The sequence below is a fragment of the Siccirubricoccus phaeus genome, from assembly GCF_008360935.1.
Classification (GTDB): Bacteria; Pseudomonadota; Alphaproteobacteria; order Acetobacterales; family Acetobacteraceae; genus Siccirubricoccus; species Siccirubricoccus phaeus.
The window spans coordinates 1-54,965 of the sequence record NZ_SRXO01000014.1 but is presented as its reverse complement, the minus strand read 5'-3'; the positions used below and the strand labels follow the sequence as shown (position 1 = coordinate 54,965).

Genomic DNA, 54,965 nt, shown 5'->3' with positions numbered 1-54,965 from the left:
GGCTGTACGCCGCGGATACCGACGGCGCCGGCCGGGCGCTGACGCGCTGCTTCTACCAGGCGCCGGTGGGCGCCGAGGTCTGCGGGCCCTGCTTCACGCCGGACGACACCACCGTCTTCCTCTCCATCCAGCATCCGGGGGAGGGGGAGGCGAGCTACGAACAGCCGACCACCCGCTGGCCGGATTTCGATGAGGGGATGCCGCCGCGGCCCTCGGTGATCGCCATTACGAAGATCGGCGGCGGGCCGGTGGGGTGAAGATCGGGGGGCGAGGGCTCTGCCCGCTGGTGGCAGCGCCGCCCCCCACCGCGGCGTGAGCTTCAGCCCCGGGGGTGGGGCCTGCGAGCGCAGACGACAAGGCTCAACCGCCGGACAGGTCCCGGTCCCGGGCAGCACGGGATTCCGCCAGCAGCGCCGCGGCGGTGTCCGAGCCACGGCTGTCGCTGACAGCATAATGCCGGCAGGCCGGCGAGGGGCGTCGGCAGCTCGAACCGTCGGGTCTGAAACTCGGACCGGGGTCCGGGGACCGGTCCGGTCCCCGGCGGGGTCCAGGGGCGGAGCCCCTGGCGCCGCGGGGCGCAAAGCCCCCGCCTAGGGTGCCGCCGCCTCCTCCGGCACCAGCCGGCTCGGCAGCAATTCCCCCCGCCTTTCCAGCAGCGGATAGGCAGCGGCGGCCAGATGCCCGCCCACCCGCCGCAAATCCCGCACCGCGTCCAGCAACAGCCCTGCCGCCGCACCGCCGCCGGCCTCGGTCAGCCGCCGTACCGCCTCCCGCTCCGCCCCGCGCAGCGCCTCCTTCCCCCGCACCAGCCGCTTGGCCGCCGCCGCATCGCCGTGCAGCAGCACCGCCACCACCAGCCGAAGCTGCTCCCGCACCGCCTCATGCAGCGCGGCCAGGTCCGCCAGCTCCTCCGGCGCCAGATCCAGGCCGCGGCGCAGCCGCTTCGCCGCGTGCTGCGTCAGGTCCCGCGCCACCACATCCGCGGCGTGCTCGATGGCGATGGCGAAGGCCTGCAGCTCCTCCCGTCGCGCCGCCTCCTCCGGCTCCAGCGCCGCGCGGTCGATGCGGCCGAGATAGTCGTGCACCGCGCGGTGCAGCGCATCCACCGCGTCGTCCATCCGCCCCACCGCGCGGGCGGCGTCGCGCGCCGTGCCGGCGAAGGCGGCGGCGGAGCCCTGCAGCATGGCCTCCAGCGTATCGGCCATGCGCAAGATTTCCCGTGTCGCATTGGCCAGGGCGATGTTGGGCTGGGTCAGCGCCGCCGCTTCCAGGTAGCGCGGCGCCGCCTCATCCTGCGCCTGGCGTTCCGGCAGCAGGCGCTGCAGCAGCGCCGCCAGCGGCCGCAACAGCGGCCAGGCCAGCAGCGCCATGGCCAGGTTGAAGCCGAGATGCGCATTGGCCACCAGCCGCACCGGCGAGGGGTCGAGCGCCGCCAGCCCTGCCGCCGCCCAGGGCAGCACGGCCAGGCCCAGCAGGCAGCCCGCCATCCGGTTCGCCAGATTGCCCAGCGGCAGGCGCAGCCGCGCCCGGTCCGCCGCATCGCCGCCGGCTTCCAGGACCGGGTTCAGCGCGCTGCCGAGATTGGCGCCGAGCACCATGGCGAGCGCCGCCTCCGCCCCCAGCACGCCGTTGCCGGCGAGGGAGCCGATGACCAGCAGCGCGGCGATGCTGGAATGCGCCGCCCAGGCCAGCAGCGCCGCCAGCAGCAAGTTCGGCAGCGGCCGGTCCGCCAGCACGGCCAGCACCGCCTTCAGCCCTGGCGAGGCCTCCACCGGCGCCAGGCTTTCCAGCATCAGGTGCAAGGCGAGCAGCATGAGGCCGAGGCCGATCGCCACCCGCCCGAGATCCCGCACCCGGCTGGCGCTGCCGCGGCGGAAGGCGAGCACCCCCGCCAGCACCAGCGCCGGAAAGGCGGCGACGGCGTTGAAGGAGAGCAGCTGCACGATCAGCGCCGTGCCGAGATTGGCGCCGAGCAGCGCAGCGAGCGCCGGCCCCAGCGTCACCGCGCCGGCGGCGGCGAAGGAGCCGAGCAGCATCGCCGTCGCTGTGCTGCTCTGCAGCAGCGCGGTGACGCCAAGCCCGGCGAGGAAGGCCCGCCGCGTGCCGCCGAGCGCAATGCCAAGCCAGCGCCGCAACCGGTCCCCGAAGGCGCGCTGCACGCCGCTCTGCACCATGTGCAGGCCCCAGAGCAGCAGGGCCGCCTCGCCCGCCAGCTCCACCAGGAAGCGCAGCTCCGTCATTGCGTCCCGGCCTCCTCCGCCCGGTCCGGCCGCTGGCGGGGTTGAACTCCACAAGGGGCCATTGCGTTGCCACGGCAACAGCTTGCAAGGGACCCAGCATGTCCGAGACCCATCGCCAGCGCGACCAGCTCCAGGACGAGACCGTGCGCCAGACCTTCCCGGCCAGCGATCCGCCTAGCAGCGCCGCCAGCCAGGGCAGCCGCGCCGTGCCGGCGGAGCGCATGATGCCGGGTGGTGAAAAGCCGCCCAGCCCCGATGAGGTTACGCTCAGCCTGCGCTTCCCGGATTCCGAGGCGGCGAAGCTGGCGCTGGAGGCCGTGGTGCGGGAAGGCCCGCTGGACCGCTGCTGCGCCCGCATCGAGCTGGATGACGACAGGGTGATCATGCGCCTGGATGTCCCCAGCGCCGAGGCGGCGCGGATGGCGACGTTGCTGCACCGGCATGGTGCCATGGAGGCCTGACCCGGCGGGTTGCAGGTTGCCCTGGCCGCCATCGGGGTATAGCCTTCCCGCAAGCCGGCTGGACCGGCAACAGACAGGGAAGGATACGTCCATGGATGTCGGCATGATGATGGTCTTCGCCAGCTATGGCTGGGAGGACTGCCCGGACAAGCGGGTGTGGGAGGAGGAGCTGAAGCTCGCCGCCCTGGCCGCCGATCTTGGCTTCGACTGCCTGTGGTCGGCGGAGCACCATTTCAACGACTACTCCTTCGTCCCCGACAACCTCCATCTGATGACGCATCTGGCGGCGAAGCACCCGCATATCGATGTGGGCACCGCCGCCGTCATCATTCCGTGGCACGATCCGCTGCGCGTGGCGGAGAATGCGCTGGTGCTGGACCTGCTCTCCGGCGGGCGGCTGCGCTTCGGCATGGGGCGCGGCCTGGCGCGGCGGGAATTCGAGGCCTTCCGCATGTCCATGGATGAATCGCGGGAGCGCTTCGACGAGGCGGCGCCGATGATCATCGAGGCGCTGCGCACCGGCTTCATCGAGGGCAACGGCAAATTCTACAAGCAGCCGCGCATCGAGCTGCGGCCGCGGCCGCAGCACAGCTTCGACGGGCGGATCTACGCCGTCGCCTCCTCGGAGGATTCGGTGAACTCCGCGGCGAAGCTCGGCGCCCATATGGTGATGTTCGCCGACCGGCCCTGGGAGATGCGGCTGCCGGTGATCGAGCGCGGGCGCGAGCAGCACCGGCAATATCACGGCACCGAGCCGCCGACCGTGATGATGACGGAATTCGTCATCTGCGGCGAGGACAATGCCAGCGCGGAGGAGGAGGCGCTGCGCTACCAAGGGAAATTCGTGGAGAGCAATTTCCACCACTACGAATTCCTCGGCAGCCATTTCGCCAGCGTGAAGGGCTACGATTCCTACCAGCAGAAGGCCGATCTGGCGCGCAAGGCGGGCGGGCTGGAAGGCGCCATCAAGGGCTTCATGCAGGCGGCGAGCTGGGGCACGCCGGAGAAGATCCTGCGCGGGCTGGAGAAGCGGCGGGAGCTGCTGGGCGCGTTCGAGCTGAACGTCGCCTTCCGCTTCGGCGGCACGCCCTTCGCCGTTTCCGAACGCGGCATCCGGCTCTTCGCCAAGGAGGTGCTGCCGGTGCTGAAGAGCTGGGGCAAGGAGAAGGCGCGGCAGGCGGCGGAATAGATCCCCACGAGGTTGCTGCGCAACGCCGCGGGGGACCTGGGAAGCGCTGTCCTGCGCGGGCCTCGCACAGCCTGCCGCGGCGAAGCCGCGGCAGGGCAACGGGCGGCGCCGATGGCACGGCCGCGCCTGTCGCGGCGAAGCCGGGCGCGCTAGAGCAGATCGCCAGAGGGCGGCATCGCCCGGAGGCGTGACTCTGCTCTACAATCCATAAGCTAGAGGGGTTTCGCGCTGCACAGTCAGCGTGGAACCGCTCTAGCCTGCCCGCCCGGCAGCGCAGCGCGGAGAGACCCCATGGCCGTCGTCGAAACCGAAATCCATGGCCAGACCCTGGTCGTCCGCCTCAACCGGCCGGAACGGCTGAACGCGCTGAACCAGGAGCTGCGCACCCGCCTCGCCGAGATCTGGACCGGGTTCCGCACCGACCCGGCGCTCGAGGTCGCCATCCTCACCGGTACCGGCCGCGGCTTCTGCGCCGGCGAGGACATGAAGGAATCCCTGGCCGACGGCGCCCCCGGCGGCCGCGCCCCGGACCTGCCGGACCCGTTCCGCGACGGTACGCTGGAAAAGCCTGTCATCGCCGCGGTGAACGGCTTCGCCATGGGCGGCGGCTTCATGCTGGTGGAGGCGACCGACCTGCGCGTCGCTGTGCATGGCGCGGTGTTCGAGGTCTCGGAGGCCAAGCGCTGGCTGCTCGGCGGCTATAATCACGGCACCGTGGCCAACCTGCCCTTCCCGATCGGCATGGAGATGGCGCTGGGCTTCCGCTTCACCGCCGAACGATTCTACGAGCTGGGCTTCCTCAACCGGCTGGTGGCGCCGGAAGTGCTGCTGCCGACGGCGCTGGACGTGGCGAACCATCTGCTCAGCCTGCCCCCCGCTTCCCGCGTCAACACCGTGCACATGATGCGGCGCATGCGCCCGCGCCCGACCCCGGCGCAGGAAAGGCTGGCGGAGAAGCTGCACCTGCACGGCGCCCTCAGCGACCGGATGGAAAGCCGCGCCGCCTTCGCCGAGAAGCGCGCCCCGCGCTGGAAGGGCTGGGACAACGCCGAGGACCGCTACCGCCTGCCCGATCTCGACATTCCTTGACGCCGCCGCCCCCGGGGCAGGACTCTGGCGGCGCGCAGCAGGGAGGAGAGGGTGACCGAGCGACCCATCGTCATTGCCGGGGCGGGCCATGCCGGCGGCGCCGCATCCGCCTTCCTGCGGCAATATGGCTGGAAGGGCGGCATCGTGCTGGTGGGGGAGGAGCCGATCCTGCCCTATCAGCGCCCGCCCCTTTCCAAGGCCTGGCTGAAGGGGGAGGCGACGGCCGAGAGCCTCGCCCTGCGCCCCGCCCGCTTCTATGCGCAGCAGAAGATCGAGACCCGGCTCGGCCAGCGCGTCGCCGCCATCCATCGCGCCGCGGCCGAGGTGGAGCTGGGCACGGGCGAAAGGCTGCCCTACCACAAGCTGATCCTGGCGCTCGGCGCGCGGGCCCGGGCGCTGCCGGTGCCGGGGGCGGAGCTGGCCGGCGTGCTGGCGCTGCGCAGCGCGGCGGATGCGGATGCGCTGAAGGCGGCGCTGGTGCCGGGGGCGCATCTCGCCGTCATCGGCGGCGGCTATATCGGGCTGGAAGTGGCGGCCTCCGCCCGCGCCCTGGGCTGTGCCGTGACGGTGGTGGAGCGCGAGCCGCGCGTGCTGGCGCGCGTCGCCGGCGCGGAGCTTTCCGCTTTCCTCGCGGAGCACCACCGGGCGCAGGGCGTCGACATCCTGCTGGGCGCCGAGGTGGAGGCGCTGGAAGGCCGGGCCGGCCGCGTCGCCGCGCTGCGGCTGAAGGATGGGCGGGTGCTGCCCTGCGACGTCGGGCTCATCGGTGTCGGCGCGGTGCCGGAGGAAGGGCTGGCGCGGGCGGCGGGCCTCGCCTGCGGCAACGGCATCCAGGTGGACCTGGCGGCGCGGACGGAAGACCCGGCGATCTACGCCATCGGCGATTGCACGCACCGGCCGCTGCCGCTCTCCGGCCGGTCCATGCGGCTGGAATCCGTGCCCAATGCGCTGGAACAGGCGAAGCAGGCGGCGGCGGATATCTGCGGCCGCCCTCCGCCGGTGCCGGAAGTGCCCTGGTTCTGGTCGGACCAGTATGCGCTGCGGCTGCAGATGGCCGGCCTTGCCTTCCACCCGGTGCAGGCGGTGAAGCGCCCGGCGGCGGAGGGGGAGGGCTTCGCGGTCTTCCACCTGGCGGCGGATGACACGGTGCTGGCGGTGGAGGCGGTGAACGCCCCGGCGGAGTTCATGGCCGGGCGGCTGCTGGTGGCGAAGGCCCTGCAGGTGCCGGCGGCGACCCTCGTCGACCCGACGCGATCGCTGAAGGCGCTGACGGGGTAGCGTCCTGCCCGCGGAATTCGCCGGATATCCGGCAAACGTCGCGGACAGGCAGGCGATCGAAAGGCCAGCATCCCCGGTCCGAAGGCCGCGATGATTCGGATCCCGGACCAGCGGGCCTTGGCTGATCGCGGACGTCACGCCTCCGGTGGATTCGGCCTCAGGCCATCACGCGGCAGGGCGGGACCGCGATCGGCTCCCGAACGGGCGCCTGCGAGGGCGAGGCCGGCGCGTGACCGCCCGGGCGGCGGCGAGGGAAAGCGCCGCCCAGGCGTGTCGGGACTGGCCCGAAGCCCCGCGGCTGGGCGAAGCTCGCGGCCGTCCCGGGCCGGCCGTGCATTGCCGCCGTAACCCTTGCCACATACGCCCGCTACAAGGGCGCGCGACATAACCCGGGCCACGGCCCGCCGGGTGCCGCACCCGGGCGCCGCAGCCCGCACCAGCAGGAGGGAAGCGCATGCCGAGCATCATCTACATCGAACATGACGGCACCGAACACGCGGTGGAGGTCCCCATCGGACACTCCGTCATGCTGGGCGCGGTGGAGAACAACATTCCGGGCATCGACGCCGATTGCGGCGGCGAATGCGCCTGCGCCACCTGCCATGTCTTCGTCGATCCGGCCTGGCTGGCGCTCTGCGGCACGCCGGGCGAGCAGGAGAGCAGCATGCTGAGCTTCGCCGCCACCGCTGCGCCAAATTCCCGCCTCTCCTGCCAGATCCCGGTCACCGAGGCGCTGGACGGCCTCATCGTCCGCATGCCGGAAGCCCAGCATTGAAACGGCAGCCCGGCTTTCATTGAACCCCGCCGCCCCGGAATGCCAAGCTTGGCCCGCCAGCCACCGGGCGACAGGACCGGACCATAAGCCCCGCCCTTGGGCGCCGCCCATGCAGGGGCAGGACAGCAGGGAGGAGTTACGGATGAGCGCCCTCGCCAGCACCCACCATGCCGAACTCGCCGCGACGACGCCGCTCGAGGAGCTGGATGTCAGCGACCCCGCGCTGTACCGCGACGATGTCTGGCAGCCCTATTTCGCCCGGCTGCGGCGCGAGGCGCCGGTGCATCACTGCCGGAACGGCATGTTCGGTCCCTATTGGTCGATCTCCACCTACAAGGAGATCGTCCAGGCGGAGCTGCTGCACAAGGTGCTGTCCTCGGAGAGCGCACTCGGCGGCATCAGCATCCGCGACCGGCCGGCCGATCTGCGCCTGCCGATGTTCATCGCCATGGACCCGCCGCGACATGACGAGCAGCGCCGCGCGGTGCAGCCCATCGTCGCGCCGGCCAATCTGGCGAAGCTGGAGCACCTGATCCGCGAGCGCGCCTGCCGCATCCTCGACGAATTGCCGCGCAACGAGACCTTCAACTGGGTGGACAAGGTCTCGGTCGAGCTGACGGTGCAGATGCTGGCGACGCTGTTCGACTTCCCGCAGGAGGAGCGGCGGAAGCTGTCCTACTGGTCCGATTGCGCGACCGCCCTGCCCATGCCGGGCGGCATCATCGAGACCGAGGAGCAGCGCGAGGCCGTGTTCGCCGAGATGCTGGCCAGCTTCATGGGCCTGTGGAACGCCCGGGTGAATGCCGAGCCGGGCAACGACCTGATCTCCATGCTCGCCCATGCGCCGGCGACGCGGCACATGTCGCCGCGGGAGTTCATGGGGAATCTCGTGCTGCTGATCGTCGGCGGCAACGATACGACGCGAAATTCGATCACCGGCGGTGTGCTGTTCCTCAACCAGAACCCGGAGGAATACGCCAAGCTGCGCGCCAACCCGGCGCTGGTGGAGAGCATGGTGCCGGAGATCATCCGCTACCAGACGCCGATCGCGCATATGCGCCGCACCGCCATCGCCGATGTGGAATTCGCCGGCCACACCATCCGCGAGGGCGACAAGGTGGTGATGTGGTACATTTCCGGCAACCGCGACGAGGCAGCGATCGAGCAGCCGGACCGTTTCATCATCGACCGCAAGCGGCCGCGCCAGCATCTTTCCTTCGGCTTCGGCATTCATCGCTGCGTCGGCAACCGCCTGGCGGAGCTGCAGCTCACCATCCTGTGGCAGGAGATTCTGAAGCGCTTCGACCGCATCGAGGTGGTGGGGCCGGAGAAGCGCGTCCACTCCACCTTCATCCACGGCATCACGGAATTGCCCGTCCGCATCCCCGCCTAGAGCGTGATCGGTTGAGGTCGAACCGACCGAAACCGTGAATCACGCGACCGAACAATGAGCTAGAGCGGGGCAGGTGAGCGCAGCTCAACCGATCCCGCTCTAGTGTCCCGATTCCGAAGTCCTGTTGACTTCGTTCTCGGGCCACTGGTTTTTGTTTTCAGCGGCCTGCTTGTCCGCTGCGTTCGCTGGATATCCAGCAAACTTCGCGGGCAGGACACCAGACTCCGGGCGGGGTCCGGGGGGAAGCCTTCCCTCGGCGGGGATCGAACGCATGCGTTCGATGGGGCAGCGCCCCCTGCCGGGGGGCGGCACTGCCGCCAACGGGCGAAGCCCATTCTTCACACCCTCAACGCCACCAGCAACGCCCCGAAGGAAAGCACCAGCCCCGCCCCGAACACCGCCTGGTGGCTTTCCCCGCTCGCCGCGAACAGCGCCGCCAGGGCGAAGGCCACCGCCGCCTGGGCCACGCCGTAGGAGGCGCTGGTGCCGCTCCACAGCGCCGCCGCCCTGTCCCCCGCGCGCTGCCGCACCAGCGCCAGCGTCACCGCCGTCACGCCCACCCCGGCGAAGCCGCCCAGCGCCGCCGCGGCCAGCAAGGCGGGGGCGGCCGGCACCAGGCTCAGCCCCAGCGCCGCCACCTGGGCGCCGAGCCAGAGGCGGAAGGCCAGCGGCGCGCCGATGCGGTCCGCCGCCCGGCCGCCCAGCAGCGTGCCGCAGACGGCGCCGCCGCCGAAGACCAGCCAGATCAGCGCCCCCGCCCCCAGTCCCAGCCCCAGGCCGCGCGCCGCGAGATCCGCGATATAGACCATCGGCGCCACCATCCCGGCGCCGGAAAGCCCGTAGGCCAGCAGCAGCGCCGCCGCCTTGGGCCTGGTGCCGGGCGTGGCGGGCGGCATGGCGGGCGGGCTCGGCCAATGCGGCGCAGCCAGCGCCCAGAACAGCAGCACCGCCGCGGCCAGCCCCAGCCAGGCCCATGCCAGCCCCAGCGGCGCCAGCAGCGGCACCAGCAGGGAGCCGAGGGCGATGCCGCTGCCGACGCCGGCGACGACGATGCCGCTGGCCGTGCCGCGGCGCGCGGCCGGGATCACCGCCAGCACCGCCGGCCCGGCCAGACCCATCAGGAAGCCGCCGCCAAGGCCGGACAGGCCCCGCCAGAAGGCGAACCAGGGAAGGCCGAGATTGGCGCCGCAGGCGGCGAAGCTCAGCGCCGCCAGTGCCATGCCGAGGGCAAGGCAGCGCCTGACCCCGAAGCGCCGCGCCAGATGCGGCGCCGCCAGCACGCCGGCCAGGTAGCCGGAGAGGTTGGCCGCCCCGAGCAGCCCGGCGCCGCCGCCATCCACCCAGCCCGCCGCCACCATGGCGGGGAAGAGCGGCACATAGGCGAAGCGGGCCAGCCCCAGCCCGGAACAGGTGGCCGCCGCCCCGGAGAGCGCGGTGGCGAGGAAGCCGCTCATCCGCGCCACCGGGCCCCGGGGCCGGCCGCGCGCTCCGGCAGCGGCTTCAAGCCTGCTGGGCTACCGGCATCGCCATGCCCCAGGCCGGCGCAGGACGCCACCTCGGGGCGGGCGGCGCGCTCCGGCAGCGGCCTCATGCCTGCCAGGCCACCAGCATCGCCATGCCCCAGGCCGGCGCAGGACGCCGCCTCGAGGCCGGCCGCGTGCTCCGGCAGCGGGCTCATGCCTGCCGGGCCACCAGCATCGCCATGCCCCAGGCGGCCAGCGAAAAGCCCAGCCCGGCGCCGAACACCGCCGCATGGCTCTCCCCCGTCGCGGCGAAGAGCGCGGCAAGGGCGAAGCCGATGACGGTCTGCATCACCGCGAAGCCGGCGGTGGCCTGCACCCAGAGCCCGGTGGCGCGCGCCCCGGCCATCTCCCGCGTCACCGCCAGGGTCACGGTGGAAACGCCGACGGCGGCGAAGCCGGAAGCGGCGGCGGTGGGGAGGATCAGCGCGGCCGGGGGCGGCAGCGCCAGGGCCAGCGCCGCCACCTGCACGCCCAGCCAGAACACCAGGGTGCGGCGGGCGCCCAGCCGGTCCACCACGCGGCCGCTCAGCACCCCGCCGGCGATGCCGGCCAGGCCGAAGACCAGCCAGATGACGGCGCCGATACCCACCCCCAGCCCCCGGCCGCGCGCCGCCAGATCCGCCAGATAGACCATGGGCGGCACCATGCCGGCGCCATGCAGCCCATAGGTGAGGATGAGGCGCCAGGCGCGCGGCGGGGCCTCGGCCGCGGCGCCACGCAGTTCCATGGCCGGCCAGCGCGGCCGCGCCAGGGCCCAGAGCAGCAGCACCAGCGCCCCCAGCCCCAGCCAGGTGGCCGGCAGCCCGGCGCCGAGCAGGGCCGGCACCGCCACCGCCCCGGTGGCGATGCCGATGCCGACGCCGGCGATGACGATACCGCCGGCCTTGCCGCGGTCCGGCGCGGCGACGCTGGCCTGGGTGGCCGGCCCGGCCAGGGCCATCAGCCAGCCGCCGGCGACGCCCGCCGCGGTCCGCCACAGCAGCAGCCAGAGGAAGCCGCCATTCCAGGCGCAGGCGAGGAGGGACAGGGCGACCAGCCCCATCCCCGCATCCAGCAGCCAGGGCACACCGCGCCGACGGGCCAAAGGCGGCCCGGCGAGGATGCCGATGAGGTAGCCGAGCAGCGCCGCGGCGCCGAGGGTGCCCGCCTGGCCGCCATCCACCCAGCCCGCCGTGACCATGGCGGGGAAGAGCGGCACATAGGCGAAGCGGGCGATGCCGTTGCCGGAGGCGGTTGCCGCGGCGCCGGCGAAGGCGGAGGGGAGGTAGGAGGCCACGGCGAGAGCCTAGCCGGGAACGGCCCCGTGGCTAGTGCCCCGCTTCCGCAGCCCTGCCGACTTCGTTCCCAGATCCCTTTGATTTCAATGGCCTGCCCGTCCGCTACGTTCGCTGGAAATCCAGCAAACTTCGCGGGCAGGACACTAGGTCAGAAGCCGCGCCGCGGCGTCGCCCAATTCTGCGCCGGCGGCCGTTCGACCGGCGCGCTGAGCTGCTGGGTGCTGGCCCAATTGCCGGGCCGGGGCGAAGCGCTGTCGCTGCGGGTCGCCACCAGCAGAACCAGGGCGAGGAGCAGTCCGGGAAGGAGAAGGGCAAGGCGGCACATGGCTCGGGGTCTTCGGCAAGGGGGGCGGCGCCGGCGGCGCCGCTGCGTTGGCCGGAAAATGGGGAGCGGCGGCGCTTCAGGCCATACCGCAGGATGAATGATGCCCATTCGGCCACTGCATGGCTCGCCCCGGCCCGCCCGGCCCTGGCGCCGCCAGGCAGCCCCGCCCGCTTCCGCAACGGCGAGGTGGTGTGGGACAGTCCCTTCCCCGTCATTCTCCCGCGAGGCGACCCCGCATGACCCTGCCGCCCCCGATGCTGTTCCACACCCTGGACAACGGTCCGGATCGCGTCGCGCCCTTCAGCCACGCCGTCTCCATCGGCCCCTGGGGCTTCATCACCGGCCAGATGCCGACCGACCCGCGCGACAATTCCCTGCCCCTGCCGGAGGGCGTGGCGGCGCAGACGCGGGCGGTGATGGAGAATCTGAAGATCGTGCTGGCCGGCATCGGCTGCGACCTTTCGCATGTCGCCATGGCGCGGGTCTTCCTCACCGATTTCGCGCGCGACTACGCGGCGATGAACGCCACCTATGCCGCCTACTTCCCGCCCGGCCGGCTGCCGGCGCGCACCTGCGTCGGCGTCACCGGCCTGGCCAAGGGCGCGCTGGTGGAGATCGACCTGCTGATCTACCGGCCGGAGGGCATCCCGCCCACCGCCTGAGCCTGTGGCACGGCCCCTCTCGCATCACCCCTCTGGCATCTCCCCTCTGGCACGGCGATTGCGACGCTTCCGGCACCAGCCGGGTCCACCCGCCTCACCGTCCGGGGCTGCCGCATCCTGCGGCAGCCTGCCGCGCGCCGGGGCAGGCGATTCCCAGCGCGCTGGCCAGCCTGCCCGGGAGTGAGAGAGACGATGCCGCGCCCCTTCCGCCTGCCCCGCCGCGCCGCCCTTGGCCTGCTGGCCGCGCCGGCGCTGATCCCCGCCTTCGGCCGCGCGCAGGGGCTGAAGAAGGTCAGCTTCACCCTGCCCTGGGTGCCGGAGGGCGCGAACCTCATCGCCTTCGTCGCCAAGGCGAATAATTACTGGGCGGAAGAAGGGCTGGATGTGGAGATCAGCCGCGGCACCGGCTCCACCGTCGCGGCGCAGGCGATCGGCGCCGGCCGCTTCGATTACGGCTGCGCCGCCGCCTCCGCCGGGCTGCAGCAGGCGGCCAAGGGCGTGCCCGTGGTGCAGATCGCCGCCATGTCCTACGACGTGATGATGGGCATGGCGGTGCTGGCCGATGGCCCGGTGAAGGCGCCGAAGGACATCGAGGGCCGCAAGCTCGCCTCCACCTCCAGCTCCGGCGACTACCCATTCTGGGCGCCCTTCGCCGCCGCCGCCGGCATTGATGCCGGCAAGGTGCAGCACTCCTCGGTGGACAACAATGTCCGCCAGCGCCTGCTGGTGGAGAAGCAGGTGGAGGGCGTCACCGGCTTCGCCACCACCTTCCTGCCCTGGTTCGCGGCGCAGAACGTGGCGGTGCGCACCTTCCTCTACAGCCGCTACGGCATCGTCTTCTACGGCAACACGGTGATGACGCAGAAGGAGCGGGCGGAGAAGGATCCGCGCACCACCCAGGCCATGGTCACCGGGCTGATGAAGGCGCAGAAATTCACCCTGCTGAACCCGGAGGAGGCGCTGCGCATCTTCATCCGCGCCGTGCCGGAGGCCGCGCTTTCGCGCACCGCGCAGGATCAGGCGCGCATCGGGCTTGGCCTGGCGCGGCTGGGCGCGACCGCGGAGAAGGCCATCGGCAAGCCGGTGGGCAGCTTCGACCCCGGCGATGCCGCGGCGATGGTGGAGAACACCATGAAATACCTGGCCGCCGCCGGCGATGCGCGCCCCGACCCCGCCGCGGCCTTCACCAATGCCTTCCTTGGCGGCGTAACGATGACGGCGGAGGAATGGGCCAAAGCTCAGCAGCAGGCCGCCGAATTCGCCGCCCTGGTCGCCTGATGCCGGACGCATCCCCGCTGGCGGTGGAAGCCATCCGCTTCCACGAGGTGGGGAAGACCTTCCCGACCAAACCCGTGCCGCTGCGCGCGGTGGAGCGCGTCAGCTTCGGCGTGGCGCGGGGGGAACTCCTCGCCATCCTCGGCCCGTCCGGCTGCGGCAAATCCACCCTGCTGATGATGGCGGCGGGGCTGGAGGAACCGACCGAGGGCCGCCTGGAACGCGGCGGCATGCCCTTGGTCGGCCCGCATCGCCAGACCGGCGTGATGTTCCAGGACGCGACGCTGCTGCCCTGGCTTTCCGTGCTGGACAATGTGCTGTTCCCCGCCACCATCCGCCGCATCCCCCACGCCAAGGTGGTGGACCGGGCGATGGAGCTGCTGCGCACCGTCGGCCTGAAGGGCTTCGAACGCGCCCGGCCGCATGAGCTTTCCGGCGGCATGCGCCAGCGCGCCGCCATCTGCCGCGCCCTGGTGCTGGACCCGGATTTGCTGCTGATGGATGAGCCTTTCTCGGCGCTCGACGCCATCACGCGGGACGAGATGGGCGACGTCCTGCTCGACCTGTGGCAGCACACCCACAAGAGCGCGATCTTCGTCACTCATTCCATCCGGGAAGCCGTGCTGCTGGCCGACCGCGTGCTGGTGATGAGCCGCCGCCCCGCGACGGTGGCGGAGGAGCTGGTGGTGCCCTTCCCTCGCCCGCGCGACCCGCGCCTGGCGGATACGCCGGAATTCACCGCCATCACCGCGCATCTGCGCGGCGTCATCGCCGCGGGGATGCAGGGGGAGATGGCGTGACCGCCGCCCGCCTGCCGGCGGCGCCGCTGCTGGCGGCGCTGCTCGCTTTGGCGCTGTGGGAGGGGCTGGTGCGCTGGGCTCGCGTGCCGGCGGTGCTGCTGCCGTCGCCGGGCAGCGTCGCCACCAGCCTGTGGGAGGCGGCACCGCTGCTTGCCCGCCATGCGCTGGCGACCGGTGGCGCGGCGACCGGCGCCTTCCTCATCGCGCTGGCGGCCGGCGTGGCGCTGGCTTCGCTGATGGTGCTCTCGCCGCTCGCCACGCGGCTGCTCTACCCGAATCTGCTGCTGTTCCAGCTCCTGCCGAAGGTCGCGCTCGGTCCGCTCTTCGTCGTCTGGCTCGGGCTTGGCCTGCCCTCGCTGATGGCCTTCGCCGTCTTCGTCAGCCTCTTCCCCGTGGCCATCGCCATGCTCACCGGCCTCCGCGCCGCGGACCCTTTGCAGATCCGCCTGTGCCAGGCCCAGGGCGGCAGCGGGTGGCAAATCTTCCGCTACATCCGCCTGCCCACCGCGCTGCCCTTCCTCTTCGCCGGCGCCAAGGTGGCCGCCACCATGGCCTTCACCGGCGCCGTGGTCGGCGAGTTCATCTCCGCCGATGCCGGCCTCGGCTGGATGGTGATGCAGGCAGTCGGCCGCTCTGACACGCCGCTGATCTTTGCGGCCCTTGCCGTGCTTTGCGTGCTGGGCGCCGCGCTCTACGCCCTGGTGGTGCTGGCCGAGGATGCCGCGCGCCGCCGCTGGGGCACGCGGCGATGAGGGGCGCGCTTGCCTCCCTCGGCGCGGTCGCGGCGCTGGTCGCGCTGTGGGAAGCCGCGGTGCGCTTCATCCCCATCTCGCCCAACCTGCTGGCGCCGCCTTCCGCCATCGCCGAGGCGCTGGCGCTGCACCCTGCGCTGCTGCTGGAACATGGCTGGGCCACGGCGCATGAAGCCCTGCTCGGCTTTCTCCTCGCCGCCCTTGCCGGCATGGCGCTCGGCGCCGCCCTCAGCGCCTCCGCCCTGCTGCGCCAGGCGCTGATGCCCTTCGTGCTGGCGCTGCAGATCGTGCCGAAAATGGCGCTGGCGCCGCTCTTCGTCGTCTGGCTGGGGGTCGGCGCGCCGTGCCGCATGGCCTTCGCCATCTTCATCGCCTTCTTCCCGGTGCTGATCGGCACCATGGCCGGGCTGGCAGGAACGGAGAGCGGCGCGCTCCGCCTCTGCCGCGTGCTGGGCGCGAGCTGGTGGCAGACGCTGTGGCGCGTGCGGCTGCCCTACGCCGTGCCGCAATTGCTGGCGGGGCTGAAAACCGCGGCGACCATGGCGCTGCTGGGCGTCGTCATCGGCGAATTCGTCACGGCGCAGCAGGGGCTGGGCTATGTCGTGATGTTCGGCGCCTCGCTCGGTGAAACCGCGCTGGTGTTGGCGGCGATCACCCTGCTCTGCGCAATCGGGCTGGTGCTCTACGGCGTCGTGCTGGCCGCGGAACTCGCCTTCGGCCTCTGGTACAAGGCGCCGCTGCCGGCTGGCGAATTCGCGTGACTCTGGGGAAGGCTCCGCCTTCCCCAGGCCCCATCCGCCAAGGGCCGAAAGGCCCTTGGAACCCTTGAGCTAGGCGAGCCGAGGATACCCCAGCGCTGCGGCTTCCGCCTCGTAGGTGCGCTGCACGATGTAGCGGCCCTCGTCCGGTTCCAGCACATCCCGCAGCATCAGCCCCGCCCGCGCCGCCGCCCATGCCGGCGCCTTCGCCAAGGCCTGCAACGCATCCTCCAGCGCCGCCACCACCGGCGCCGGCGTCGCGACGCTGGTGACGAAGGGAATCGAAGGACTCGGTACGGTGAAGCCCAGCGTCCGGATCTCCGCCGCCACCAACGGGCGATAGCGGCGGAAGAAGGCATAGGTTACGCAATCCACGCAGCTCGCCTCCGCCTCGCCCCGCGCCACCCGCTCGATGTTGCCGGGCTGGCTGTGCGTCTCCACGCAATTGCCGAAGAAGGGCCTGCCGCCCGCCATCTCCGCCAGCACGCGTCGCGGCAGGTTCATCCCCGAATTCGAATGCCGGCTATTGAAGACGAAATGGCAGCCCCGCAGCTCCTCCACGCTCTGGAAGCGTGAGTCCCGGTGCACGATGAACACCCCGGCATGCCCCGCCCCCTCGCAGCCCGGCGCGTCGTAGCAGGGCATGCCCAGCAGCCGCGCCTGCCCGGCATAGATCGTCTGCAAGGGCCAGCCGCAAACCTGGGTGAACAGCGTCTCCGCCTCGATCCGCGCCGGTACGGGAGCGCGGTCATACTCCAGCGCCTCCGGCGTTCCCGTCACCCCGCGACGCGCCAGCTCCAGCCGCATCGCCTGCCAGAAGGCGGCATTGGCCGGGCGCATCTCCGGCAGATTGTACATCGGCAGGCTGGCCCGCATGGCGCTTCAGCCCTGCTGCGCCTGCAGCGCGAGCAATTCCGGGTCCTCGTAGTGCGGCCGCCGCGGCTGCGGCGTGGAGAGCAGCGTCTGCACCTGGCAATCCACCGCGCCGGTATTGACCAGCTCATGCTGCATCCCGATCGGGAGCTGCACCAGATCCCACTTCCCCAAGGGAAACTCCGCCACCTCCCCGCCATCGAAGCAGCGCACCAGGCATTCGCCTTCGAGGATGAAGAACACCTCCTCCGTCTCGTGGCAGTGTTTCGGGATCATGTTGCCCACCGGCACGGTCTGGATGGACATGGTGAAGGCGGTCGCCGGGATGCTGCCGCGCAAATCGCCGTGGTCCGTGCTGCCGCTGGCGCCGAGGTAGCGCCGCTGAATGCGGGCGAAGCGCGGATCCTTCGCGGTCTCGAAGCCGAAGACGCTCCAATCCGCCCGGCGCTCCGCGAAGCGCGCGGTGCGGCGGGCCAGGCGTTCGGCGAGGCTCGGCATCTCGGTCATCTCCCAACCCTGTTCGTCGACGCATCAACCATACCGACCCCGCATGGCGGCGCATCCTGGCGAGGCCGCTCGAGCCGGAGCAGGCCGGGCCGGCTCTGCCGCGATCATAAAAGCCGCCAAAATGAGCAGAAAATGACGAAATTGATCCGGCCTAGGGCGGTATCGCCAGAACAGCCTAAAGCGGCGCCAGAATCAATATTGTCGCTACCGCGGACCCGCCGCATGCTCCCGGCCACCATGCGAGGAGCGGTCACCATGGCGGTCACCGAAGCCGACACCGACCCGATGGAGATGCCGTACCGGGCGCACGGCATCCCGACGCTCGGCTTCAGCGAATACTGGTACCCGGTGCTGACGGCCGAGGAGCTCGGCCGCAAGCCGAAGCCGGTGAAGCTGCTGGGCCAGGACATCGTGGTGTGGCGCGACGGCGCGAAGCTTTACGCGCTGGAAGACCGCTGCCCGCATCGCGGCGTGAAGCTCTCCCTCGGCGAGTGCTACTACAAGGGCAGCGGCAGCATCACCTGCCCCTATCACGGCTGGACCTTCAGCGGCACGGACGGGAAGCTGCTCGCCGCCATCATGGACGGGCCGGACGCGCCCATCACCCGCAAGGTCACCATCCGCCACTACCCGGTGCGCGAATTCGCGGAGATGATCTGGCTTTGGCCCGGCGAGGGCGAGCCGGCGGCGCTGGAGGAGGAGCTGCCGCAATTCATCGGCCGGCAGGACAGCTTCTTCACCATCCCCATGTACACCGACTACAAGTGCAATTGGCGCTGGCTGGTGGACAATTGGGGCAATGACCAGCACGCCCAATTCGTGCATCGCAGCTCGCCGGAGCTGTTCTTCCAGCCGGTCCTGCCCTTCATCATGACCATCGAGCCGAAGCCCCTGGCGAACGGCAAGGGCATGGCCTTCAAGCGCCTCGGCGGCGTCACCAGCGCGGAGTTTCCCGGCCTCGGCACCTTCCCGAACCGGGAGTGGTGGCGCTTCATGAAGCCCACCGGCCGCGGCAACATCCGCGGCTTCGAGAATTCCAAGGCCCACAAGGTCTACGGCATCGAGAACCAGTCGGAGCTCTGGCTGCCCGGCCTCGTCATCGTCGGCCGCCTCTCCGGCGAGTACTGCCTGGTGCAATGGGCGGTGCCGCTGGACGCGCACACCACGCGCTGCTTCAACATCAATAATTTCCGCAGGCTTGGCGCGCTGCGCGAATGGTATGACCGCATTCACTACAAGCTGTGGCGCGGCTGGGCGCATGACCGCATCTTCTCCGACCAGGACAAGGTGCTGGTGGAGGCCGTGGTGCCGGGGCCGGAGCGGCTTTCGAAGAGCGATGTCGGGGTGATTGCCTGGCGGAAATTCGCCGGCGCGAACGCTCGCCGCCCGCCCGGCCAGGTGCAGCGGGAGGCGCCGCGCGATGTGGCATAGTTGCGCCCGGTCGCGGAGCGCCGCGGGCGCGCAGCGTGAATCGGCCGCGCTGCTGCATGCCGCGCGTCATGCCTTCGCCCTGGCCTGGCCGCCCATGCTGTTCGGCGCGGCGCTGCTCTACGCCTGGACGCAGGCCAGCGCCCGCGGCTGGGTGGATGAGCTGATCCTGCCGCCGCCGGGCGAGATCCTGCAGCAGCTCTCGCTCGGCCTCTCCTCCGGCGTCCTGCTGCCGCATCTCGGCGTGACGCTGCTGCAGGCTCTGCTCGGCTTCGTCATCGCGGTCGCGGCCGGCATCGGCGTCGGCGCCGTCATCGCCTCCTCGCCCTTGGTGGAGCGGTGCTTCAACCCCTTCCTCATCGCCTTCGAGGCGATGCCGAAGATCGCCATGGCGCCGCTCGTCATCGTCTGGTTCGGCTATGGCATCTGGTCCAAGGTGGTGCTGGCCGCGGTCATCGCCTTCTTCCCCATCCTCGTCTCCACCATCCTCGGCCTCCGCGCCTCGGAGCCCGGGCGGCTGGACGTGCTGCGGGCGCTCGGCGCCAGCCGCGCGCAGGAATTCCGCCTGGTGCGGCTGCCGGGCGCGCTGCCCTTCATCTTCTCCGGCATCAATGTCGCCGTGGTCTTCGTGCTGCTGGGTTCCATCGTCGGCGAATTCGTCGGCGCCAAGCAGGGTCTCGGCACGCTGATCCTGATCGCCAACGAGAATCTGGAGACGGCGCGCACCTTCTCCATCCTCGCCATCCTCGCTTTGCTGGGCATGCTGCTGCATTTCGGCGTCGGCGCGCTGCGCCAGCGCCTGCTGTTCTGGGCGGAGCCGCGCACCGGTTCGCCCCCCGCCTGAGTCACCTAGCCAGACCAAAGGAAACGGAACCCATGGTCGCCATGCGTGAAATGACGGAACCCAAGGATCTCTTCGATCCGCGCCACTACACCAGGGTTCGCCGCCCCTTCCATTCCGCCGAGACCCTGCCGCCCTGGTGCTACACCAGCGAGCGCTGGTACGAGCGGGAGAAGGAGACGATCTTCAAGAAGTACTGGAACTGCCTGGGCCATGAGAGCCGCGTGCCGGAGCCCGGCAGCTACTTCACCCAGACCTTCTGCGACGTGCCGCTCATCGTCGTCCGCGGCCAGGACAAGGTGGTGCGCGCCTTCGTCAATAGCTGCACCCATCGCGGCTCCATCATGATGGAGGGCGAGGGGAGCTGCAATCACATCAAATGCCCCTACCACGCCTGGGCCTTCTCCCTCGAGGGCGAGCTGGTCGGCACGCCGATGTTCGAGGAGAGCGAGCATTTCCGGAAGGCGGACCACGGCCTGGCGCAGATTCGCGCCGAGGTGTGGAACGGCCTCATCTTCATCAATTTCGACCCCAGCGCCCAGGCGATGACGGATTACCTCGGCGACCTGACGGACCGCGTGGCGCCGTGGAAGGCGGGCGAGATGGTCTGCGTCGCCCGCCGCGAATTCCCGGTGAAGTCCAACTGGAAATTCTACGCGGAGAATTGGAGCGACGGCTACCACGTCCCCTTCGTGCACCAGACCACGCTGAACAAGAAGCGCGTCTCCAAGCGCGACTTCCATGACCCGAGCGTGCATATCGGCAATTACCTGATGCATTACACCTATTTCTCCGGCAGCCGCGGCACGCCGGAAGGCCAGAAGAAATTCCCGGAGCTGGACCTGCCGAAAGAGCTGAAGATCGGCACCTTCTTCCCCTATGTCCACGCCAACGCCATGGTCGGCTTCGCCATCGACCTGGTAAGCTGCACCGAGATCATCCCGGAAGGCCCCGGCGCCTGCCGGCTCTTCACCTCCACCATGGTGCCGAAGGCCACCGCCGAATTGCCGGAGTTCCAGGAGACGCTGGAGCTCTACCTGAAGTATTCCGACATCGTGCGGGACGAGGACGTGATCGCCGCGGAGCGGCAGCAGCGCGGCGCCGAATCCGCCTATGCCAAGCCGGGCTGCTTCACCCCGCAGGACAAGCTGGTCCATGACTACGATCTCTGGATCCTGGACCGCGTGATCGGCAATTCCGGCCCGTGAGCACGGTGCTGGAGGCGGCCCGGCCCGCGATTGCCACGCCCCGCGCCGCACCGCTCATTGCGGTGCGGGAGCTTAGCAAGGTCTACCCGACCGCGAAGGGGGAGCGCGTGCAGGCGCTCTCCCACATCGCGCTCGACATCGCGGAGGGGGAGTTCGTCTCCCTCGTCGGCCCCTCCGGCTGCGGCAAGACCACGGTGCTGCGCATCCTTGCCGGCCTCATCGGCGATTATGCCGGCAGCGTGGCGGTGCGCGGCCGCGCCCATTGCGGGCCGAGCCGCGAGGTGGGGGTGGTGTTCCAGGACGCCAACCTCATGCCCTGGCGCACCGCGCTGGCCAATGTGCTGCTGCCCGCCGAGGTGCTGCGGCTGAAGGGGCAGGAAGCGCGCGCGAAGGAGCTGCTGGCCATGGTCGGCCTTGCCGGCTTTGAGCGGAAGCTGCCGGGCGAGCTTTCCGGCGGCATGCGCCAGCGTGTCGCCATCGCCCGGGCCCTGCTGCACGACCCGGCCCTGCTGCTGCTGGACGAGCCCTTCGGCGCGCTCGACGCGATGACGCGCGACACGATGAATGTGGAACTCGCCCGCATCGCCGCCGCGTCCCGCAAGACGGTGTTCCTGATCACCCATTCCATCGCGGAGGCCGTCTTCCTTTCGGACCGCGTCCTTGTCATGTCACCCCGCCCGGGCCGCATCGTGGAGGAGATCGCGATCGACCTGCCGAAGCCGCGCGGCCTCGACATTATCGCCGATCGCCGTTTCGCCGACACCGTGGTGCGCATCCGCCGCCTGCTGGACGGCGAGGGCACGGCGCAGCTCCCCAGCATCGCGCACTGAGATGCCAGGCGAGACGACCCTTCCCGCCGAGGCGGCGCCGCGCCTGCCGGCATTGCCGGCCTGGCTGCGGGCGCGGCCGGAATATCTGCTCTCGCCCCTTGCGCTGCTCGCCGTGCTGCTGCTCTGGCAGGGCGTGGTCCGCTCGGGCCTGGTGAGCGTCTATGTGCTGCCGGCGCCGAGCGACATCCTCGCCGCCCTGGCGGAGGGGCTGCAAAGCGGCCTGTTCCTCCGGCACGGGCTGGTGACGCTGTCGGAGGCCGCCACCGGCTTCGCCGCCGCGGTCGGCGCCGGGCTGCTCATCGGCGCGCTGATCGCCGAAGTGCGCTTCCTCGAACGCGCCGTCTATCCCTACCTCGTCGCCATCCAGACCATGCCGAAGATTGCCCTGGCGCCGCTGCTGGTGGTGTGGTTCGGCTTCGGGCCGATGTCGAAGATCGCGGTCGCCACCATCATCGCCTTCTTCCCCATGCTGGTGACCACCATTGCCGGGCTGCGCGACACCAACCAGGGAAGGCTGGATGTGCTGCGCGCCCTCGGGGCTTCGCCCTGGCGCTGCTTCATCGCGGCCAAGCTGCCGGGTGCGCTGCCGCACATCTTCTCCGGCCTCGCCATCGCCGTCATCTTCTGCATGACGGGCGCCATCGTCGGCGAATTCGTCGGCGCCACGGCGGGGCTCGGCTACCTCATCGTCCAGGCCAATGCGCGGATGAACATCCCGCAGGTCTTCGCCATCCTGCTCGTGCTGGGCGTCATCGGCGTGCTCGCCTATGCCGGCATCCAGGGGCTGCGGCGGCGCGTGCTGTTCTGGGACAAGTCATAGAGCGTGATCGCTTGCGGCGCCCCCGCCGGGAGCGTGAATCACGCGACCAACGGAATGGAGCGTGATCGCTTGCGGCGTCCTCGCCGCAAGCGTGCATCGCGCGACCGAGAGAAAAGGAGAGAGCAAGGCCGATGATCGCCCGACGTTCCCTGCTGGCCGGCGCGGCCGGCGCCGCCGCCGCCACGCTGGCGGGCCCGGCCATCGGCCAGGCGCTGGTGAAGACCAGCTTCGGCCCCACCACCACGGATATCTCCACCGGCCACGCCGCGCATTCGTCCCTGCCGCGCGCGCTCGGCTACTGGAAGGATGAGGGCCTCGACGTCGATGTCTTCGGCGTCGCCGGCAACACCGCGGGCCTCCAGCTCATCTCGGCCGGCAATATCGACTTCATCACCATCGTGGCGGAGGAGCTGCTGACCGGTCGCGCCCGCGGCATGCCGATCAAGGGCGCCTACATGCATGCGCGCCAGCCCATAGCCCGCATCGTGGTGCCGAAAGCCTCCGGCATCACCAGCCTGGCGCAGTTGAAGGGCAAGACGATGGGCATGCCGGTGATCGGCCCCAGCCCCTATTCCGTCGCGGCCTTCAAGGAGGCCGGCGTGAATTTCGCGGAGGACATCAAGCTGGTCGCCACCGGCACCGGCGCGCCGGCGCTGCTGGCGCTGCGCCGCGGCGACATCGCCGGCTGGATCTCCTGGGACACCGCCGTGGCCGGCCTTGAGAACCGCGGCATGGAGTTCACCGAGCTGCGCCCGGGCTTCTTCGACCAGCTCATCGGCAACATCGTCATCACGCGGGAGGAGGTGTTCCGCACCCGGCCGGAGCTGATCGTCAAGATGTGCCGCGGCATCGCCAAGGCGGCGCATTTCGGCCTGACCAACCCGGAGGCGGCCATCAGGATCCACTGGCAGGTCTATCCGCAGACCAAGCCGCAGGGCGGCGACCCGGCGAAGGTGATGGAGGAGGCGAAGCGCGTCTTCCTCTCCCGCTTCAGCGCCTTCGCCGTGCCGCCGGGGACGCAGTACGGCGCCACCTCGCCCTCGCAGTGGGAGCTGGTGACCAAGCAGATGCAGGAGGCCGGCGAGCTGCCGGCGGGCTTCGATGCCGGCGCGGCCTTCACCAGCGAATACCTGGCGGAGATCAACAACTGGGATCGCGGGGCGATCGAGGCGCAGGCCAAGGCCTGGAACGGGTAGTCGAGGAGGGCTCTGCCCTCCTCGAGCTCCACCCGCCAAAGGCCGAAGGGCCTTTGGAAACCATGAGTCTGAGGCGCGACGGTCGAGACGCCAAACTCAAGGGTTCAAAGGGCCCTTCGGCCCTTTGCGGGGGAGAGCCCGAGAGGGGGCGGCGCCCCCTCTCGGTTCAGCCCAAGGTAATTCCCGCCTCCCGGATCACCTGTTCGCAGATCGTCCGCTGCCCATCCAGCCAGCGCGCAAATTCCTCCGGGCTGCTGCCGGACATCACCGCCCCCAGCGGGTCCATCCGCTGCTTCACCCCCGCATCCCGGCAGGCCTGGCCGACGGCCTCGCCCAGCCGCACGACGATGCTCTGCGGCGTCCCGGCGGCGGCGAACACGCCGTTCCAGTCATTCATGTCGAAGCCCGGGAAGCCCTTCTCCGAGAGCGCCGGAACGTCCGGGATGGAGGGCACGCGGTTCACGCTCGTCACCGCCAGCATGCGCGCCTTGCCGGACTGCACCGGCGGGCGGATGGAATTGGTGGTGATCAGCACGGCATCAATCACCCCCGCCGTGATGTCCCGCGCCGCATCCGCCCCGCCGCGATAGGGCGTGTGGATCAGCCTTATGCCCGCCAGCTTCTGGAACATCTCCCCCGCGAGATGCCCCATGCCGGCGGCCGGCGGCGTGCCGTAGCTGATCGTGGCGGGCTTCGCCTTGGCCGCGGCGATGAACTCCTCGATCGTCCGCGCCGGGAAATCCTGCTTCACCGCGATCACCTGCGGGAACAGGCAGATCTGCGAGACCGGCAGGAAGGCCGTGCGGTAGTCGAAGCCGAGATCCTTCATCAGCGGCGGGTTGGTGAGCTGGTTCGCCGCATCCACCAGGAAGGTGTAGCCGTCCTTCGGCGCCTGCAGCGTGGCGTTCGCCGCGATCACCGCATTGCCGCCAGTCCGGTTCTCGATCACCACCGATTGGCCGATGATCTCCTGCAGCTTCTGCCCCATGGTGCGCGCCGCGGTATCCGCCGCGCCGCCGGCGGCGAAGGCGACGATCAGGCGGACCGGCCGGTTCGGCCAGACCTCGCCCTGCGCCAGGGCGGGGGTGGCGAGCGCGCTGCCCAGCAGGGCGCGGCGTGAGACGCGCAGCATCGCCTCAGCCTTTCAGCTTGAGGATGGCCTGGGCGACCGCATCGCCCATCGCCGCCGTGCCCACCCGCGTCGCGCCTTCCTCCATGATGTCGCCGGTGCGGTAGCCCTCCGCCAGCACCTGGCGCACCGCCTTCTCCACCAGCGCCGCCTCCGCCTCCAGCTTCAGCGAATGCCGCAGCAGCAGCGCGGCGGAAAGGATGGAGGCCAGCGGATTCGCCAGATCCTTCCCCGCGATGTCCGGCGCCGAGCCATGCACCGGCTCGAACAGCCCCACGCCCTCGCCGTTCAGCGAGGCGGAGGGCAGCATGCCGATGGACCCCGTCAGCATCGCCGCCGCGTCGGAGAGGATGTCGCCGAAGATATTCCCCGTCACGATCACGTCGAAGTCCCGCGGCCGGCGGATGAGATGCATGGAGACGGCATCGACATATTCGTGCCGCAGCTCCACATCCGGATAATCGCGGGAGACCTCGATGGCCACCTCGCGCCAGAGCTGGCTGGTCTCCAGCACATTCGCCTTGTCCACGGAACAGAGCTGCCGCCGCCGCTTCCGCGCCGCCTCGAAGCCCGCGCGCATCACCCGCGCCACTTCGGCCTCCGTGTAGCGCATGGTGTTCCAGGCATGGCGCTGCCCGTTCTCCACGCCGCGGCCGCGCGGCGTGCCGAAATAGATGTCGCTGGTCAGCTCCCGCAGCACCACCAGGTCCACGCCCTCGATCGCCTCCCGCTTCAGCGAGGACGCCCCGAGCAGCTCCGGGAAGGCAAACACCGGCCGGAAATTGGCGTAGAGGTCGAGCTGCTTGCGCAGCCGCAGCAGCCCATGCCCGCCGCGGGATTCCGCCGGGCGCAAATCGCTCTCATAGGTGCCGGCGGCGCCGAACAGGATGGCATCGGCCTTCGCCGCCATCTCAGCAGTGGAGGGCGGCAGCGGATCGCCATGCAGGTCGTAGGCGGCGTCGCCGATCGGCGCCTCTGCCATCTCGAATTGCGGACCGTTATTGGCGGAGATGGCGCGCAGCGCCTTCACCGCCTGGGCCGTCACCTCCGGCCCGATGCCGTCGCCGGCCAGCACGGCGATCTTCATGGCGCCGTCCGATGGTCGGAGCGCCGCGAGGCGCGGAGAGCTGAATCGGCCGGCACGACATATGCCCGATGGTCGGAGCGCCGCGAGGCGCGGAGAGCTGAATCGGCCGACACGACATATGCCCGATGGTCGGAGCGCCGCGAGGCGCGGAGAGCTGAATCGGTCGGCTTCATATGCGGTTCTCCCTGCCGTAGCGCCGTTCGAAGGCGGCGATGTCGTCCTCATAGGCGGCGGTCACGCCGAAATCGTCCAGCCCGTTCAGCATGCAGTGCTTGGCGAAGGGGTCGATCTCGAAGCCGTGCGTGCTGCCGTCCGGCGCCGTCACCTCCTGCTTCGGCAGGTCCACATGGATATGCGCGCCGGGCGAGGCCTCGAGCTGCGCCAGGATGTCCTCCACGACCTCGGCGGGCAGCACCACCGGCAGCAGCCCGTTCTTCGTGCCGTTGTTGCGGAAGATGTCGCCGAAGCTCGGCGCGATGGCGCAGCGGAAGCCGGCGTCGAACAGCGCCCACACCGCCGCCTCGCGGGAGCTGCCGCAGGCGAAATTCTTCCCCGCCACGATGATCTTCGCCTCCCGCCAGGCCTCCCGGTTCAGCGGGAATTCCGGGTTCTGCTCGTCCGTCGCCGGCACGCGCCGCGCGTCATGGAAGAGGAAATCCGCATGGTTCACCTCCCGCGGGCGGGAGAGGTAGCGGGCCGGGATGATCTGGTCCGTGTCGATATTCGGCAGCGGCAGCGGCACCGCCACGGCGTCCAGCGTCACGAAGGCTTCCATCGTCTCAGCCTCCCACCAGCCGGCGCACATCGGCGAAGCGGCCCGTCACCGCCGCCGCCGCGGCCATGGCCGGGCTCAGCAGATGCGTCCGCGCCCCCGGCCCCTGCCGCCCCATGAAATTGCGGTTGGAGGTGGAGGCGACGCGCTGCCCCGGCCGGGCGATGTCGCCATTGGTACCGAGGCACATGGAGCAGCCCGGCTCCCGCCACTCGAAGCCGGCGCGGCGGAACACCTCGTGCAGTCCCTCGGCCTCGGCCTGGCGCTTCACGGGCTCGCTGCCCGGTACGACCCAGGCCAGCACGCCTTCCGCCACCTTGCGGCCATCCGCCACGGCGGCGGCGGCGCGCAGATCCTCGATGCGGGAATTCGTGCAGCTCCCGATGAAGACGCGGTCGATGGCGATGTCCGTCAGGGGCGTGCCCGGCACCAGCCCCATATAGTCCAGCATCCGCCGCATCTGCGCCCGCCGCTCGGCATCCGCCGCGCTCTCCGGGTCCGGCACCGCGGCGTCGATCGGCAGCGCATCCTCCGGGCTGTTGCCCCAGGTGACCATGGGCTGGATCGCGCTGCCATCCAGCGACACCTCGGTGTCGAACACCGCGCCCGCATCGCTCGGCAGCTCCCGCCAGTGCATCACCGCCTGATCCCACTCCGCGCCCTGCGGCGCGTAGGGTCGGCCATGCAGATAGGCATAGGTGGTCTCGTCCGGCGCCACCATGCCGGCGCGGCCACCCGCCTCGATGGACATGTTGCAGAGCGTCAGCCGCCCTTCCATGGAAAGCCCGCGAATGGCGCTGCCGGCATATTCGATGACATGCCCCGTCGCCCCCGCCGCGCCGATCCGCGCGATGATGGCGAGGATCACATCCTTCCCCGTCACCTGCGGCCCCAGCGTGCCATCCACGGTGATGCGCATGGTCTTCGGCTTGCGCTGCCACAGCGTCTGCGTCGCCAGCACATGCGCCACTTCGGTGCTGCCGATGCCGAAGGCCAGCGCGCCCACCGCGCCATGGGTGGAGGTGTGGCTGTCGCCGCAGACGATCAGCAGCCCGGGCTGGGAAAGTCCCGTCTCCGGCCCCATCACATGCACGATGCCCTGGTTGGGATCGCCCAGGCCGAACATACGGATGCCGTGCTCCGCCGTGTTGCGCGCCAGCTTCTCCACCATCTCGCGGTGGCGCGGATCCTCGATCTCCGCCAGCTTGCGGCCGGCGGTGGAGACGTAGTGATCGGGCGTGGCGAAGATGCGGTCCGGCGCCCGCGGCTTCAGCCCGCGCTGGCGCAGCACGTCGAAGGCGGTGGCGCCGCCGTCATGCAGCAGGTGGCGGCCGACATAGAGCAGCGTCTGGCCGTCCTCGCGCTCCGTCACGCGATGGCGCGACCAGATCTTCTCGAACAGCGTGCGCGGGCCTGATGGCTCGGACATGCTCCCCCCGTTGGCGATGTTTCGCCGGAGAGGGTGGGCCGGGGCAAGGGACCTGTCCAGGGGGAGCGGGATGGGGCTCTGCCCCCACGCCCGGCCTGAGGTTCCAGAGCCGAGAGTTTAACCTGCCGACCAGCGGCGGTCCGGGAAGGCGGCGCCCTTGGTGGGGCTCTGCCCCCCGGGTGGGGGATTCCCCTTAGGCGCCAACTTTGAGAAATTCCTAAGAAGACAAAGATCGGGGACTCTGCCCCCGAACCCCCGCCGGGGCCAGGACCTGGCTCCGGCGGGGGGTTGGGGGCAGAGCCCTATCGCAGCCCTTCTAAGCTAGCGCCTACAGATATGCCCCCCGCGGTTATTTCTGCCTGGCGGACCAGTGCTGCTCGCGCCGGCCGCGGCGTTCCGCCCCGGCGGTCAGCCAGCGCCCACCGCGCCGCGCCGCGCGGCCGGGGCCCAGCGGGAAGCGGGGCAAGACGGCTTCCGGCGAGAGGTCCGCAGGCCCGGGCGGGGCTGCCTCCTCCCGGGCTTCCGGCGCCGCACGGGGCTTGCGGGGCCGGCGCTGCGGGGCGGCGGCCCTCGCCTTGGCCGGTTCGGCTTCGGCACCGGCACCCTCCGCCATGACGGCTTCGGCCGGCGCCGCCGCCTCCTCGGCCGGGGCCGCTGCGGCCTCGGGCGCCGCCTCTGCCCGCGCCGCAGCCGCCGGCGGCTGGCCGAAATAGGCCATCACCTCCCGCCCTTGCTCGATCAGCGCGCTCAGCGTGCCGGCGGTTTCGTAAAGCCCGTCGCCGCGGCTGGCCAGGAAGGGCCGGCCATCGATGGTGAAGACCTTCCGTTGCATGGAAAGGCGCTGCACCGCGGCGGGGGTGGCAGGTTCGAAGGTGCAGCCGGACGCAATGGCGGCGGCGACCTGTTCGGCATCCAGAACCAAGTCAGGGCCTCAAGAAACAAAAGTCGAAAATAAAACCTGCCCCGCCCTTGCGCGACCGAATTGCTGCCGCGTCGATCAGGACAATAGAAGCTGAGTATTCAACCTGCCCCTATGGCGCAATAGCCGATGGCCGGGCTCGGTTGATTGTTATGTGGCGGCGGTTCAGGCCACCAGGGCGGCGCCGGCCGCGGCCAGGGGCGGGGCCAGCTCCGGCTCCTCCGCCGCCACGGCGGCGAAGGCCAGACGGGCGATGGCGCGGTAGCCGAGCTCGGAGAAATGCACCCCGTCATCCGCCCGCAGCCGGCGTTCCACCCTATCCGATCCGGCCAGGGAGGCGCGGAAATGCCCTTCCGGGTCGCTGGTCGCCGCCCAGCTCGGCACCCAGAGCGCGCCGCTGGCCCGCGCCCCGCGCTCCTCGATCTCATTCAGCCTCTGGGTGAATTGGGCGAAGCCCGGCTCCCGCATATTGGGCAGGCCCAGCCAGGCGACGACGGCGCCGCAGGCCCGCGCATGCTCCGCCATGGCGGCCACGCGGGCGGCATAGGCCTCGGCATAGCCCGGGCTGCCGAAGGCGAAGCGCTGGCGGGTGGCGCGGTCCACCATGGGGCGGAAATCATTGGCGCCGATCCAGGCGAGCATGAGTTGCGGCCGGGCCCGCGCCGTCGCCTCCCGCACCGCCTCCACCCAATCATATTCGTCCGCGCGGGTGAGGCCGGTGGCGTGGCGGGTGCCGTTCACCAGCTTCAGCTCCCGCTGCCGCCGCAGGGCGGGAAGGGAGGCGAGGTAGAGCCCCTGGGCCAGGCTGTCCCCGCAGAAAAGGATCGTTAAGCCCCAGCCCCATCCTGCGCCCGGGCCGGAGCAGCCTCCCCGGCGCGGGCCGCCGCGGGCATCGATGCGAAGGCGGTGCAAACCAGTCCGAGCAAGGGCCGGCGCCCCAACCCGGCCGTGACCGGTTTTCGTGTCACAAGCGTTCGTGTCATGCGAGGAGGTGCGGTTCCCGAATATTGGACAACACGCATCGGCAACCGTAAAGATTTCGCGTTGAGGAGGCAATATGCCGCGTTCGCGGGCCGGAACATCGCGTCGCTCGCTGCTGGGGAAGCTCGGGGCGGGGCTGCTGCTTTCCGGCTGCGACCTGGCGCGGGGGGGCGTGCCGGCGCGGGCCGCGGAGCCTTCCGGCGCGCTGCATTCCCTGGCGGAGCTGGAACGCTGGACGCCGGACTGGCACCTGGCGCCGGCGGTGCCGGAGGCGCTGCCGATGCCGGCCGCGGCAGGGGCGGGCGAGCCGCTGGCCGGGTTCTACGGTGCGCTGGCGCAGCTCGAGGCAAGGCGCGCCACCCAGCCCGTGCTGATCGTGCAATTCGGCGACAGCCACACCGCCGGCCCCTTCTTCATCGCCCGGCTGCGGGAGCTGTTCCAGGCGCGCTACGGCGCCATCGGCCCCGGCCGCCTGCCGCCCGGCCAGGCGCCGCGCTTCTACCGCCCTGCCCTCGTGCAGGTGGAGCAGCAGGGCGCCTGGACGGCCGCCAATGCGCTGCGCGCCGGCACGCCCGGCCCCTTCGGCATCGCTGGCTACCGGCTGCGGGGCAGCGCCGCCGGCAGCCGCATCCTGCTCCGCTCCACGGAGCCGGAGGGGTTCGACCGCTTCTCGCTCGACGTGCTGGTGCAGCCGGGGGGCGGGCAATTCCGCCTATCGCTGGATGGCGAGGCCGGCCCGGTGCTGCGCAGCCGCGCGCCGGAGCCGCGCCGTGCCCCGGTGCCGCTGGATTTGCCGCGCCGCTTCCGTGAGGTGGCGGTGGAGGTGATGGGCGACGGCCCCGTGGAGCTGCTGGGCTGGGGGGTGGAGCGCCGCGGCCCCGGCGTGCTGGTGGAGGGGCATGGCATCAACGGCGCCACCATCGACATGCTCTCCAACCTGGACCAGGCGATCCTGGCCGATGACCTGGCGGCGCGGCCGCCGGCGCTGATCCTGCTGGCCTATGGCACCAACGAGGCGGTGGATGCCGGGCTGGACGCCGAGGCCTATGCCGCGCAGCTCACCGCCCGGGTGCGGGCGCTGCGGCGGATGGCGCCGCGGAGCGCGATGCTGCTGATCGGCGCGCCGGATTCCGCCCGGCGGGTGGGGCGGCACCCGCGGGGCTGCGGCGGCTGGGCGCCGCTGCCGGGCCTGGCCGCGGTGAAGCTGGCGCAGCGCCGGGTGGCGGCGGCGGAAAGGCTGGGCTTCTGGGACTGGGCGGAGGTGACGGGCGGCATCTGCCGGCTGGATGCGCTGACCCGCGGCGCGCCGAAGATGGTGCAGGACGACCATGTGCACATGACGGCCGATGGCTACCGCTTCTCCGCCGAGCGGCTGTTCGACCGGCTGATGCGCCGCCAGGGCACGCCGCTTGCCGGTTCGGTGTAGCGGGTGCGGGGCGGCGATCCTGCCGGCTTGGCGTGCCGGTGACCGGGGGGGCGTCGCCTGGTGGCCTGGCGTGCCGGCCGGCGAATGGGCGCCGTCGCCTTGGCCTGGCGCGCCGGCCCAGGTGAGCGGGCGCCGTCGCCCCACGGCCCGGCGCGCCGGGCCGCCTGCCGGTAGGGGCGGCGGCTGGCCGGCCCCCGGCCCGCGAACCCCCGGGCAGTAGCCGCGCATGCTCTTCCCGACCGGGGCCTTCGCCCTGTTCTTCCTCGGCGTCTTCCTGGCGCATTGGGGTTTGCGGCGGCATCTGGTGGCGGATCGCTGCCTGCTGCTGGGCGCCAGCATCCTCTTCTATGCGCAGTGGTCGCTGGAATTCTGTGCCCTGCTCGGGGTGCTCGGGCTCTGGGCCTGGGGGGCGGGGCGGCTGCTGGCGCCCAGGGGGGACGGGATCGCCGCGCCGCGGCCCGCCTGGCTGCTGCCGCTGGCGGTGGCCGGGCCGCTCGCCGTGCTGGGCTGGTTCAAATACGCGGATTTCTTCCTGGCGGAGGCGGGCGCGCTGCTGGCGCGGCTGGGGCTGGAGGCGCCGCCCCTGCTTGGCATCGTGCTGCCGGTCGGCATCTCCTTCTTCTGCTTCCAGGCCATCTCCTACATCGTCGATGTCGCGCGGGGGGAGGCGCGGGCCGAGCCCTCCCCGCTGAACGTGCTGGTCTACATCTTCTTCTTCCCGCATCTGGCCGCAGGGCCGATCGTCCGCGCGGCGCATTTCCTGCCGCAGGTCGCGACCCCCGCCGATCCGCGGCGCATCCCCTTCCTGATGGCGGGGCTGCTCATCCTGGGCGGGCTGGTGAAGAAGGTGCTGCTGGCGAATACCCTGGCGACGCAATTGGTGGACCCGGTGTTCCGGGACCCGGAGGGGGTCGCGGCGCTGGATGCGCTGCTCGCCATCTATGGCTATGCGGCGCAGATCTGGTGCGATTTCTCCGCCTAGTCGGACATGGCGATCGGCGTCGCGGCGCTGCTCGCCGCGGCCGAGGCCTGGCATGGCGCGATGCAGGCCCTGGAGGTGCCGCAGGCACTGGCCGCTCTGCACGCGGCGCTCGGCCTGGCGGAGTAGCGCGGCGCCCAGCCCGCCGCTGCGGCTTCCGCGCGGGGGCGCGGCCATACAGGCAGCGCCGCTCGGGGCAAGGCGCACCCCGGAGGCGCCTTCACCCAAAAGGGGGAGCAGGACGCCCCACCGAACCGGACCGCCGGCCGCCCAGGCGCGGCTTTGCCGGGACAGGCTGTGCGAGGCGCCGGCCATAAGGGAATCCCCGGGGCCCATGGCGTCGCGCAGCGACGCCATGGGGATGAACTATGCGTGCCCCGCCGCGCCGGAGAGCAGCAGCGGGTCGATCTTCAGCTTGGCCAGCGCCGCCCGCCATTTCCGCCCGTCATCGCCGCCGAACAGCAGCGCCTCATCCGGGGAGACGGAAAGCCACGCATTGGCCTGGATCTCCTCCTCCAACTGCCCCGGCCCCCAGCCGGCATAGCCCAGCGCCAGCATCCCCTGGCGCGGCCCGCCGCCGCCGGCGATCGCCTTCAGGATGTCCACGCTGGCGGTCAGGGCGAAATCCCGGCCCACCGGCAGGGACTGGTCGCTGGACCAGTCCGCCGTGTGCAGCACGAAGCCGCGCCCCCCCTCCACCGGCCCGCCCTGGAACATCGGCAGCCGCCGCTGCGGCGGCAGGGGCGAAAGGTCGAGCTGCTTCAGCAGCTCATCGAAGGAAAGGGTCTCGAGCGGCTTGTTCACCACGATCCCCATGGCCCCCTCGGCGGAATGGGCGACCAGGCAAATGACGGTGCGGGCGAAGCTCGGGCTCTGCAGGCTCGGCATCGCGATCAGCATCTGGCCGGACAGGTAGCCGGTGCCCTGGACCATGGGTAAAGCGACAGTAGCAGTGCGGGAGCGTCTCGCCATGGCGAAAACATGGCGGGGCGCGGGGCATCCTGCAAGCCGGGGCAGCCCTCCGGGCGATGACAGAGCGCGGCGAAGGGGTTACAGGAGCGTGGTTGGAGGAGGCACACCCATGACCATCAAGGTTGGCGACAGCATCCCGTCCATGAAGCTGATGCAGGGCACGGCGGAAGGCCCGAAGGAGATCTCGACCGAGGAATTGTTCGGCGGCAAGACGGTGGTGCTGTTCGGCGTGCCGGGTGCCTTCACCCCCACCTGCTCCGCCAAGCACCTGCCGGGCTTCGTCTCCCAGTATGACGCGCTGAAGGCCAAGGGCGCCGATGTCGTCGCCTGCATGGCGGTGAATGACGCCTTCGTCATGGGCGCCTGGGGCAAGGACCAGGGCGTGGGCGACAAGGTGGTGATGATCGCCGATGGCAGCGCCGCCTTCACCAAGGCGCTGGGGCTGGAGCTGGACCTGACGGCGCGCGGCCTTGGCGTGCGCTGCCAGCGCTTCGCCCTGGTGGCCAAGGACGGCAAGGTGACGCACCTGGCCGTCGAGGCCGCCGGCGCCTTCGAGGTGAGCAAGGCCGAGGCGGTCCTGGCCGCGCTCTGACCCCTCTTCCTCAGGATGTCGCTGCGCGACGCCATGGGGCCCCGGGGAGCCTGACGAGCGGCGCCTGGCACGGCCTGAAGCGGCAAAGCCGCTTCAGGGCAACAGGCGGCGCGGGCCCTTGGCGGGGCGCGCCGGGCCAGCTTTCGCCGGCGCCTAGAGCGGGATCGGTTGAGCTGCGCTCACCCGCCCCGCTCTAGCTCATTGTTCGGTCGCGTGATTCACGGTTTCGGTCGATTCGACCTCAACCGATCACGCTCTAGGAGTCCCGTCAGGACCGAGCAGCACGGGGCCGGCGCCGGTCCCGCCTTCCACATCCGTGCCTGGCGATCCCCTGGCCGGCACCGGCTCGGCGCCAGGTCCTGGCCGGCTTCCTGCGGCTGGCCGAATGGCCGCGTGCCGTGAAGCCGCATCGGGCGCCGGCCTGGGCGCTGCACCCTGAACCCTGCCGTCTCGGCCGCCCCTGGCGCGGCGGCCCGATCCGGGGCAGGGTGAGCAGGAACGGGCCGGCCGGGCGGCCCCTACCGTCACACCACCGGAAAGGCCGCGGCCCCATGAACCCATTTGCAGCCGCGGCCCTCGCCTGGCAGGCCGGCTTCGTCTTCACCGCCCGTTCCCTGCAGCTCTGGGCGGAGCCGGCCTCCGCCCAGGCGATGCTGCTGCGCTACGCGCTGGAAAAGCAGCGCGCCTTCGAGGCAGGGGCGCTGGCCGCCGGCCAGGCGATGCTGGCCGGCGCCGCCGCCCCGGCGGTGATGGCGGCGGCCATGGCCCCGGCGGAACGCCGGGTGCGGGCCAATCTCCGGCGGCTGACGAAGGCGTAGCGCGCGGCGGGGCGCGGCGGCGTCACGCCGGCACCGCGAGACCCGCCCGGCGCCGCCAGGCCAGCGCCCCCAGCAGCGCCAGCGCCGCCAGGTTCGCCGCGATCCCCGCCTGCCACGCCACAGCATAATTCCCGAAGCCGTCATACAGCACGCCGGCCAGCCAGGCCCCCGCCGCCATGCCGGAGAGGCTGAGGAAGAGCAGCGCCGGCACCCGCCAGCTCGCCTCCTGCGCCGGGAACAACTCCCGCACCGCCAGGATGTAGGCGGGCACGATGCCGCTGAAGCCGAGGCCGAAGGCGGCCGCCACCAGGAACAGCCCGGCCTCGTCGGCCGTCGCCAGGAAGGCGGCCATGCCCACCGTCTGGCAGATATTCCCGGCGATGACCGCATGCAGCCCGCCGATCCGGTCCGCCACCCAGCCCCAGAATTGCCGCGCGACGAAGGCCGCGACCAGCAGGACGGAGAGCATCGCCGCGCCGCTCTGCCGCGTCAGGCCGAGATCGCCGCAGAAGGCGACGAGATGCGCCGCCGGCATCGCCATGGGGATGCAGCAGAGGAAGGAGGCGAGGCCGAGCAGCGCCAGCGCCAGGTTCGGCGCCATGCCCAGCACGCGCGCGCCGGCCACCGGCCCCGCGGCGGCCGCGCTGCCCGGCGGCGGCAGCGGCGCCGGCCGCAGCACCAGCGCCGCCAGCGGCAGCGCCACCAGCGCCACCACCCCGGCATAGAGCGCCATGGTCCGCTGCCAGCCGAGCGTGGCGATGCCCCGCTCGATCAGCGCCGGCCAGAGCGCGCCGGCGACATATTGCCCGGAAGCGACCAGCGCCAGCGCCGTGCCCCGCCGCTTGTCGAACCAGAGGGAGACGTAGGCCATCATCGGCGGGTAGAGCGCGCCATTGCCCAGCAGCCCGACCATCAGCCCGAAGCCGAGCAGCAACTGCCAGGGTGCCCCGCCCGAGGCGAGCAGCAGCCCGCCCGTGACCATCACACTGCCCAGCACCGCCACCAGCCGCGCCGAGGTACGGCCGGCCACCCAGCCCATCAGCACGCCGCCCAGCCCGGCGCCGACATAGGCGAGGGAGGCGACGAGGGAGGGCAGCGACCGCGCCTCCCCCATGCTTTCCGCGATGTCGCGCAGCCCGACCGTCACGATCAGCGGTGCGCCGAAGGAGACGGAGAGGATGACCACCGCCGCGACGGCGATGATCCAGCTCCATCTTGTTTCTATGCCTGGCGTTTCCGTCCCGTCCTTCGGCACGTTTTTATCCTTCCGGCGCCGCCTCCCGCTCATCGGCGCCGACCAGGTTCCAGACCGGCTCCGCGCGCAGCGCCCGGGCAATATTGTCCGCCGCGCGGCCAGCGCCATCTGGGTGACGCCGCCGACCGAGGCGGAATTATGCGGCGAACCGATGACGTTGGGCAGGCTCATGAAGGGATGTTCCATGCGGAACTGGCCATGCCGGATCGGCTCCACCCACCAAGCGTCGATGCAGGCGGTGAATTCCGGATTGGCCTGGAGATGGGCGAAGAGCGCCGCTTCATCCACGACCTCGCCGCGCGCCAGGTTGATGAGGATGGCGTCCTTCTTCATCAGGGCGAGGGCGCGGCCATCGATGATGCCGCGGGTCTTCTCGGTCAGCGGCACGCTGAGCACCAGGATGTCAGCGGCGGCCAGCATTTCCTCCAACTTGTCGGGGGTGCCGAGCCAGTCCACGGTTTCGTTGGTAGGGCCGCGCTTGATGGCGTGGATGGCGACGCCCATGGGCCGCATCAGCCGGGCGATGGCGGCGCCGATGCCGCCGAAGCCGAGGATGCCGCAGACCATGCCGGCAAGGCTGCGGTTCCGCGTCATCTGGTTGAACTCGCCGCGGGCGAGGGCGGCATGCTCGATGAACAGCCTTTTGGCGGCGGCCAGCGCCATGGCGAGGGCGTGTTCCGCCATGGGCTCGGCATAAGCGCCGCCATTGCAGGCAATGGGCACCTGCGCCGGCAGGGCGCGCAACGGCACGAAATCCACGCCGGCATTCATGAACTGAATCAGCTTTGCCTCGGCCAGCAGGGGCGCCTCGCCCGGCTGCAATTCCTTGGCCGTATTGCGGCCGAGATAGGCGCTGGCGCGGGACAGCGCGGCGGCGCGGGCTTCCGGCGAGAGATCCGGCAGCGCCACGGCTTCCGTGCCGGGCGGCAGCGGGGCGAGGAGGATCTCGCGGGCGGTGTCGTCCAGCGGGAAGCCGGAGACGATGAGGGCGTGGTTGCTCATGCGGCTATCCTGCGCTGTGTCGTGCTGTTGTGTTGCGAAGAACTGCAAGAACGGGGCCGCCTTCCTGGCCGTTCCGGCCGGGCGCGCAAAGCGTGCTCGACGTCGCGCCAGAGGCGCGCCTCCGGCGCGACCGAGCGTACCCCAAGCCACAGCCATGGTCCGGCTTTCCTGTCAAGGATGCAGCCGCGCGTCGTGCGGATAGCACGCCTTCGGCGCGAAGCGCGGTGCCGCTACGCGGCATCCTCGACAGGAAAACCGGACCGTGGCCTTCGCGAATAGTCGCCTTCGACGGCGTCGAAGGCGCCGAAAGGCGCCTTCTTTCGGAGGAATCCGTCAGTAGGTCTTGAACATCCGCCGGATCTCCTCCGGATCGCTGGTCTTGGTCAGCGCCAGCATCAGCAGGATGCGCGCCTTCACCGGCGTCAGGCTGTCGCCGCCGAGGAAGCCGGAGCGACGCAGCGAAACCTTGGTGTCGATCACCCGCCCGCTGCCGGAACGCGAGGACTGCACCACCACCACCCCGCGCTGCACCGCCGCCTCCAGCGCACCCATCTGCGCCGGCGAAGGGGAGCCGGAGGGCAGGCCGGCCGAGACCAGCCCCTTCGCCCCCGCGGCCACGGCAGCCTCGATGAACACCGCATCCGCCCCGGCATAGGCCGGGATGATGTCGACGCGCGGCAGCTCCTCGAGGCCGTCCACCTCGAACTCCGTCTCCGGCGCGCCGCGGCGCAGCGGCTTGCGGTAGAACTCCACCATGTCGCCATCGGCGCTGCCGAGGATGCCGACATCGCGCGAGACGAAGGTGTTCAGCCGGTAGTTGGAGGTCTTGGCGACGTCGCGCGCCGCGTTGATCTCGTCATTCAGCATCACCAGCACGCCCATGCCGCGGCTTTCCGGGCAGGCGGCCACGCGCACCGCGTTCAGCAGGTTCATCCCGCCATCGGCGCCGAGCGCAGAGGAGGGCCGCATCGCGCCGCAGACCACCACCGGCACCGGCACGCGCACGGCGAGGTTCAGGAAATAGGCCGTCTCCTCCAAGGTCGCCGTGCCATGCGTCACGACGATGCCGGCGATGGAGGGGTCGGCCTTCGCCGTCTGGTGGATCAGCGTCAGGATCGCCAGCCAGTGCGCCGGCCCGAAGGCCGTGCTGGCGACGTTCATATAGGGCACCTGCACGATTTCGGCGATGCGCGACAGCTCCGGCACCGTCGCCAGCAGCTCATCCACCTTCATGAAGCGGCCGGAGGTGCCGTATTCGTACAGATCCAGCCGGTCGGCGCCGACGCCGGAGATGGTGCCGCCGGTGCCGATGACGGCGATGCGGGGAAGGCTCATTCCTCGATACTCCTGTTACGCGGCTTGCAGCGCGTTCTGCCGGCTGCGCATCAGCGGCTGGATGCGCTGGCCGAATTGCTCGATGCCGATGCGGAAATCGTCGAAGGTCAGCATCACCCCGGCCAGGCCTTCGATCTCGGCCATTTCGTCCAGCAGCCGCGCGATGGTGGCGTAGGAGCCGATGAGCTTCGAGCCGCCATTGGGCAGCGGCGTCGCCTTGCGCAGATGCAGGGAATGGGAATTGGCCGTGGGGTTGGCATCGCCGCTCGCCTGGGCCACGCGCCAGGCCAGCGCCTCGTGATCCGTGCCGGCGACGTAGTGCTGCCACTTGGCTTCCGCCGCGGCGTCGGTCTCGTCGGCGATCACCATGGTGAGCGCCAGCGCCTGCACCTGCGTGCCGGCCGCCGCCGTCGCCTGCCGCAGCCGCGCGACATTGGCGGCGCTGTCCCGCGGGTCGTTGATCGCGCCCTGGCCGGTGCAGAAATTATAGGTGCAGCATTGCGCGGCGAAGGCCATGCCCGGGTCGCTGGTGCCGGCGGCGATCATCGGAATCGGGCGGGAGGGAAGCGGCCCCAGCCGGCAATCCTCCATGGTGAAGAAGCGGCCCTTGAGGTCGCAGCGCCCCGTCGTCCACAGCGCCTGCATGATGGAGACGTACTCGGTCAGCATGTCGTAGCGCTGGCCGTAATGCGCCTCCCCGGGCCAGAGGCCCATCTGGGCGTATTCCGCTTTCTGCCAGCCGGTGATGAGGTTCAGCCCGAAGCGGCCGCCGGAGATGTTGTCGATGGTCATCGCCTGGCGCGCCGCGATCGCCGGCGGCACGGCCAGGATCGGCACGGTGGCGTAGAGCTGGATGCGCGACGTCACCGCCGCCAGCGCCGACATCAGGGTGAAGCTGTCCAGATTCTGGTCCCAATAGCCGGAGGCGCCGCCGAAGCCGCGCAGCTTGATCATGGACAGCACGAAATCCAGCCCATAGCGTTCCGCGGCCTGGGTGACCGTGCGGTTCAGCTCGAAGCTCGGGGCGTATTGCGGGGAGGTGGTGGAGATCAGCCAGCCATTATTGCCGATGGGCAGGAAGACGCCGATTTGCATCGCTTGGCCTCACGCGGGTGGTGATACGGGCGTTGCAAATTGCATGCCGGGTATTGGACGCAATGCGTCCAACCCCGCCAAGGGCCGAAAAGGCCCCCTGGAACCCTTTAGCCTAGGCGCGACGGTCGAGGCGCAAAACTCAAGGTTCCCAAAGGCCCTTCGGCCTTTGGCGGGGGAGAGCCCGAGAGGGGGCAGCGCCCCCTCTCGGCACTCAAGGCAGGCTCTGCAGCCGCCTCTCCACCATCCCCCGCCAGGGCACGTCTTCCGGCGCATCTGCCAGCAGCGCCTGCCACACCCGCCGCGCATTCGCCGGCCGCCCCGCCCGTTCCTCCGCCAGGCCGGAGAGGAAGCGCAGCCCGATATGGCCCGGCGCCCGCGGCAGGCTTTCCGCCAGCAGGCGGGAGGCTTCTTCCACCTTGCCATCCTCCAGCAGCACTTGGGCGAGCTGGCCGGCAAGGTCAGGGTCGAATTGCATCGCCAAAGCGCGCTGGAAGGCCTCGGCGGCGGCGCCCAGCTCGCCCCGGCCGCGCTCCGCATTGCCCAGCAGCAGCCAGCCCGTGCGGGCCTGCGGGCTGTTCGGCGGCATCTGCGCCAGCCGGGCACGGAGCTGCGCCAGCATGGCCGCGTCGCGCTCCGCCACCTCCCGCCGCAGCGTGTAGGGGGCGGAGGGCATGCCGGGCGTGCCGGTCGCCAGGTAAAGCCCGAAGGCCGCCACCGGCACCGCCACCAGCAGCCCGGCCAGCAGGCGCTTGCCGCCGCCCCGCGCCGCGGCGTCCTCCGGCGCCGCCAGCAGCCGGCGCTGCAATTCCAGCAGCGCGGCGCGATGCGCCTCGGGGGCCAGCCGGCCGGCCTCCGCCTCCCGCGCCAGCTCGGCGCGCTGGGCCTCGAACAGCGCCAGATCCGCCTCCCGCCGGCCGCGGGCGCGGGGCGGGCGCAGCAGGGCCAGGCCGAGCGGCAGCAGGGCGGCCAGGGCAAGGGCGCCGAGCACCAGCCAGAAAAGCAGATCGGTCACGCCCCGGGCCGCCCCCGCAGCTTCTCGGCCAGCCGGGCCTCCTCTTCCTCGGAAAGCGGCGCCGGGGCAGGGGCGGCGGCGCTGCGGCGGCGCATGGCCAGCACCAGCGCCACGCCGCCCGCCAGCGCCACGGCCGGCGCCGCCCAGAGCAGCAGCGTGCCGGCCCGCAGCGGCGGCCGCAGCAGCACGTAATCGCCGTAGCGGTCGTGCAGATAGTCGATCACCTCGCGCTCGCTGCGGCCGGCCGCCACCTGCTCGCGGACGATGCGGCGGAGGTCCCGGGCCAGGTCGGCGTCGCTGTCCTCGATGGACTGGTTCTGGCAGACCATGCAGCGCAGCTCGCGGCCGATGGCGCGGGCCTTTTCCTCCTGGGCGGGGTCGCGGAGCTGCTCGGCGGGGTCGCCCACGGCGGCGAGGGCAGGGGAGGCGAGGAGGAGCAGGGCGGCGAGGACGAAAGATCGGGGGCGCTGCCCGTTGGCGGCAGCGCCGCCAACCCCCGCCGGGGCCAAAACCTGGCCCCGGACCCCGGTCTGAGTTTTGGACCCATGGGTTGAAGCTGCCGACCCGGAGCGAAGCGGCGAGGTTGTCTTCGCCCCGGCCGGGATGCGGGCGTCGCCAAGGTGGAAAACTTCGGCTGGGACGCGCCACAGACCCGTTTCGGGCGGGCTCTCAGGGCGGACAGCCCGGGGCGAAGGCGGGGTGGCGGAGCCCCCGCTGCTGCGCAAGGCGCCGGGCCTCATGCGTAGCGGCGCAGCAAGGGCTGCAATTCGGCGCTCATCGTGTCCTCGGTGATCGGCCCGGCCCAGCGCCAGCGGATGATCCCGGCCTTGTCGATGAGGTAGGTCTCCGGCACGCCGTACAGGCCCCAATCGATCGCCACCCGGCCGGGCTGGTCCACCCCGAGCTTCGCGAAGGGATTGCCGTGGCGGCGGAGGAAGCCGAGGCTGTCCTCCGGCTTGTCCTTATAGGCGATGCCCAGCAGCGGCACGCCCTCGCGCGAGAGGCGCATGAGCTGCGGATGCTCGATGACGCAGGGCACGCACCAGGAGGCGAAGAAATTCACCAGCACCGGCCGCCCCGGCGCGCGCAGATCGGCGGCGGACAGGGGCGGGCGCTCGGCACCGTCCAGCGGCGGCAGGGCGAAATCGGGCGGCGGCTTGCCGATCAGGGCGGAGGGCACGCCGCGCGGATCGTAGCTGCCGGTGCCGAGCCCCCGCAGCATGGCGTAGAACCCCGCGCCCGCGGCGGCGGCGGCGCCAAGCGGCGCGAGAAGCAGCAGGCGCCTTCTCCCTCCCCCGCTTTGCGGAGGAGGGTTGGGGTGGGGGGAGACCGAGAGGGCGGATCGCCGGTCCTCGGACCCGCCCGCGCGGGGAGGCGGCGTGCTCACCTCATTCATGCCCGCGCCGCCTTTGCCGCCAGCCTCGCCGCCGGCGCCGCCACCCGCGTCCGCCGGTCGCTGAGGGAAAGCCCGCCGCCCAGCGCCATCACCGCCGCCCCCAGCCAGATCCAGGGCGCCAGCGGGTTGTGGTGCAGGCGGAGGATGGCCGCGCCGTCCCGCTCCTCGCCCAGCACCACGTAGAGGTCGGACAGCCAGGTGGTGTGGATGGCGGCCTCCGTCGTCGTCATCCGCGCCACGGGGAAGCTCCGGCGGTCGGGTTCCAGCACCGTCACCGGGCGGCCCCCGCGCGTCACGGCCAGGGTGGCGCGGCGGGCGGTCCAATTCGGGCCCTGCACGTCGCGCACGCTCTCCAGCCGGAATTCATAGCTGGAGAGGGTCACCGCCTCCCCGGGCTTCAGTGCCGCCAGCCGGTCCGTCGCCAGCCCCATGCCGGCCAGGCCGAGCACCGTCACGCCCAGCCCGGCATGCCCCAGCGCCGCGCCCCAGGCGGCGCGTGGCAGGCCCTTCGCCCGCCCCCAGGCGGCGCGCGGCCGGCTGAACAGCGCCAGCCTTTCGGCGATATCCGCCGCCGCCCCGGCCATCAGCCACAGCGCGGCGGCGAAGCCGAGGGCCGGGCCGAGCCGCCACCCTTCCAGCGCGAGGCAGAGCAGAAAGGCCGCCAGCGCCGCCAGCGCCACCCACCACAGCCGCAGCAGCGCCGGCGCCAGCCGCGCCCGCTTCCAGGGCAGCATCGGCCCCACCGCCATGGCGCCGATCAAGGGCGCCGCCAGCGGCAGGGTGGCGGTGTTGAAGAAGGGCGGCCCGACCGAGATCTTTTCCGAGAGCAGCAGATCCGCGAACATCGGGTAGAGGGTGCCGACCAGCACCACCGCCGCGATGCTGCACAGAAGCAGATTGTTCAGCACCAGCGCGCCCTCGCGGGAGAGCGGGACGAAGACGCCCGCCGGCACCATGCTCGCCGCTCGCCAGGCAAACAGCAGGAAGCCGCCGCCGATGAAGACGGCCAGCAGGCAGAGGATCACCACCCCCCGCGCCGGGTCGTTGGCGAAGGCATGCACGCTGGTCAGCACGCCGGAGCGGACGAGGAAGGTGCCGAGCAGGCTCATGCCGAAGGCCAGCAGCGCCAGGAACACCGTCCAGGTCTTCAGCGCCTCCCGCTTCTCCACCACGATGGCGGAGTGCAGCAGGGCGGTGCCGGCCAGCCAGGGCAGCAGCGAGGCGTTCTCCACCGGATCCCAGAACCAGTAGCCGCCCCAGCCCAGCTCGTAATAGGCCCACCAGCTTCCCAGGGCGATGCCGAGCGTCAGGAAGCTCCACGCCGCCAGCGCCCAGGGCCGCACCCAGCGCCCCCAGGCGGCGTCGACGCGGCCCTCGATCAGCGCCGCGACGGCGAAGGCATAGGTGACGGCGAAGCCGACATAGCCGAGGTAGAGCAGCGGCGGGTGGAAGGCGAGGCCGGGGTCCTGGAGGATGGGGTTCAGCCCCTGGCCATCCATGGGCGGCGGCCACATCCGCTCGAAGGGGTTGGAGGTGGCGAGGATGAAGCCGAGGAAGGCCGCGGCGATCAGCCCCAGCACCGCCAGCACCCGGGATTGCAGCGCGGAGGGCAGGTTGCTGCCGAAGGCCGCCACCGCCCCGCCGCAGAGCGCCAGGATGAGGACCCAAAGGAGCATCGACCCCTCATGGTTCCCCCAGGTGCCGGAGAGCTTGTAGAGCAGCGGCTTCGCCGAATGGCTGTTCTGCACGACATTCGCCACCGTGGTGTCGTTCACCACATAGCTCCAGGCGAGGCAGGCGAAGGCGGCGAGGGTCGCCAGCAGCACGCCGGTGGCCAGCGGCGGCGCGGCGGCCATCAGCCGCGCCTCGGCCCGCTGGGCACCGAACAGGCCCACCGCCGCCTGGACCAGGGAAAGGGCCAAGGCGAGGATGAGGGCGAAATGACCCAGCTCCGGGATCATGCGCGGTTCTCCCTCCCCCGCTGGCGGGGGGTTGGACGCACTGCGTCCAACGGGGTGGGGGTGGTTGGCCGTGGCGCGGGTTTCGGGAGGACGGCGCTGCGACAAGCAGGGGGGCTAAGGCGCAGTCCGCGCTGCGCCCCCACCACACCCCCACCCCGTTGGGCGCAGCGCGCCCAACCCCCCGCGGGGCGGGGGAGGGAGAATGCATGCCTCACGACCCGTTCCTCCGCGCCGGCTCCAGCGTATTCCAGCTCGAGGCCGGCGGCGCCGCGCCCTGGCTGGGGTTCCAGTGGCCGCTGCGCTTCAGCGCGTCGGCCACCTCGGGCGGCATGTAGGTCTCGTCGTGACGGGCCAGGACCTCGCTGGCGCGGAACACGCCGTCCGGGCCGAGCTTGCCGAGCGTCACCACCCCCTGCCCCTCGCGGAACAAATCCGGCAGCACGCCGGTATAGGTCACCGGCACCGCATGCGCCCCGTCCGTCACCGTGAAGCGCGCGGTCGGGCGGCCATCCGTGCCCGTCTCCCGTGTCACGCTCCCTGCCTCCACCAGCCCGCCCAGGCGGAAGGCGCGGTCCGGCGCCGGCGCCGTGGCGGCGATATCGGAGGGCGAGCGGAAGAACACCAGATTGTCCTGGAAGGCCGTCAGGGTCAGGGCGGTGGCGCTGCCGAGGCCAAGCCCGCAGAGCAGCAGCACCCACAGCCGCCTACGCTTCTTCGTCATCCCGCCTTCCGCCTGCCTGCCGCCCGCCCGCCATCTGCCCGCTGGCGGGGATCCAGCGCCGCCAGCCGTCGCTTCGCCGCCGCATGGCGCATCGCCGTCGCTGCCGCCAGCAGCGCGAAGCCGCCGAGGACCAGGGCGTAGCCCGCCGCGACATGCGCCCAGTGCAGGCTCATGGCGCGCGTCCGGCCATCCGGCGCAGCCCGCCGCGCCCCGCGCCGCTGCGGCCACCGGACCGCCACGGTGCCGCCCGGTCCAGCCCGCCGCGCCCCGCGCCGCTGCGGCCACCGGACCGCCACGGTGCCGCCCGGTCCAGCCCGCCATGCCCCGCGCCGCCGCGGTCACCGGGCCGCCACGGCGCCATCCGCTCCGACCCGCCGCGCCCCGCATCGCCGCAGCCACCGGTCCGCCGCGGCGCCATCCGCTCCGACCCGCCGCGCCCCGCATCGCCGCAGCCACCGGTCCGCCGCGGCGCCATCCGCTCCGACCCGCCGCGCCCCGCATCGCCGCAGCCACCGGTCTGCCACGGCGCCATCCGCTGCCGGCCCCGGCGCCCCTCGGCGCCACCGTCATCGGATGATGTCGGCCGCCATGCCATCCGCCTCAGCCCTCCACGCCCCGCGCCGCCGCCTGCATCGCCGGACTCTCCGCCCGCCGCGCCGCCGCCAATTGCAGCGTCCGGATGCGCCGCTCCATCACCGCCGCCCGCACCCGCGCCAGCACCAGGGCCGCGAAGGCCAGGGTGAAGCCGAGGGCGCAGACCAGCAGCGGGTAGAGGATATCCACATGCAGCCCCGGCGCATTGATCCTGGTCACGCTGGCCGGCTGGTGCAGGGTGTTCCACCAATCGACGGAGAATTTCACCACCGGCACGTTCACCGCCCCGATCAGCGCCAGGATGGCGCCCATTCGCGCCCCCCGCTCCTGGTCGTCGAAGGCCCGGACCAGGGCGGCATGGCCCAGCCAGAGGAAGAACAGCACCAGCACGCTGGTCAGCCGCGCATCCCAGACCCACCAGGTGCCCCACATCGGCTTGCCCCAGAGGCTGCCGGTGGCGAGGCAGAGCGCCGTCACCAGCGCGCCCACCGGCGAGAGCTCGCGGCAGGCCAGATCCGCCAGCGGGTGCCGCCAGACCAGGGCGAACACGGAGCCGATGGCCAGCCCGACATACCCCCCCATGGACAGCCAGGCCATGGGCACATGGATGTAGAGCAGCCGGACCGTCTCCCCCTGCTGCCAATCGGGCGGGGAGAAGAACAGCCCCCAGGCCACCCCCACCGCCAGCACCAGCAGGGAAGCGGCGCTGAGCCAGGGCAGCACCCGCCCGCTCAGCCGCAGGAAGCGGCCGGGATTGGCGAAACGGTGCAGCGAGCCCCCCCTGGCCGGGGCGGGGCCGGCGAGCGGCGGTGCGTCGGCGGTGTCCACGGCCCCTAACTAGCGCGAATCGCCGCGGATTGAAGCATCGGCTCGCCGGGTTAATCTTCCGGCCAGGTGCGTGATCGCCCCGGGGCGTTTCGCCCGCAGGCGGGGATGGCGCGACGGGGTTGGTGTCCTGCCGGCCCCCTTCGCCGGATCCCCCGGCGCAGGGGGCGGAGAAGCAGGCCACTGAAAACAGGGGCTGGCGTCCTGGGTCCGCTGTCCTGGACCGCGGCATCGGAGCGCCAGGGCAGCGCGATCGCCTGGCGGCTTCGCCGGAAGGCGGGAATTGTACGGCTGAACAATGGCCTGGCGCGGTAGGCGGGCGTGAAGCCGGCGCCTGCCCCGCCGGCTTCCGAGGGGCGGGCAATGGCCTATTGGCTGGTGAAGAGCGAACCGGATGCGTTTTCCTGGGACCAGCAGGTGGCCAACGGCACCGAGCCCTGGACCGGCGTCCGCAACGCCCAGGCGGCCAACCACCTCAAGGCCATGCAGAAGGGCGACCTGGCCTTCTTCTACCATTCCAATGTGGGGAAGGAGATCGTCGGCCTCGTGAAGGTGGTGCGCACCGCCTATCCGGACCCGACGGACGAGACCGGCCGCTGGGTCTGCGTGGACATGCAGGCGGTGAAGCCCGTGCCCAGGCCCGTCACCCTCGCCGCCATCAAGGCGGACCCGGCGCTGGCGGAATTCGCGCTGGTCCGGCAGTCCCGGCTTTCCGTCATGCCGGTCAGCCCGGAACATTGGGCGCTGCTCTGCCGGATGGCGGGGGTGAAGGGGAAATAAAGCGCGCCCAGGGGCGTGCGCCCCCGGAACGCCCGGCCGGTGCCGGCGCCGCGGCCGCCCGCGCGGATCGCGGCCCGGCCGCGGCGGGCCGCACTGCCGTGCGAAGGGAGACGCCCGATGAGCGACCGTTTCGTCATCCTCTCCGGCTGCTCCGGCGGTGGGAAATCCACCCTGCTCGCCGAGCTCCGCCGGCGCGGCCATGCCACGGTGGAGGAGCCCGGCCGCCGGGTGATCGCCGCCGAGCAGGCGAGCGGCGGCAGCGCCCTGCCCTGGCTGGACCTCGCCGGCTTCGCCCGCCGCGCCATCGCGCTGGCCCTGGCGGACCGGGCGGCCGCCGCTTCCCTGCCGGGCCGGGTCTTCTTCGACCGCGGCCTCATCGACGCGGCGGCGGCGCTGGAGCACGCGACCGGCACGCCGGCGCTGCAGCCGCTGGGCCGGGCCCATCGCTACCACCCGACGGTCTTCCTGACGCCGCCCTGGCCGGAAATCTACGCCACCGACCCGGCGCGGCGGCATGGCTTCGACGCGGCGGTGGCGGAATATGCCCGGCTCGAGGACGCCTATCGCCGCCTCGGCTACCGTCTCCTCATCCTGCCGCGGGAAAGCGTCGCGGCGCGGGCCGACCGCCTGCTGGCGGCGCTGCAGGGCTGAGCGCATGGCCCCCGCGGCCGGCCCCGGCGCGGGCCGCCTTCACCTTTTCCTGCGCGCCGCCCGTGCCGAGCGATTTTCCGGTCGCGCCGCCAGGGCTTTTCGGGGATCACAGCCCCGGTGATCATGCTCTGAAGGGAGAGCCCGATGCATCTCCAAGGCTCCTGCCATTGCGGCGCGGTGAAATTCCGCCTCGAAAGCGACCACCCCTACCCCTATCAGCGCTGCTACTGCTCCATCTGCCGCAAGACCCAGGGCGGTGGCGGCTATGCCATCAACCTCGGCGGCGATGCCGCGACGCTGAAGGTCACCGGGCAGAGGCACGTCACGGTCTATCACGCGAAGCTGCGGGAGGAGGGCGAGGCCCGCGCCCGCCGCAGCCCGGCGGAGCGGCATTTCTGCAGCCTTTGCGGCAGCGCCCTCTGGCTCTACGACAAGCGCTGGCCGGAGCTGATCCACCCCTTCGCCTCGGCCATCGACACCCCCTTGCCGGTGCCGCCGGACAGCACGCACCTCATGCTGGCCTACAAGCCGGACTGGGTGCAGGTGCAGCGCGGCAAGCGGGACCGCTTGCATGACGAGTATCCGGAGGAGAGCATCGCCGAATGGCATGAACGGCACGGGCTGGCCGAGGGGGCCAAGGGGGAGTCGTGATGGCGGAAAGTGAGGCGGGACGGCGGGTGCTCTGCCGGCTGGAGGAGATCCCGGACAATGCCGCCCGCGGCTTCCCGGCGGCGCCGGGCGGCTTCACCGGCCTCTTCGCGGTGCGGCGGGGGGAGCAGGTTTATGTCTATGTGAATTCTTGCCCGCATATCGGCCTGCCGCTGGAGCCGCTGCCGGACCGCTTCCTGGATACGCGCAGGCAGGTGATCATCTGCTCCGCCCATGGCGCCCGCTTCCGCATCGAGGACGGGATGTGCGTGACCGGCCCCTGCATCGGCGAAGCGCTGGAAGCGGTGCCGGTGGAGATCGTGGACGGCGAGGTGACCGTTCCCGCCGACGCCGGATTGTAGGGCGCGGCCGCTCGGGGCGCGGTGGACGGAAAGCGTGAACCGGGCGGTCGGGCAAGGGGCATGATCGCTCGAGGCGCGGCCATCGGGGAGCGTGCCTCGCGCGATCGGGCGGGGGGCTGGAGCGCGATGCGCGCGAAGCGGATGCCGCCCTCCGCCCTCCGCCCTCCGCCCTCGGCGTCCCAGCCTCACGCGGCGCGGAGCGCGCAGCGCCGGCGGCAGGCGGGAGCGGCAAGGCAACCTCCGCCGACAGCCTCGCGTTACACCGGCCTCATCCGCACGACGGATGCAGCAAAGGAGGAGGCCACACACCATGACGCAACGGCAGTCCCTGCTCGCCATGACCGCGGCCGCCGCGCTGCTCGCCCTGCCCGCTTTCGCGCAGCAGAACAACGGCACCGGCACCGCGCCGCGCGACGCTTCGGGCGGCGTGCTCGCGCAGCAGCAGCGCGAGGTCACGCCGCGCGACGGCACGACCGGCAACCCCCCGCCCGCCGCCGCCCCGCAGCGCGGCGCGGAAACCTCCCCGCCGGACGGTACGCCCGGCAACCCGCCCGGCACCGCCGCCGGCCGCGCCACGGACCGCGCGCTCGGCACCAACATGTCCGGCGCGCATCCGGAGAATGACCGCAGCGCCACCGGCGCCGGCGCCACCACGGGCACGATGCCGGTGGACAGCATGGCAGCGGCGAATGGCCGGCGCGCCAGCAAGCTGATCGGCTCCAGCGTGTACAACGAAAACAATGAGAGCATCGGCTCGGTCGACGACATCCTGATCCCGCCGGGCGGCGGCCAGCCGGTGGCGGTGCTCTCGGTCGGCGGCTTCCTCGGCATCGGCGCGAAGCTGGTGGCGGTGCCCTATGAACGGCTGCAGACCACGCAGAACGGCCAGCGCTGGACCATGGCGGGCGCCACCAAGGACAGCCTGACCCAGCTGCCGAGCTTCAGCTACGACCAGTCGGCCGAGCGGCGCGGCTAAGCGGGGCCTTCCCGGGCAGGCGGCTCCGCCCCACGGGCGCGAAGTTGGCCCTGGCAGAGGGCTCTGCCCTCTGCACTCCCGCCGGGGGGAAGGCTTCCCCCCGGACCCCGCCGCGAGTTGGCGGGTTGAACCGTCGGATCTGAAACCCACACCGGGGTCGGAGGCTGGTCCAGCCCCCGGGCGGGGGTCAGGCATGTGCTGCGTTCAACGGGCAAAGCCCCCGACTTCCGAACCTGCGCACATGGGGCCCGGGCTGGTCGCGCGCACCGTGTTGTCCTACGTCGCGCGCACGGCCATGGGCGCCGCCGCCGCCATGCCCAAGGCCGTGCTCCAGCAGCGATTTCCGGCGGCCATGCCAGGGCCTGCCCTGGACCTGGCCCGGGCAATGCGGGGCCATGCGCGGAATTTCACGCATCCGCGTTTGACGCGCCCCCCCCTTTCCGGCCAAATCCGTGGCTTCCCCGCGGAAGCCTGGGCGGTCTTCGCCCCGGCAGGGGAAGGTTGGAGCCAGATCCCGTGATTCCCGCCCTGATGCCCACCTACAACCGCGCCGACCTCGCTTTCGAGCGGGGCGAGGGCGCCTGGCTGTGGACGGCGGATGGGCGACGATTCCTCGATTTCGGCGCCGGCATCGCCACCGCCTCCCTCGGCCATGCCCATCCGCATCTGGTGCAGGCCATCGCCGAGCAGGCGGCCCGCGTGATGCATACCTCGAATCTCTACCGCATCCCGCAGGCGGAGAAGCTCGCGGCGCGGCTGGTCGAGACCTCCTTCGCCGACAGCGTCTTCTTCTGCAATTCCGGCGCCGAGGCGAATGAGGGGATGATCAAGGCCGTCCGCAAATACCATGCGGAGAACGGCCATCCGGAGCGCTTCGTCACCATCTGCTTCGAGGGCGCCTTCCACGGCCGGACGCTCGCGACGCTCGCGGCGACGGGCAACGAGAAATACCTGGCCGGCTTCGGCCCGCCGGTGCAGGGCTTCAAACACATCCCCTTCGGCAACATGAACGCGCTGCGGGACGCCATCGACGGCAGCACCGCCGCGGTGATGATCGAGCCGATCCAGGGCGAGGGCGGCGTGCGTCCCGCGCCGCTCGACGTCCTCCGCCAGATCCGCGCCGCCTGCGACGAATTCGGGGTGCTGCTGGCCCTGGATGAGGTGCAGACCGGCATGGGCCGCACCGGCAAGCTCTGGGCCTATGAATGGGCCGGGATCGAGCCGGACGTCATGTCCTCGGCCAAGGGCATCGGCGGCGGCTTCCCGCTCGGCGCCATCCTGGCGAAGGAGAAGGTGGCGAAGTATCTGAAGGCCGGCACCCATGGCAGCACCTTCGGCGGCAACCCGCTGGCCTGCGCCGCCGGCAATGCCGTGCTGGACGTGATCCTCGCCCCCGGCTTCCTGGAGCAGGTGGAGCGCGTCGGCCGCTACCTCTGGGACGGGCTGCAGAAGCTGGCCTCCCGCCACCCGAAGCTGGTGGAAGGCGTGCAGGGCATGGGGTTGCTGGTCGGCCTCAAGCTGCGGCCGGAGGTCGCCAACGGCGACCTGCAGAACGCCGCCGCGGCGGAGGGGCTGCTGACCGTCGCCGCCGGCATGAATGTGCTGCGCTTCGCCCCGCCGCTCATCATCACCGAGGCCGAGGTGGATGCGGCGCTCGGCCTGCTGGAGCGGGCCTGCCTCTGTGTCGCGCCGCAAGGCACGCCGGCCAATGGCTTGCCCGGCGGGGAGAAGGCGGCGGCGCAATGAGTGCCTCATTGGCCGCGGTGAAGACGGAAAGGGGGGGCCGCGAGCCCCCCCGCCACTTCCTGGAATTGATGGATATCGAGCCGGCGGTGCTGCGCCGCATGCTCGATCTCGGGGTGAAGGCGAAGCGCGGCGAGATCGCCGGCAAGCCGCTCGCCGGCAAATCCGTGGCGCTGATCTTCGAGAAGCCCTCCACCCGCACCCGCGTCTCCTTCGAGCTCGGCATCCGCCAGCTCGGCGGCGAGGTGATCGTGCTCTCCTCGAAGGACATGCAGCTCGGCCGGGGGGAGACGCCGGCGGATACCGCCCGGGTGCTGTCGCGCTATGTCGATGCCATCATGCTGCGCACCGACGACGTGGCGAAGATCCGGGAACTGGCGCGGCACGCCACGGTGCCGGTGATCAACGGGCTGACCGATGTCTCGCATCCCTGCCAGCTCATGGCGGATGTGATGACCTTCGAGGAGCATCGCGGCCCGATCGCCGGCCAGGTGGTGGCCTGGACCGGCGACGGCAACAACGTGGCGCAAAGTTTTATTCAAGCCGCAGCGCGGTTCGGCTTCACCCTGCGGCTGGCCACGCCGCCGGAGCTGGCGCCGCCGGCGCAATTGGTCGATTGGGCGCGGAAGGAAGGCGCGAAGATCGAGCTGACCGCCGACCCGGTGGCGGCCGTCGCCGGCGCAAGCTGCGTGGTGACGGATACCTGGGTCTCCATGTCCGACGAGAAGGCGGACGGGCCTAGCAGCCGCCACAACCTCCTCGCCCCCTACCAGCTCAATGAAGCGCTGCTGGCCAGGGCCGCGCCGGACGCCATCGTGATGCACTGCCTGCCGGCGCATCGCGGCGAGGAGATCACCGATGCGGTGATGGACGGACCGCAAAGCGTGGTGTTCGACGAGGCGGAGAACCGGCTGCACGCCCAGAAGGGCGTGCTGCTCTGGGCGCTCGGGCTGGGATGAGCCCCGGCCCCTGAGGCGGGCCAGGGGCTCTCGGGCCAGGGGTTTGATCGGAGCCTTGGGTGCGGGCTTGGGTCGGGGCCCTGGACCCCGGGGGGCCTTGCACTCGGGGGCAGGGTGGGCGCGGCGCTGCCGGGCACCTATCTATGGGGCCGCCCGCCCGCCCCATGCGCCGCTGTGCGCCCGAAGGTTTTTTGCCTTGTCCGATCCGACCCAGCCCTCCGCCACCCCGGATTTCCTCCAGCATGACCGGCCGCCGGTGCCGGATATCGTCGTGCCGCGCGGCGTGGTGCCCTTTCACCTGCACCTGAAGCCGGTGCGCGGCCGGCTCATCCGCCTTGGCCCGCTGGCCGACGCCCTGCTGTCCCGCCATGAGAACCACCCCGCCGTCACCCGGCTTTCCGGCCAGGCCCTGGCGCTGACGGCCGGGCTGGCGGGGGCGCTGAAATACCGCGGCAGCTTCTCCCTGCAGGCCAAGGGCGACGGCCCGGTGCCCATGCTGCTGGCGGATTGCACCGAAACCGGTGCCCTCCGCGGCTATGCCAGGGCGGAGCCGGAGGCGCTGGACGCCGCCCTGGACGCTGCCCCGATGCCGGAGGCCGGCGCCCTGCTGGGCAAGGGCTACCTTGCCTTCACCTGCGACCAGGGGCCGGAGATGGATCGCTACCAGGGCATCGTCGCCATCGAGGGCGACACCCTGGCGGAGATGACGGACAGCTATTTCCGCACCTCGGAGCAGCTTCGCGCCCATATCCGCCTGGCCTGCGACCGCACCGAGGCGGGCTGGCGCGCCAGCGCCTTCATCATGGAGCGGGTGGCGGGGGAGGGCGGCATCGACCCCGCCCTGGATGAGGAGGCGCAGGAGGAAGCCTGGCGCACCGCCCTGGCCCTGGCCGGCACCCTGACCGATGCCGAGCTGCTGGACGATGCCCTGCCGTCCGCCCAGCTCCTCCATCGGCTGTTCCATGCCGAGGGGCTGGCGCTGGACCGGCCGCGCGCCCTTTCCTATGGCTGCCGCTGTTCCCGGGCCAAGCTCTCCGGCGTGCTGGCCGGCTTTGGGGAGGATGACCTGGACCACATGGCCCAGGAGGATGGCGCCATCACCATGAATTGCGAGTTCTGCAACCTCGCCTTCCGCTTCGAGCGCGCCGAGGTGCGGAGCCGTCACTGAGACCCCCCATGGCGTCGCTGCGCGCCGCCATGGGCCCCGGGTTCCGGACGATCAGCGCCTCGCACAACCGGCCGCGGCCGGGCCAAGGGGTGGCGCGGCAGCAAGCCGCGCGGCAAGCCGCCGCCCGCCGCCTGCGCTGCAACACCCGAGGCTGGAGCGTGATCGGCTGAGGCCGCGTCGACCGAAGCCGTGAATCACGCGACCAACAATGCGCCAGAGCGGGACGGGTGAGCGAGGCTTAACCGATCCCGCCCCAGTGGCCCAATTCCTAGAGCGTGATCGGTTGAGGTCGAATCGACCGAAACCGTGAATCACGCGACCGAACAATGAGCTAGAGCGGGGCGGGTGAGCGCAGCTCAACCGATCCCGCTTTAAGTCCGCAGGACTTCGGAATCGGGCGCTTGTGTTTTCAGCGGCGTGCTTGTCCGCTGCGCTCGCTGGAAATCCAGCGAACTTCGCGGGCGGGACACTGGAGCATTTACCAGTCCGGCGGAATCGCCGGACGACTCGGAAAATGCGACAGAACAAGAAGCTGGAGCGGGTTCACCGAGCGCAGGCGAGGTGAAACCGCTCTAGCCGCCCCGCCCCGCCAAGGTTAGCCTCGCCCCTTTCCACCCGCGAGGAGCCTGCCCGCATGCCGCACCGGCGGTCCCTGCTGCTGCTGCCGATGCTCGCCGCCGCCTGTGGCCGAGACCCCGCCCCGGTGCCGGCCACCCCGATCGGCTACCGCTACCTGATCCCCCTGCCGCTGAATGTCGGCGAGATCCAGATCTCGGACGAAACGCCGGCGACCACGATCGGCGATGTCGGCGCCCGCCTTTCCCCCACCCCGGCCGAGGCGGTGCGCATCATGGCCCGCGACCGGCTGGTGGCGGTGGGGACGGAGGGCAAGGCGGTGTTCACCGTCGCCACCTCCCAGCTCATCCAGGGGCGGGAGAGCCTTTCCTGCGTGCTCGCCTGCCGTCTGGAAATCGTCTCCCCCCTGGGCAGCCGCATGGGCTATGTGGAGGCCGGGACCCGCCGTGCCGTCTCCGGCCCGGATGCGGAGCGCCGCCGGGCGGATGAGGCGCTGCTGCGCCAGACGCTGGATGCGCTGAACGTGGAATTCGAATTCCAGGTGCGCCGCAGCCTGCGGGAATTCCTGGCGGCGGTGGCGCCGAACCCGGACGGCACCATCCCGGCGCCCTCCCCCGCCCCGGTGGAGCGCGAAACCCTGCCCCGCGAGTGAAGGAGGAACGACCATGGCCGTCACGCTGTCCAATCCTGTCGGCGTCCATACCCCGGGCGCCTATTCCCATGCTGCCCTGGTTTCCGGCGCGACGGAGCGCCTGGTGCTCTCCGGCCAGGTCGGGGTGAAGCCCGATGGCAGCGTGGTGGAGGAGGGCACGGCGCAGATCGACCAGGCCCTGGCCAATATCGGCACCATCCTGGACGCCCATGCGATGACCCAGGCGAATCTGGTGAAGATGACGGTCTTCCTGACCGATCCGGCGCTGATCCCCGCCTGGCGCGCGGCGCGCGGCGCCTGGCTGGGCGAGCACCGGCCGGCCAGCACGCTGCTGATCGTGGCCGGGCTGGCGGACCCGAAATTCAAGGTGGAGGTGGAGGCCGAGGCGGCGAAGTAGGCGCGGCGCCGCCCCGGGCCCCTGGCAGGGCGCTGCCCCTCGGCGGCCAACGCCCCCGGGCCAGGACCAGGCCGCGGGTCCGGGCCCGTCGGGCCGATGGCCGCGAGGGCATTAGAGCGGTTTCAGGCTGACTGTGCAGCGCGAAACCGCTCTAGCTTATGGATTGTAGAGCAGATTCACGCCTCCGGGCGATGCCGCCCTCCGGCGATCACGCTCTAGAGCATGCTGTGTTTAGGCGGAAGCATATCCTGAG

The 54,965-nt window shown here is 71.4% G+C and carries 56 protein-coding genes (1 of these 56 running past the window's edge); 33 read left to right on the top strand and 23 right to left on the bottom strand.

From position 1 onward, the window contains the following. Positions 1 to 257, top strand: the 3' end of a protein-coding gene (locus tag E5N76_RS18980) for a PhoX family protein (protein ID WP_149538895.1). 1,705 nt of this gene lie to the left of the window's left edge; 257 of the gene's 1,962 nt are visible here — the last part of the coding sequence; its start codon lies off the left edge, out of view; it ends in the stop codon at positions 255 to 257. Between the two features lie 333 nt (positions 258 to 590). On the opposite strand, the gene E5N76_RS18975 is transcribed toward E5N76_RS18980, so the two are convergent. Then, complete coding sequence (locus E5N76_RS18975) at positions 591 to 2,240, bottom strand: Na/Pi cotransporter family protein (protein WP_149538894.1); 1,650 nt, start codon at positions 2,238 to 2,240, stop codon at positions 591 to 593. A 98-nt stretch (positions 2,241 to 2,338) separates the two neighbouring features. Between E5N76_RS18975 and E5N76_RS18970 the strand changes: the two genes are divergently transcribed. The 6 genes from E5N76_RS18970 (at position 2,339) to E5N76_RS18945 (ending at position 8,425) form a co-directional block, all read left to right on the top strand. Beyond that, positions 2,339 to 2,701, top strand: coding sequence for a hypothetical protein (locus E5N76_RS18970; protein WP_149538893.1), 363 nt, complete (start codon positions 2,339 to 2,341; stop codon positions 2,699 to 2,701). 91 nt (positions 2,702 to 2,792) lie between these two features. Beyond that, positions 2,793 to 3,890 carry an LLM class flavin-dependent oxidoreductase gene (locus E5N76_RS18965; RefSeq protein ID WP_187830269.1) on the top strand — a complete coding sequence of 366 codons (1,098 nt, stop codon included), beginning with the start codon at positions 2,793 to 2,795 and terminating at the stop codon, positions 3,888 to 3,890. Positions 3,891 to 4,181: 291 nt separating this feature from the next. Then, the gene (locus E5N76_RS18960) at positions 4,182 to 4,979 is read left to right on the top strand and encodes an enoyl-CoA hydratase/isomerase family protein (protein ID WP_149538891.1); all 798 of its coding nucleotides are present in this window, start codon (positions 4,182 to 4,184) and stop codon (positions 4,977 to 4,979) included. A 51-nt stretch (positions 4,980 to 5,030) separates the two neighbouring features. Beyond that, positions 5,031 to 6,257 (top strand): NAD(P)/FAD-dependent oxidoreductase, encoded by a 1,227-nt coding sequence (locus tag E5N76_RS18955; protein ID WP_149538890.1) that lies wholly within the window; start codon positions 5,031 to 5,033, stop codon positions 6,255 to 6,257. A gap of 454 nt (positions 6,258 to 6,711) precedes the next feature. Then, a complete protein-coding gene (locus E5N76_RS18950) occupies positions 6,712 to 7,032 on the top strand; it encodes a 2Fe-2S iron-sulfur cluster-binding protein (RefSeq protein WP_149538889.1) in 321 nt (106 codons plus the stop codon). 142 nt (positions 7,033 to 7,174) lie between these two features. Further along, positions 7,175 to 8,425 carry a cytochrome P450 gene (locus tag E5N76_RS18945; protein ID WP_149538888.1) on the top strand — a complete coding sequence of 417 codons (1,251 nt, stop codon included), beginning with the start codon at positions 7,175 to 7,177 and terminating at the stop codon, positions 8,423 to 8,425. A 338-nt stretch (positions 8,426 to 8,763) separates the two neighbouring features. Here the strand turns inward: E5N76_RS18945 and E5N76_RS18940 are convergent, their stop codons facing one another. The 3 genes from E5N76_RS18940 to E5N76_RS29665 form a co-directional block, all read right to left on the bottom strand. Continuing rightward, positions 8,764 to 9,879 (bottom strand): YbfB/YjiJ family MFS transporter, encoded by a 1,116-nt coding sequence (locus tag E5N76_RS18940; protein ID WP_149538887.1) that lies wholly within the window; start codon positions 9,877 to 9,879, stop codon positions 8,764 to 8,766. A 220-nt stretch (positions 9,880 to 10,099) separates the two neighbouring features. Then, complete coding sequence (locus E5N76_RS18935; RefSeq protein WP_149538886.1) at positions 10,100 to 11,224, bottom strand: YbfB/YjiJ family MFS transporter; 1,125 nt, start codon at positions 11,222 to 11,224, stop codon at positions 10,100 to 10,102. Between the two features lie 149 nt (positions 11,225 to 11,373). Continuing rightward, positions 11,374 to 11,550: a hypothetical protein gene (locus E5N76_RS29665; protein ID WP_187830268.1), complete on the bottom strand. Its 177-nt coding sequence runs from the start codon at positions 11,548 to 11,550 to the stop codon at positions 11,374 to 11,376. 236 nt (positions 11,551 to 11,786) lie between these two features. On the opposite strand from E5N76_RS29665, the gene E5N76_RS18930 reads away from it, so the two are divergent. From E5N76_RS18930 to E5N76_RS18910, 5 genes are all read left to right on the top strand, one after another. Beyond that, on the top strand, positions 11,787 to 12,212 hold the full coding sequence (locus E5N76_RS18930; protein WP_149538885.1) for a RidA family protein: 426 nt from the start codon (positions 11,787 to 11,789) through the stop codon (positions 12,210 to 12,212). Between the two features lie 192 nt (positions 12,213 to 12,404). Then, positions 12,405 to 13,490 carry an ABC transporter substrate-binding protein gene (locus tag E5N76_RS18925; RefSeq protein WP_149538884.1) on the top strand — a complete coding sequence of 362 codons (1,086 nt, stop codon included), beginning with the start codon at positions 12,405 to 12,407 and terminating at the stop codon, positions 13,488 to 13,490. Continuing rightward, complete coding sequence (locus E5N76_RS18920; protein ID WP_207792020.1) at positions 13,490 to 14,287, top strand: ABC transporter ATP-binding protein; 798 nt, start codon at positions 13,490 to 13,492, stop codon at positions 14,285 to 14,287. The genes E5N76_RS18925 and E5N76_RS18920 overlap by 1 nt, the downstream gene beginning before the upstream one ends. After that, positions 14,284 to 15,039 carry an ABC transporter permease gene (locus tag E5N76_RS18915; RefSeq protein WP_149538883.1) on the top strand — a complete coding sequence of 252 codons (756 nt, stop codon included), beginning with the start codon at positions 14,284 to 14,286 and terminating at the stop codon, positions 15,037 to 15,039. The genes E5N76_RS18920 and E5N76_RS18915 overlap by 4 nt, the downstream gene beginning before the upstream one ends. Beyond that, complete coding sequence (locus tag E5N76_RS18910; protein WP_149538882.1) at positions 15,036 to 15,800, top strand: ABC transporter permease; 765 nt, start codon at positions 15,036 to 15,038, stop codon at positions 15,798 to 15,800. The genes E5N76_RS18915 and E5N76_RS18910 overlap by 4 nt, the downstream gene beginning before the upstream one ends. 69 nt (positions 15,801 to 15,869) lie before the next feature. On the opposite strand, the gene E5N76_RS18905 is transcribed toward E5N76_RS18910, so the two are convergent. Next, positions 15,870 to 16,673, bottom strand: a complete 804-nt coding sequence (locus E5N76_RS18905; RefSeq protein WP_149538881.1) for a phosphate/phosphite/phosphonate ABC transporter substrate-binding protein — start codon at positions 16,671 to 16,673, stop codon at positions 15,870 to 15,872. A gap of 6 nt (positions 16,674 to 16,679) precedes the next feature. Continuing rightward, the gene (locus tag E5N76_RS18900) at positions 16,680 to 17,168 is read right to left on the bottom strand and encodes a cupin domain-containing protein (RefSeq protein WP_187830267.1); all 489 of its coding nucleotides are present in this window, start codon (positions 17,166 to 17,168) and stop codon (positions 16,680 to 16,682) included. Between the two features lie 264 nt (positions 17,169 to 17,432). Between E5N76_RS18900 and E5N76_RS18895 the strand changes: the two genes are divergently transcribed. From E5N76_RS18895 to E5N76_RS18870, 6 genes are all read left to right on the top strand, one after another. Continuing rightward, a complete protein-coding gene (locus E5N76_RS18895) occupies positions 17,433 to 18,608 on the top strand; it encodes an aromatic ring-hydroxylating dioxygenase subunit alpha (RefSeq protein WP_187830266.1) in 1,176 nt (391 codons plus the stop codon). Next, positions 18,598 to 19,449 (top strand): ABC transporter permease, encoded by an 852-nt coding sequence (locus tag E5N76_RS18890; protein ID WP_149538878.1) that lies wholly within the window; start codon positions 18,598 to 18,600, stop codon positions 19,447 to 19,449. Before E5N76_RS18895 ends, E5N76_RS18890 begins: the two co-directional genes overlap by 11 nt. A gap of 32 nt (positions 19,450 to 19,481) precedes the next feature. Then, a complete protein-coding gene (locus tag E5N76_RS18885; protein WP_149538877.1) occupies positions 19,482 to 20,654 on the top strand; it encodes an aromatic ring-hydroxylating oxygenase subunit alpha in 1,173 nt (390 codons plus the stop codon). Then, positions 20,651 to 21,484 carry an ABC transporter ATP-binding protein gene (locus E5N76_RS18880; protein WP_235907776.1) on the top strand — a complete coding sequence of 278 codons (834 nt, stop codon included), beginning with the start codon at positions 20,651 to 20,653 and terminating at the stop codon, positions 21,482 to 21,484. The genes E5N76_RS18885 and E5N76_RS18880 overlap by 4 nt, the downstream gene beginning before the upstream one ends. 1 nt (position 21,485) lies before the next feature. Beyond that, a complete protein-coding gene (locus E5N76_RS18875; protein ID WP_149538876.1) occupies positions 21,486 to 22,304 on the top strand; it encodes an ABC transporter permease in 819 nt (272 codons plus the stop codon). Between the two features lie 131 nt (positions 22,305 to 22,435). Then, complete coding sequence (locus E5N76_RS18870) at positions 22,436 to 23,500, top strand: ABC transporter substrate-binding protein (RefSeq protein WP_149538875.1); 1,065 nt, start codon at positions 22,436 to 22,438, stop codon at positions 23,498 to 23,500. A 166-nt stretch (positions 23,501 to 23,666) separates the two neighbouring features. On the opposite strand, the gene E5N76_RS18865 is transcribed toward E5N76_RS18870, so the two are convergent. The 6 genes from E5N76_RS18865 to E5N76_RS18840 all read right to left on the bottom strand — a co-directional run bounded on the left by E5N76_RS18865 (position 23,667) and on the right by E5N76_RS18840 (position 29,748). Then, positions 23,667 to 24,632, bottom strand: a complete 966-nt coding sequence (locus E5N76_RS18865; RefSeq protein ID WP_149538874.1) for a Bug family tripartite tricarboxylate transporter substrate binding protein — start codon at positions 24,630 to 24,632, stop codon at positions 23,667 to 23,669. A 4-nt stretch (positions 24,633 to 24,636) separates the two neighbouring features. Beyond that, complete coding sequence (gene leuB, locus E5N76_RS18860) at positions 24,637 to 25,716, bottom strand: 3-isopropylmalate dehydrogenase (protein ID WP_149538873.1); 1,080 nt, start codon at positions 25,714 to 25,716, stop codon at positions 24,637 to 24,639. Between the two features lie 169 nt (positions 25,717 to 25,885). After that, entirely contained in the window at positions 25,886 to 26,491 is a 606-nt protein-coding gene (gene leuD, locus E5N76_RS18855) for a 3-isopropylmalate dehydratase small subunit (RefSeq protein WP_149538872.1), read from the bottom strand. Positions 26,492 to 26,495: 4 nt separating this feature from the next. After that, complete coding sequence (leuC, locus tag E5N76_RS18850) at positions 26,496 to 27,917, bottom strand: 3-isopropylmalate dehydratase large subunit (RefSeq protein ID WP_149538871.1); 1,422 nt, start codon at positions 27,915 to 27,917, stop codon at positions 26,496 to 26,498. A gap of 349 nt (positions 27,918 to 28,266) precedes the next feature. Further along, positions 28,267 to 28,839 carry a hypothetical protein gene (locus tag E5N76_RS29660; protein ID WP_187830265.1) on the bottom strand — a complete coding sequence of 191 codons (573 nt, stop codon included), beginning with the start codon at positions 28,837 to 28,839 and terminating at the stop codon, positions 28,267 to 28,269. A 162-nt stretch (positions 28,840 to 29,001) separates the two neighbouring features. Further along, the gene (locus E5N76_RS18840; protein WP_187830264.1) at positions 29,002 to 29,748 is read right to left on the bottom strand and encodes a DUF459 domain-containing protein; all 747 of its coding nucleotides are present in this window, start codon (positions 29,746 to 29,748) and stop codon (positions 29,002 to 29,004) included. Between the two features lie 145 nt (positions 29,749 to 29,893). On the opposite strand from E5N76_RS18840, the gene E5N76_RS18835 reads away from it, so the two are divergent. Both E5N76_RS18835 and E5N76_RS18830 read left to right on the top strand, forming a co-directional pair. Further along, a complete protein-coding gene (locus E5N76_RS18835; protein ID WP_149538869.1) occupies positions 29,894 to 31,243 on the top strand; it encodes a GDSL-type esterase/lipase family protein in 1,350 nt (449 codons plus the stop codon). Positions 31,244 to 31,469: 226 nt separating this feature from the next. After that, positions 31,470 to 32,225 carry an MBOAT family O-acyltransferase gene (locus E5N76_RS18830; RefSeq protein WP_149538868.1) on the top strand — a complete coding sequence of 252 codons (756 nt, stop codon included), beginning with the start codon at positions 31,470 to 31,472 and terminating at the stop codon, positions 32,223 to 32,225. A gap of 363 nt (positions 32,226 to 32,588) precedes the next feature. Here E5N76_RS18830 and E5N76_RS18825 read toward each other — a convergent pair whose 3' ends face one another. Further along, complete coding sequence (locus tag E5N76_RS18825) at positions 32,589 to 33,155, bottom strand: YqgE/AlgH family protein (RefSeq protein ID WP_235907775.1); 567 nt, start codon at positions 33,153 to 33,155, stop codon at positions 32,589 to 32,591. Positions 33,156 to 33,303: 148 nt separating this feature from the next. Between E5N76_RS18825 and E5N76_RS18820 the strand changes: the two genes are divergently transcribed. Both E5N76_RS18820 and E5N76_RS18815 read left to right on the top strand, forming a co-directional pair. Next, entirely contained in the window at positions 33,304 to 33,786 is a 483-nt protein-coding gene (locus E5N76_RS18820) for a peroxiredoxin (protein WP_149538866.1), read from the top strand. A gap of 551 nt (positions 33,787 to 34,337) precedes the next feature. Beyond that, positions 34,338 to 34,604 (top strand): hypothetical protein, encoded by a 267-nt coding sequence (locus E5N76_RS18815; RefSeq protein WP_149538865.1) that lies wholly within the window; start codon positions 34,338 to 34,340, stop codon positions 34,602 to 34,604. Between the two features lie 22 nt (positions 34,605 to 34,626). On the opposite strand, the gene E5N76_RS18810 is transcribed toward E5N76_RS18815, so the two are convergent. The 10 genes from E5N76_RS18810 to E5N76_RS18770 all read right to left on the bottom strand — a co-directional run bounded on the left by E5N76_RS18810 (position 34,627) and on the right by E5N76_RS18770 (position 45,803). Beyond that, entirely contained in the window at positions 34,627 to 36,861 is a 2,235-nt protein-coding gene (locus E5N76_RS18810; RefSeq protein WP_187830263.1) for an MFS transporter, read from the bottom strand. Positions 36,862 to 37,194: 333 nt separating this feature from the next. Beyond that, positions 37,195 to 38,196 carry an asparaginase gene (locus tag E5N76_RS18805; RefSeq protein ID WP_149538863.1) on the bottom strand — a complete coding sequence of 334 codons (1,002 nt, stop codon included), beginning with the start codon at positions 38,194 to 38,196 and terminating at the stop codon, positions 37,195 to 37,197. 15 nt (positions 38,197 to 38,211) lie between these two features. Next, the gene (rutA, locus tag E5N76_RS18800; protein WP_149538862.1) at positions 38,212 to 39,291 is read right to left on the bottom strand and encodes a pyrimidine utilization protein A; all 1,080 of its coding nucleotides are present in this window, start codon (positions 39,289 to 39,291) and stop codon (positions 38,212 to 38,214) included. A gap of 211 nt (positions 39,292 to 39,502) precedes the next feature. After that, positions 39,503 to 40,303: a c-type cytochrome biogenesis protein CcmI gene (ccmI, locus tag E5N76_RS18795; RefSeq protein WP_149538861.1), complete on the bottom strand. Its 801-nt coding sequence runs from the start codon at positions 40,301 to 40,303 to the stop codon at positions 39,503 to 39,505. After that, a complete protein-coding gene (locus E5N76_RS30600; RefSeq protein WP_328593065.1) occupies positions 40,300 to 40,812 on the bottom strand; it encodes a cytochrome c-type biogenesis protein in 513 nt (170 codons plus the stop codon). Before E5N76_RS30600 ends, ccmI begins: the two co-directional genes overlap by 4 nt. Positions 40,813 to 41,039: 227 nt before the next feature. Further along, positions 41,040 to 41,699 carry a DsbE family thiol:disulfide interchange protein gene (locus E5N76_RS18785; protein WP_149538859.1) on the bottom strand — a complete coding sequence of 220 codons (660 nt, stop codon included), beginning with the start codon at positions 41,697 to 41,699 and terminating at the stop codon, positions 41,040 to 41,042. After that, positions 41,696 to 43,660, bottom strand: coding sequence for a heme lyase CcmF/NrfE family subunit (locus E5N76_RS18780; protein WP_149538858.1), 1,965 nt, complete (start codon positions 43,658 to 43,660; stop codon positions 41,696 to 41,698). Before E5N76_RS18780 ends, E5N76_RS18785 begins: the two co-directional genes overlap by 4 nt. Positions 43,661 to 43,871: 211 nt before the next feature. Further along, positions 43,872 to 44,381, bottom strand: coding sequence for a cytochrome c maturation protein CcmE (gene ccmE, locus E5N76_RS18775; protein WP_149538857.1), 510 nt, complete (start codon positions 44,379 to 44,381; stop codon positions 43,872 to 43,874). Beyond that, positions 44,378 to 44,554, bottom strand: coding sequence for a hypothetical protein (locus tag E5N76_RS29655; protein WP_187830262.1), 177 nt, complete (start codon positions 44,552 to 44,554; stop codon positions 44,378 to 44,380). The genes ccmE and E5N76_RS29655 overlap by 4 nt, the downstream gene beginning before the upstream one ends. Positions 44,555 to 44,981: 427 nt before the next feature. Continuing rightward, entirely contained in the window at positions 44,982 to 45,803 is an 822-nt protein-coding gene (locus tag E5N76_RS18770; protein WP_149538856.1) for a heme ABC transporter permease, read from the bottom strand. Between the two features lie 360 nt (positions 45,804 to 46,163). Between E5N76_RS18770 and E5N76_RS18765 the strand changes: the two genes are divergently transcribed. The 11 genes from E5N76_RS18765 (at position 46,164) to E5N76_RS18720 (ending at position 54,712) form a co-directional block, all read left to right on the top strand. Then, positions 46,164 to 46,580 (top strand): EVE domain-containing protein, encoded by a 417-nt coding sequence (locus E5N76_RS18765; protein ID WP_149538855.1) that lies wholly within the window; start codon positions 46,164 to 46,166, stop codon positions 46,578 to 46,580. A 117-nt stretch (positions 46,581 to 46,697) separates the two neighbouring features. After that, positions 46,698 to 47,231, top strand: coding sequence for an AAA family ATPase (locus E5N76_RS18760; protein ID WP_149538854.1), 534 nt, complete (start codon positions 46,698 to 46,700; stop codon positions 47,229 to 47,231). Positions 47,232 to 47,375: 144 nt separating this feature from the next. Next, positions 47,376 to 47,882, top strand: a complete 507-nt coding sequence (locus tag E5N76_RS18755) for a GFA family protein (protein ID WP_149538853.1) — start codon at positions 47,376 to 47,378, stop codon at positions 47,880 to 47,882. After that, positions 47,882 to 48,241, top strand: a complete 360-nt coding sequence (locus tag E5N76_RS18750; protein ID WP_149538852.1) for a Rieske (2Fe-2S) protein — start codon at positions 47,882 to 47,884, stop codon at positions 48,239 to 48,241. The genes E5N76_RS18755 and E5N76_RS18750 overlap by 1 nt, the downstream gene beginning before the upstream one ends. Before the next feature lie 310 nt (positions 48,242 to 48,551). Further along, positions 48,552 to 49,217 (top strand): PRC-barrel domain-containing protein, encoded by a 666-nt coding sequence (locus E5N76_RS30095; protein ID WP_207792019.1) that lies wholly within the window; start codon positions 48,552 to 48,554, stop codon positions 49,215 to 49,217. A 516-nt stretch (positions 49,218 to 49,733) separates the two neighbouring features. Next, the gene (locus E5N76_RS18740) at positions 49,734 to 50,963 is read left to right on the top strand and encodes an aspartate aminotransferase family protein (protein ID WP_187830261.1); all 1,230 of its coding nucleotides are present in this window, start codon (positions 49,734 to 49,736) and stop codon (positions 50,961 to 50,963) included. Beyond that, on the top strand, positions 50,960 to 51,919 hold the full coding sequence (argF, locus tag E5N76_RS18735; RefSeq protein ID WP_149538851.1) for an ornithine carbamoyltransferase: 960 nt from the start codon (positions 50,960 to 50,962) through the stop codon (positions 51,917 to 51,919). The genes E5N76_RS18740 and argF overlap by 4 nt, the downstream gene beginning before the upstream one ends. A gap of 196 nt (positions 51,920 to 52,115) precedes the next feature. Further along, positions 52,116 to 53,087 (top strand): Hsp33 family molecular chaperone HslO, encoded by a 972-nt coding sequence (gene hslO, locus E5N76_RS18730; RefSeq protein WP_149538850.1) that lies wholly within the window; start codon positions 52,116 to 52,118, stop codon positions 53,085 to 53,087. An 8-nt stretch (positions 53,088 to 53,095) separates the two neighbouring features. After that, positions 53,096 to 53,257 (top strand): hypothetical protein, encoded by a 162-nt coding sequence (locus E5N76_RS29650; RefSeq protein WP_187830260.1) that lies wholly within the window; start codon positions 53,096 to 53,098, stop codon positions 53,255 to 53,257. A gap of 464 nt (positions 53,258 to 53,721) precedes the next feature. Beyond that, complete coding sequence (locus E5N76_RS18725; RefSeq protein WP_149538849.1) at positions 53,722 to 54,315, top strand: hypothetical protein; 594 nt, start codon at positions 53,722 to 53,724, stop codon at positions 54,313 to 54,315. 13 nt (positions 54,316 to 54,328) lie between these two features. Further along, on the top strand, positions 54,329 to 54,712 hold the full coding sequence (locus tag E5N76_RS18720) for a RidA family protein (protein WP_149538848.1): 384 nt from the start codon (positions 54,329 to 54,331) through the stop codon (positions 54,710 to 54,712). Positions 54,713 to 54,965 lie beyond the last annotated feature (253 nt).

Coding starts and splice junctions, on each gene's coding strand:
- E5N76_RS18975 (WP_149538894.1), bottom strand. CDS start 2,240: ATGACGGAGCTGCGCTTCCTGGTGGAGCTGGCGGGCGAGGCGGCCCTG.
- E5N76_RS18970 (WP_149538893.1), top strand. CDS start 2,339: ATGTCCGAGACCCATCGCCAGCGCGACCAGCTCCAGGACGAGACCGTG.
- E5N76_RS18965 (WP_187830269.1), top strand. CDS start 2,793: ATGGATGTCGGCATGATGATGGTCTTCGCCAGCTATGGCTGGGAGGAC.
- E5N76_RS18960 (WP_149538891.1), top strand. CDS start 4,182: ATGGCCGTCGTCGAAACCGAAATCCATGGCCAGACCCTGGTCGTCCGC.
- E5N76_RS18950 (WP_149538889.1), top strand. CDS start 6,712: ATGCCGAGCATCATCTACATCGAACATGACGGCACCGAACACGCGGTG.
- E5N76_RS18945 (WP_149538888.1), top strand. CDS start 7,175: ATGAGCGCCCTCGCCAGCACCCACCATGCCGAACTCGCCGCGACGACG.
- E5N76_RS18940 (WP_149538887.1), bottom strand. CDS start 9,879: ATGAGCGGCTTCCTCGCCACCGCGCTCTCCGGGGCGGCGGCCACCTGT.
- E5N76_RS29665 (WP_187830268.1), bottom strand. CDS start 11,550: ATGTGCCGCCTTGCCCTTCTCCTTCCCGGACTGCTCCTCGCCCTGGTT.
- E5N76_RS18930 (WP_149538885.1), top strand. CDS start 11,787: ATGACCCTGCCGCCCCCGATGCTGTTCCACACCCTGGACAACGGTCCG.
- E5N76_RS18925 (WP_149538884.1), top strand. CDS start 12,405: ATGCCGCGCCCCTTCCGCCTGCCCCGCCGCGCCGCCCTTGGCCTGCTG.
- E5N76_RS18920 (WP_207792020.1), top strand. CDS start 13,490: ATGCCGGACGCATCCCCGCTGGCGGTGGAAGCCATCCGCTTCCACGAG.
- E5N76_RS18910 (WP_149538882.1), top strand. CDS start 15,036: ATGAGGGGCGCGCTTGCCTCCCTCGGCGCGGTCGCGGCGCTGGTCGCG.
- E5N76_RS18905 (WP_149538881.1), bottom strand. CDS start 16,673: ATGCGGGCCAGCCTGCCGATGTACAATCTGCCGGAGATGCGCCCGGCC.
- E5N76_RS18900 (WP_187830267.1), bottom strand. CDS start 17,168: ATGCCGAGCCTCGCCGAACGCCTGGCCCGCCGCACCGCGCGCTTCGCG.
- E5N76_RS18895 (WP_187830266.1), top strand. CDS start 17,433: ATGGCGGTCACCGAAGCCGACACCGACCCGATGGAGATGCCGTACCGG.
- E5N76_RS18890 (WP_149538878.1), top strand. CDS start 18,598: ATGTGGCATAGTTGCGCCCGGTCGCGGAGCGCCGCGGGCGCGCAGCGT.
- E5N76_RS18885 (WP_149538877.1), top strand. CDS start 19,482: ATGGTCGCCATGCGTGAAATGACGGAACCCAAGGATCTCTTCGATCCG.
- E5N76_RS18875 (WP_149538876.1), top strand. CDS start 21,486: ATGCCAGGCGAGACGACCCTTCCCGCCGAGGCGGCGCCGCGCCTGCCG.
- E5N76_RS18870 (WP_149538875.1), top strand. CDS start 22,436: ATGATCGCCCGACGTTCCCTGCTGGCCGGCGCGGCCGGCGCCGCCGCC.
- E5N76_RS18865 (WP_149538874.1), bottom strand. CDS start 24,632: ATGCTGCGCGTCTCACGCCGCGCCCTGCTGGGCAGCGCGCTCGCCACC.
- leuB (WP_149538873.1), bottom strand. CDS start 25,716: ATGAAGATCGCCGTGCTGGCCGGCGACGGCATCGGGCCGGAGGTGACG.
- leuD (WP_149538872.1), bottom strand. CDS start 26,491: ATGGAAGCCTTCGTGACGCTGGACGCCGTGGCGGTGCCGCTGCCGCTG.
- leuC (WP_149538871.1), bottom strand. CDS start 27,917: ATGTCCGAGCCATCAGGCCCGCGCACGCTGTTCGAGAAGATCTGGTCG.
- E5N76_RS18835 (WP_149538869.1), top strand. CDS start 29,894: ATGCCGCGTTCGCGGGCCGGAACATCGCGTCGCTCGCTGCTGGGGAAG.
- E5N76_RS18830 (WP_149538868.1), top strand. CDS start 31,470: ATGCTCTTCCCGACCGGGGCCTTCGCCCTGTTCTTCCTCGGCGTCTTC.
- E5N76_RS18825 (WP_235907775.1), bottom strand. CDS start 33,155: ATGGTCCAGGGCACCGGCTACCTGTCCGGCCAGATGCTGATCGCGATG.
- E5N76_RS18820 (WP_149538866.1), top strand. CDS start 33,304: ATGACCATCAAGGTTGGCGACAGCATCCCGTCCATGAAGCTGATGCAG.
- E5N76_RS18815 (WP_149538865.1), top strand. CDS start 34,338: ATGAACCCATTTGCAGCCGCGGCCCTCGCCTGGCAGGCCGGCTTCGTC.
- E5N76_RS18810 (WP_187830263.1), bottom strand. CDS start 36,861: ATGAGCAACCACGCCCTCATCGTCTCCGGCTTCCCGCTGGACGACACC.
- E5N76_RS18805 (WP_149538863.1), bottom strand. CDS start 38,196: ATGAGCCTTCCCCGCATCGCCGTCATCGGCACCGGCGGCACCATCTCC.
- rutA (WP_149538862.1), bottom strand. CDS start 39,291: ATGCAAATCGGCGTCTTCCTGCCCATCGGCAATAATGGCTGGCTGATC.
- E5N76_RS18785 (WP_149538859.1), bottom strand. CDS start 41,699: ATGAATGAGGTGAGCACGCCGCCTCCCCGCGCGGGCGGGTCCGAGGAC.
- E5N76_RS18780 (WP_149538858.1), bottom strand. CDS start 43,660: ATGATCCCGGAGCTGGGTCATTTCGCCCTCATCCTCGCCTTGGCCCTT.
- ccmE (WP_149538857.1), bottom strand. CDS start 44,381: ATGACGAAGAAGCGTAGGCGGCTGTGGGTGCTGCTGCTCTGCGGGCTT.
- E5N76_RS29655 (WP_187830262.1), bottom strand. CDS start 44,554: ATGAGCCTGCACTGGGCGCATGTCGCGGCGGGCTACGCCCTGGTCCTC.
- E5N76_RS18765 (WP_149538855.1), top strand. CDS start 46,164: ATGGCCTATTGGCTGGTGAAGAGCGAACCGGATGCGTTTTCCTGGGAC.
- E5N76_RS18760 (WP_149538854.1), top strand. CDS start 46,698: ATGAGCGACCGTTTCGTCATCCTCTCCGGCTGCTCCGGCGGTGGGAAA.
- E5N76_RS18755 (WP_149538853.1), top strand. CDS start 47,376: ATGCATCTCCAAGGCTCCTGCCATTGCGGCGCGGTGAAATTCCGCCTC.
- E5N76_RS18750 (WP_149538852.1), top strand. CDS start 47,882: ATGGCGGAAAGTGAGGCGGGACGGCGGGTGCTCTGCCGGCTGGAGGAG.
- E5N76_RS30095 (WP_207792019.1), top strand. CDS start 48,552: ATGACGCAACGGCAGTCCCTGCTCGCCATGACCGCGGCCGCCGCGCTG.
- argF (WP_149538851.1), top strand. CDS start 50,960: ATGAGTGCCTCATTGGCCGCGGTGAAGACGGAAAGGGGGGGCCGCGAG.
- E5N76_RS29650 (WP_187830260.1), top strand. CDS start 53,096: ATGGCGTCGCTGCGCGCCGCCATGGGCCCCGGGTTCCGGACGATCAGC.
- E5N76_RS18725 (WP_149538849.1), top strand. CDS start 53,722: ATGCCGCACCGGCGGTCCCTGCTGCTGCTGCCGATGCTCGCCGCCGCC.
- E5N76_RS18720 (WP_149538848.1), top strand. CDS start 54,329: ATGGCCGTCACGCTGTCCAATCCTGTCGGCGTCCATACCCCGGGCGCC.